The sequence below is a fragment of the Clostridium sartagoforme genome (genome assembly GCF_039521405.1).
In the GTDB taxonomy this organism is placed as follows: domain Bacteria; phylum Bacillota; class Clostridia; order Clostridiales; family Clostridiaceae; genus Clostridium; species Clostridium sartagoforme.
In genome coordinates this window covers 1-55,064 of sequence record NZ_BAAACH010000006.1, presented here as the reverse complement: position 1 = coordinate 55,064, position 55,064 = coordinate 1, and the positions used below count along the sequence as shown (strand labels likewise).

The following is a 55,064-nucleotide window of genomic DNA, read 5'->3' as shown; positions in this document are numbered from 1 at the left end:
TTTTTTTAGTTGTAATGTAACATTATCGTTTGCTACAATCCCTGGAAATTCTTTTCGAATGTTAAGCATCTCTACTACATACTCCATATAATTCACCGCTTTCCTCTTTAATACTTGGAGGGGAATTTAAAAGCTAAGCTTTTAAATTCCCTCTATAATTATTTAATTAAATCACCTTTTTCAGATGCAACTTTAACTTTACCTTCTTTTATTTGATTGAATATTTCATCAACCTTACTTACAGTTTCTTTACTTAAATTTGGATTTTCTTTTGGAAGACCTATACCATCATTCTTAGCATCGAATGTTAAAGTTTGTCCACCTGGGAACTTTCCATCTAATTCAGCTTTAACCATTTCAAATGAAGCTGAATCTACTTTCTTCATTGCAGAAGTTAAAATGATTGATTTATCATCTTTGTAAATACCATCTGCATATTGGTCAACGTCAACCCCTACAATCCAAGCTTCTTTTCCAGCTGTTGCTCTAGCTTTAGCTTCATTTATAGCTCCAACTCCAACTCCACCAGCTGCTGTAAATATAGCTTTAACTCCGTTATCAAACATAGTTGCTGCTAATTGTTGTCCAGCTGCTACGTTATCAAATGATCCTTGATAAACAACATTTTCTGCTTTTATTGACATCTTTGTTCCTAAATTATCATTAGCATATTTAACACCTTGTTGGAATCCCCAGTTAAACTTTTGAACTGCTGGTATTTCCATACCACCTATGAAACCTAATTCTCCTTCTTTTAATTGAAGAGAGGCTGCTACACCAGCTAAGAAACCTGCTTCATGTTCAGCAAAGAATATAGCAACTGCATTATCAGCTACTTTTTCAACTCTATCTGCTCCATTTTTTCCATTATTAGGAGATCCATCGATAATTACAAATTTTGCATCTGTATATTTATCTTGAGATTGGAATATAGCTGTTTCAAACTTAAATCCAGGAGTAACTATAAATTTATATCCTGTATCATAAAGATTTCCAATTTCCTTCATATAGTCAGCTTCTGTTGTTCCTGTTGGTTTTAAATAGTTAGTTTCAACTTTTAATTCTGTTTCTGCTTTCTTTATACCTTCCCAAGTACCTTGGTTAAATGATTTGTCATCAATAGTACCTGCATCAGTAACCATACCTACTTTTAAATCATTTTTCTTGTCTGTACCTGTTTCTCCACCCTTGTTACCACAGCTTACAAGTCCAGTGACCATAAGAGCTGAAAGTGTTAATGCTATTAGCTTTTTTTTCATAATAATCCCTCCATAAAATAATATATAGCAATCTTTGATATACAAAGAAGTGCGTCTTTTTAACAAAAATTTTACCCTTGATACCGCTTACAAATAAACTCAATATTTATTTATTAACTTTTTCTTCTGATCCATTTAAAATTAGTTTTGGTGGAATGTTTATGCGATTTATCTTCTTATTATCTTTATTCTTAAATATCTCTAAAAGTAACTTTATAGCTGATACTCCTAATTCCATAGGCGAATCTTCAATATAAGTTAAATTAATTCCCACTATATCTATTAAATCTATTTTATTAAAACCAACTAACGCCATATCCCTTGGTATATTCTTTTCTCTTTCAAATAAAGCTTTAATTGTTCCTAAGGTCATTCTATTACTGCATGAAATTATCGCAGTAGGTGGGTTTTCCATATCCAAGAATTCTTTAGTTATTTCATAAGCTCTATCTAAACTAAATTGTCCTTCTTTTATATAATCATCTATAATTGGTATATTACTTTGGATTAATGCCTCTTTATACCCATTTAATCTATTCATTGCTGAACTTGAACTAATTATTCCTGTTATTATACCTATTTTTTCGTGACCTTCATTTATTAATAACTTAGTAGCATCAAAACCACCTTTTACATCATCAACAAAAACTCCATTTAAATTTATATAATTTAAATCTGCAGAAACTAATACAATAGGTATATTTATACTATTTATTATATCTATAAATACATCTTCTAATTTCGTATCTCCAAACCCTGGAGTCATTATAACTCCTTTTAATCTATGCTTTTTAACTTCATCTAATGCTTTTAATTCACTTTTTACATCATTATTTGTATTAAATAATATTATATTTAAATTAACTTCTTCTGCAATTTTACTTATACCTTTTATTATCTCACCAAAGTATGAATTTGTTATATCCGGAACTATTATTCCTATAGTGTTTGTCTCTCTTTTAGAAAGACTTCTTGCTATTGCACTCGGAACATAATTCATTTCTTCTATAACCTTTAAAACTCTTTCTTTAGTTTCCTCTTTTACATATGAGGAATTATTTAAAACTCTAGAAATAGTTGCAGAAGATACACCAGCTTTTTTTGCTATGTCATCTATAGTTACTGCCATATTTTTTCTCCTTATGTATCTACGATAAAATTTAATAAATTTGTCTATATGCCTATTATATATCTATTATATTCATTAATACTAGTCCTAAATTCTATTAAATATAGATTTTGATAAATTTTTCTATAATCACATTTACTTAAGTTAATATTAATTTATTTTTATTCTTAAATAATTACTTTTCCTTTTTGTTTTATGTTAAACACAGGTTTTGTAATATTTATTAGGAATTAACTACTATTTTTATAAATATTCTAGATGTTAATATAATCCTTGTATATTTAAATTTATAATTTTATATTAAATACTTAATTGTCTTAATAATATGTAATAGCTATATTTCTGATATTATATGCTGAATATCTTATATTTTAAACAAGATATTCAGCTCATTCAACTATTATTTGTATAATTACTTAATGCAAGCTTATATTTTATAGGTTATATAATTTTATTTAGGAAACTCTCTCCTATGGCAAAATTAAACTTCTTATTATCCTTATTAAAATTATCTACTATGGATACTCCTATATCTGCCATACTCTTTAATACATCTATTTCTTTAGGTTCTGTTAACTTCTTACTATAAACTAGTACAGGAACATATTCCCTAGTATGATCTGTTCCTTCAAATGTTGGATCATTACCATGGTCTGCTGTTATTATTAATAAATCATCATCATTTAATTCATTTAAAAGAGTGCTTAATTGAACATCAAATTTTTCTAAAGCTTCTTTATATCCCTTTGGATCTCTTCTATGTCCATACATTGAATCAAAATCAACTAAATTTAAGAAAATTAACCCATTATACATATTTTCTTTAGCTATTTTTATTGTTTCTTCCATACCCATATCATTACTCTTAGATTTTATACTCTTTGTTATTCCTTGATTGCAATATATATCAGCAATTTTACCAATTCCAACTACATCTAAATTCATTAAATTTAATTCATCTAGCATAGTACTAGTTGGTGGCTTCAATGCATAATCTTTTCTATTTGATGTTCTTTTAAAATTTTCTTTATTATTCCCAATAAAAGGTCTTGCTATTACTCTTCCAACTTTATATTCTTCTTTTAAAGTTATTTCTCTTGCAATTTTACATACTCTATAAAGCTCTTCTAGTGGAATAATTTCTTCATTAGCAGCTATTTGTAAAACACTATCTGCTGAAGTATATAATATTAAGCTCTTTGTTTTTAAGTGTTCCTCACCTAAATCTTCAATAATTGCTGTTCCTGATGCTGCAATATTTCCAAAGAATTTATGCCCAGTTTTTTCTTCTAATTCATCTATCAATGATTGTGGAAATCCGTTATCTGTAAAAACTTGAAATGGCTTTTCTATATGGATACCAGCAATTTCCCAATGTCCTGTTATCGTATCTTTTCCTTTAGATAATTCTGTTGCTTTTGTATAATATGCAATTGAATTTTCTACTCTTTTAACACCTTTAATATCTGCAATATTCCCTAGTCCCATTTTTTCCATATTAGGAACATTTAATCCATTCATTGAGTTAGCTATATTTCCTAAAGTATTTGCACCCTTATCTCCGTAATCTTCAGCATCATGTGCTTCTCCTATTCCAACAGAATCAAGTACAACTAGGAATACCCTATTAAAATTCTTCATCTTAATACCCCCTAACTTCTTCATTATTCATTATCTTAATTATTGAACTAGTTCCAAGTCTTGAAGCTCCTTTTGATATAAACTCTTCTGCTTTTTCAATACTCTTTACTCCACCTGCTGCTTTAATTTTAACATCTTTTCCAACATATTTTTTAAACAACTCTATATCTTCAATAGTTGCTCCACCTGTACTGAATCCTGTAGATGTTTTTATAAAATCAGCTCCAGACTTTGTAACACAATCGCATAATTCTATTTTTTCTTCATCTGTTAAAAGACAAGTTTCTATTATAACTTTTAATATAGTATCTCCACACGCCTTTTTAATTTCTTTTATTTCTTCTATAATAAATTTGTAGTTCTTTTCTTTTACCATTCCTATATTTATTACCATATCAATTTCATCTGCACCTTTTGATATAGCATCCTTAGTTTCAAATACTTTAACTTCTGTTGTATTATATCCATTTGGAAATCCTATTACTGTACATACCTTTAAGTTCTCTCCAACATAATCCTTTGCTCTTTTCACAAAGGAAGGTGGTATGCATACTGATGCAACTTTATATTTCATACCATCATCACATATAGTTTTTATTTCATCCCATGTTGAAGTTTGTAAAAGTAATGTATGATCAACTGTTTTTAGTATATCTTTTATATCCATATTTCCTCCTCTTGTAATTACTCAATTATTTTATATATTATATCTGCCTTAGCTGGCTTTTCATTAGATATTGTATAAGCTGATAAAAGCATTTCTTCGGCTTTTTCAATTCTATTTATATCACTTGTATATATAGTAGCTAATAAATCACCTTTATTAACATAGCTTCCCATCTTTTTTGATAGTATTATTCCTGCTCCATAATCTATATCATCATCTTTAGTTTCTCTTCCTGCTCCAGCTAATAATGATGCTATTCCTACTTTTTCAGCATTTAATTCATATACATACCCTTCTTCTTTTGCTTTAACTTCATGAACTACTTCTGAAATAGTAAATAAATCCTTATTTTCAATTACACTTACATCTCCACCTTGATTAACTACAAGTTCTTTTAGCTTTTCAAGAGCCTTACCATTCTTAAGAACTTCTTCTAAAATTCCTCTAGCCTTATTAACATCACTTTCTATATTTGATAATTTAAGCATTTGTGCTCCAAGTCTTAGACATAATTCTCTTAAATCTTCAGGGCCCCTATCACTTAATACTTCTATTACTTCTTGTATTTCTAATGCATTACCTATTGCATATCCTAATGGTTCTCCATTTAATGTTATTGCTGCTGAAGTATTTCTATTTAACCCCTTACCTATTGATACCATAGCTTCTGCCAATTTTTCAGCATCTTCTTTAGTTTTCATAAATGCTCCATCACCATATTTTACATCTAGTAATATTGCATCTGAACCTGATGCAATTTTTTTACTCATTATGCTTGCTGCTATTAATGGAATACTGTCTATGGTAGCAGTTACATCTCTAAGTGCATATAACTTTTTATCTGCTGGTACTATGTTTTGCGTTTGACCTGCTATTACAAGTCCTGATTTATTAACAAAATCTATGAAGTTTTCCTTTGTAACATTTATATCAAAATTAGGTATTGCTTCAAGCTTATCAAGTGTTCCACCAGTATGTCCTAATCCTCTTCCTGATAATTTAGCAACTTTGCCTCCAGCTGCTGCAACCATAGGAACTAATATTAAAGAAGTTTTATCTCCAACACCACCTGTACTATGCTTGTCAACCTTTATTCCATTTATTTCGCTAAGATCAACAACATCCCCTGATTTTATCATAGCCATAGTAAGATTAACTGTTTCTTCTTCATTGAAACCATTTAGATATATTGCCATCAATAATGCTGATGCTTGGTAATCTGTCACCTCACCTTTTGTATATCCATCTATAAAAAATTCTATTTCTTCTTTACTTAATTCTTTACTATCTCTTTTTTTTGCAATAATATCAAAAGCTCTCATTTTAAAACCCTCCATTTAATTTTCATATTTATTTATTTTAACCCAATCTTCAAGTTCTTCCTTGTTCTTAGGTATTGTTAATTCGTCGTTTACTATCTTAGATTTTATTTTATTTACAGTTTTCATTATATTATCATCTAATTCTACTTCTGATCCTTCTCTTGTTATGTCTATAATTCCTTCTTTTAGTCCTGATAAATGAACTCCATCATTCCAACTATTATCATTCACATACTTTATTTCATTAAATATAATTTGATTCATATATCTTGTAGCAGTTGAAATTATAACACTAGGATCAAAATAATTTTGATTTTCATCTATTCCGAAGGCATATCCACCTACTTCTTTCGCTGCAGAAAATACTCCAAGCCCTGATGCACCTGCTAGATGCTGAATGTATTTTACACCTTTACTATACATCAATAATGCAGTTTCTCTTGCTTTTAAAGGATTCTTAAAATCGTTTACTACTGCGGATATAACTTCCCCATCTGGATTAACATATCTATATCCAGCTTCAAAACCAATTGCGCCTTCTCTTAAATGAGGTACTTCCATACCTAAAATTATTCCGGCCTTATTCATATAACCTATTTTCTCATATTCTTCTTTACTAAGTAATCCTGCAACGACTCCATTTAGAAACGCTTGTTCTTCCCACCTTGTATAAAGTGAACTTATATTTTTTGCTTCAAGCTTTGAATCTATTAAAGTAAATTTTTGATTAGGATATTTTTCTGAAACCGCTTTCACATCTGCTTCTTGTTCTGGCCCAATAGCAATAATCAATTGATACTCTTCAGTTTCTGCAAATTCCATTATACTCTTTTCATAGTCCTCTGCATGTATAGGTTCTGAATAATCAAACTCTATACCAAGTTCTTTTTGAGCTTTTAATAAACCATCATAAATTAAATCATTAAAAGATTTATCTCCAAGACCACTACCTGTAAAAATTACTGCTATTTTTAAGTTCTTTTCTTTTCCCTTTTCATTTGAATTATTGTTGAAGTTAAGAACTATTGCTGCTACAAAAAATATTGTTGAAATCAGTATTAACAATATAACTAATACCTTATCTATTCTTTTAACCATTTAATCTCCTTTGCAATAGATATTATCTATAACATCTTTTGTATAATATAATTATACATAAATAAACCTTTACTTTATATAGAGAATATTGATATTAAATATAATTATTTGGATATAATTTTATTTATCAAATATGTTTTTTTATATCTATTTATAAAATATTGATTTTTTATAATTTATTTGACATTTAGTTATAAACTTATCAATACCTATCTTCTTCTGGAGAAACTCCAGTGTATTTCTTATAATTCTTAGAAAAATACCCTGCATTAGAATATCCTACTTCAGATGCAATCTGTGATATTTTCATATCTGTATTTTTTATTAATTCTTTTGCTTTTTTAATTCTATATATTGTTAAATAAGTACTAAAATTTTCTCCTACCTCTTCTTTAAAAAGTCTTGAAAAATATTCATGAGATAGATATATATGTTTAGCTACATCCATTAAAGAAATATGATTCTTATAGTTATTATCTATATACTTCAACGCCTTATCAATTGATCTAGAATAAGATTTGTTTTTATTTATATCTTTTTTCTCTAATCTTTGCTCTTTAGTATTATCTCCTATAGCTTTTATTTTATTATTTATCTTAGTTAATATTTCGCTTAATTCCTTGGGTCTAATATCTGATTTTATTAAATACTCATAGACTCCGCAACTTATTGCTTCCTTTGCATATGAGAATTCAGCAAAATTAGTTAATATTATTATATAAATTTCCGGAAATAACTCTTTTATTTTTTTAGATAATTCTATTCCATCCATAACTGGCATTTTTATATCCGTTATTATTACATCAGGCTTAGAGTTTAAGGCTAATTCGTAAGCTTCCTTACCATTATTCACGCTACCTATAACATTAAATTCTTCTGATATATTTTTTATAGTATATCCTATCCATTCCCTTATTGGAGCTTCATCCTCTACAATTAATACATTTAGCATAAAAACCCTCCTTATTTAGGTAATTTAAATATAACTTTAGTTCCGATTCCCTCTTTGCTACTTACTTCTATTCCATATTCTTTACCATAGTTTAACTGTATTCTCTCGTGAACATTTATCAACCCTACTCTATTTATAGATTCTTTATTATTAAAAACCTTGTCTATTTGGCTACTGCTCATCCCCTTACCATTATCGCTTATTTCTATAAGTATATTTTGATTTTCTATATATCCCTTTATTTTTATTTCACCTTTTCTATTCTCACCTTCCATGCTATAAAAAATTGCATTTTCTACAATTGGTTGTAATATTAATGCTGGAACCATTGTATGTTTTATTTCATTATCTATATCTATATTTACAACAAAACTATCTGGATATCTTATTTTCTGAAGATCCGTATAAGTCTTGATCATTTCTATCTCATCTTCTAGAGAGATTAATTCACTAGCTTTTGGTAATATACTTCTTAAAAGCTTAGAAAACTTATATAACATCTCTTCTGCTTCTTCATTTTTATTCATTGATACAAGAAATCTAACGCCACTTAATGTATTATATAGAAAATGTGGATTAATTTGAGCCTGAAGAAAACTCAATTCTGCAATACGTTTTTGCTTTTCTTTTTCCTTTATCTCTTCTATAGAGTCATCTAGCCATTTAACCATATTATTAAAAGATTCCTCTAAATCACCTATTTCATCATTTCTATCAATTTCAACTTTAACTTTTAAGTTTCCTTTCATTACTTTTTCTATTGTATTTTTTATATTAATTACAGGTTTAGTAACCCAAACAGAAATCTTATATACTACTACTGATGAAACTATTATTACTAAAGCTAAAGTCAAAAGAAACTTTTGTGTTATTTGTTTTATAGGTTGTCTAACTATATGTAATGGTATTTCCTCTATTATAGACCATTCATATCTATCTAATGTATCTATTAACTTCATATAATCTGTATTATCTCTTTTAAATATAGAGTACCATTCTTCTGTTTTTAAATAATCTCCATAATCCAATTCTTTATAGTAATTTTTTCCTATAAGTCTTTTATCTCTTCCTGATATTATATTTCCTTCTTTGTCTATAATATAAATACTTCTTCCATCTTTGATAATTCTATTATATCTATCATATAACATTTTTTCACTTACATCCATTATAAGTACGCCTAAGGTTTCATCTGTAATCAAATCCTTAATTAATCTTCCCATTCTAAATATGCATTTGTACGGACCTATTCCATCTTCATCTTCAAATGTACTTATAAGCACGGTATTTCCATTAGCTTTTACTATTTCATTATACCAGACTTCATTTTTTATGGATTTCATTGTGTACTTATTTTTTGAATAAGTTCCAAAACTAAAACCGTTTTCAGAAATTACATATAGCTCAGGCTTCATATTATATTTTCCATATCTCCATACTTGCTCATTTAATAGACCTTCTACATATTTATCAGCATCTATTGCTTCTTGAGTATTGTTCAAAACATCTTCCTTTTTAATAGATAAAATACTTACTAACTTATTGTCTTCCACAATATTATTACCTATTTCTTCAATATTAGATAAAAGTATTGAAATATTATCTGCTACCTCTTCCAATATTTCATTATTCATTTTCCCTATTTCTATTTGAACTATATTATTAGTATCTTTTATAGACCAAGTTCCTATAATTATTGAAACTACAATTATAAATGTTACTAGTAGTAAACATAATTTTAAAGTTATACTTTTTATTTTCATTATTTAATACCTCAATACTTAAATGTTGATTTATTTAGTTCACAAGTGTTTTTATTATTTATGTAACCGGTAACAAGTAATAAGTCCAAAATATATAATAAACCCGCTACCTGTTACTTTATCTCAAAAACCATGAATTGTACACTATGAACTAAATAAAATTGCTTCGCAATTTATTATTAATTTTACTAAACTTCTATTATCTATGTCTATGATTATTGTAATAATATTTTAATTTTCTAAATTTTCAATTCTAAGAATTAAATAAATTAATTAATATATACTGAAAAATATAAGCTAAGAACATAAAATTCTTAGCTTATTTATATTACACTTTATTTTTTATTTAATGAAGCATTAATTAATCCTATGAATAATGGATGTGGTCTGTTTGGTCTTGATTTTAATTCGGGATGGAATTGTACTGAAACGTACCACGGATGATCCTTCACTTCCACAATCTCAACTAACCTTCCATCCGGGCTTGCTCCTGTAATACTCATGCCTGCATCTGTTATAACTTTTCTAAATTCATTATTAAATTCATATCTATGTCTATGTCTTTCATATATTAATAAATCATTATAAACATTATATGAATTGCTATTTTCATCCAATTTACATGGATATAATCCTAATCTCATAGTTCCCCCTAACTCTTCTATATCCTTTTGATCTGGCATCAAATCTATTACTGGATATTTAGTTTGAGGATCAATTTCAGCGCTATTAGCACCTTCATATCCTAGTACATTTCTTGCGAATTCAATTACCGAACATTGCATTCCTAAACATATTCCAAGGAATGGAACATTATTTTCTCTTGCAAACTTTATAGATTCTATTTTCCCTTCAATTCCTCTATCTCCAAATCCACCTGGGACTAATATTCCATCACAATCTCCTAAAACTTCTTTACTATTATCTCTACTTACATCTTCTGCATTAATCCATTTTATTTCAACTTTGCAGTTATTAGCTAATCCTCCATGATTTAGTGCTTCTACTATTGAAATATATGCATCATGTAATTCAACGTATTTTCCTACTAACGCTATCTTTACACTTTCTTTTAGATTTTTAACCTTATTGACCATTTCTATCCATTCAGTATTGTCTATATCTCTACATCCTAGTTCTAGTTTTTCACAAACTAATCTATCTAATCCCTCTTTATGTAACATTAGTGGTACTTCATATAAATGTTCTGCATCCAAGTTTTGTATAACACATTTAGCTTCTAGATTACAAAACAATCCTATCTTCGATTTTAAATCTTCTGACAATTCCTTTTCTGATCTACAAACAATTATGTCTGGCTGTATTCCTATACTTCTCAATTCTTTAACTGAATGTTGTGTTGGCTTAGTTTTTAATTCTCCTGCTTTACCTAAAAATGGAACCAATGTTACGTGAATAAAGCATACATTTTCTCTACCAACTTCATATTTAATTTGTCTTATCGCTTCAAGAAAGGGTTGTGATTCTATATCTCCAACAGTTCCACCTATTTCTGTAATTACCACATCTACTTCTTTTTCTTTAGACACTCTATAAACTCTTTCTTTTATTGCATTTGTAATATGTGGTATTACTTGAACCGTTCCACCCAAGTATTCCCCTCTTCTTTCTTTAGATATTACTGACCAATATATTCTACCTGTTGTTACGTTATTATTTTGGCTTAAATTTTCATCTATAAATCTCTCATAATGACCTAAATCTAAGTCTGTTTCTGCTCCATCATCAGTAACAAATACTTCTCCATGCTGATATGGACTCATTGTACCTGGATCAACATTTAAATATGGATCAAACTTTTGTATAGAAACCTTAAGTCCTCTATTTTTTAATAACCTTCCTAATGATGCTGCTGTTATTCCTTTTCCTAAAGAAGATACTACTCCTCCTGTTACAAATACATATTTAGTTTTCATAATTTTCCTCCAAAAAAATAAATTTTTTTATTTATTCTCTTGACACTAAGTTCCCTACTTGATATAATCATAATTACCTCACTATTTATGATGGGTTCATAATGTCTAAATTCAATAAGTAGTATAATAACATAAATAAATAAATAAATCTATATATTTTTTATTTATTTATATTATTTTATTTAACCCTTCTTCTATTTTAAAATACATTTCTCTAAATTCTTTATTCACCAATATCTTTTCTTGAGCCTTATTAATATTATAATTTATACTCTTATCACTAATAATTTCTAGCATTTCTTTTACTTTTTCCCTATCTAAGCATTTATAATTTTTCAATAATAATAAAAACATATATTTATTTTCTCTTTTTTTCAACTTTTTATTTATATCACTTGCATCAATTCCTAAATGTGTACATAAAACATTTATAACTATTGCCGTTTTATCTAAATTATTTGTACTACTCATTATATCACCTCTTATTCTTTATATTATTACCAATATTTATGACATATATTCAGACGGCAGTTTATATATAATATTAATTATTCTAATTCTCCTATTAGGATTAAAGTAATTTATATATAAACTTAAAATTAAATACAAAAAAATCCTAGTAAAAAGGAATTTGTTTACCCTTTACTAAGATTAAAATTTTAATTTATTTTTACATTCACCGCCAATTTAGTTGTTATAGGCGGTTGCCCTGCAAGTTCCATTGAATATTTAGCAACGATGTCTCCACCATTTTCATCAATATCCACTTCTAAATACTCAGTATGTATTTGTAAATCCAAAACACCATATGGGGTATTGTATAAAGATATAGATGTTTCTCCTTTTTTAAAGTCCATTTTTGCGCTTGTACTACCTTCCCGCTCAAGTAATAACGCATCATCTAGCATTGTTAATGTAGTTGTTGTACCGCTCATTCCTGATATCTCTGTTTCTTCGTAAATGGCTTTAAAACCATTTTCAGTTACAAGAAATTCTCCAGGTGTTACTACTTCAATTACATCTTGCTCATCTAAGTCATTAAAACTTTTTAATGATATAATTGCTTTTTTCTTCATATTCTGCCTCCATCTACTCTATAATAATTCTTTTAAATCCTCTTATATTTGCTACTACCAATATCTTTTATAATTTCTATATTTTTGAGTTTAGCTTGTCCGATTACATATTTTCAACTTATATATTTTTCTTTATATCATATAGTTTAAATTTATTAATAAAAATTATCAAGTTTTATATTTTTACTTTTATAGTTTATTTCTCCTTATTTCCAAATAATAATTCAATAAATTTAGATTTAAATTTAATATCACTTTTCGATTTTTTATTATCTTTTTCTCTTGTGATATTTTCTTTAATTTTGCCTGATTCTTCTGTAATCTTTTCTTTAATATTATCAGAATCAACAGCTTCTTTAGTTTCATCTACAAAACATAATGGAGGAAACATTACACACCACCAATTTTGTCCTTCTGCATTTCCTATAAGTATTCTATAGGCTTCATACTCTCCTTGCGGAAAAACTAAATCTCCATATACTTTATCTGGAAAATTCTCTTTTGAAAGCATACTTGTTACATTATATGAATATCCATTTTCCTTAATAACATCTTCGGCAATTTTTTCTACTGTAGATTTGTTTTCAATTATAAAATCTCTAGCTTCATTTAAATCCTTGCACTCTTCTAATTGATCTGATACATACTCTATAACTCTATCTCTTACTTTTAACTTTAAATTTTGATCCTCTTCACTATCACTGTTAGCTATTACATGGAATCTTATTATTTTATTTACTATATCCTCATAGACTAACTCGTCATTTTCTTGAAAGACTTGTCCTCCGTAATAACTTGAACAGCCTGTCATATTAATAAATAAAATAACTATAAAAAAACTAATAATAATTCTTTTCATACTATAAACCCCCTTATAGCTAAATTATTGCCAAATTTAGGAGGTTTATACTTATATTTTAAACTGTTCTTGTAATAAATACATCATTATATTTTTCTTTCATTTTTTCAAAACATCTTTGAGCCTTTAACATATCATCAAAAAATGCAAAAACAGTAGGTCCACTCCCACTCATCATAGTTCCTATAGAACCATAATACCTCATTTCTTCTTTTATATTTATGAGGATTTTATGTTTTCTTAATGTTACATTTTCTAATAAATTCTTCATATTACTACATACTAGCCTTAAGTCATCTTTTTCCATAGCTTCAATTATCAAATTTGTATCAGGATGATTTCTAGCTTTTTCAATATTAAATTCCTGATATACACTTCTGGTTGACACTCCAAAAGGAGGTTTAACTAGAACTATAATTTTATCTTTAAAATTCTTTAATTCCGTTACTTTCTCTCCAATCCCTTCACATAATGCAGTTCCCCCCTTAATACAGTAAGGAACATCAGCTCCTAATTTAAGGCCCAATTCCATTAATTCTTCATTTGAAGCATTTACATTAAATAATGAATTCATTATTTTTAAGACGGTTGCTCCATCCGTGCTCCCACCTGCCAAACCTGCACAAACAGGTATGTTTTTCTTTATATATATATATACTCCATCATTTATATTATATTTTTCCTTAAATAATTTAGCTGCTTTATAAGCTAGATTTTTTTCATCAGTGGGTACATATTGTTTGTTACACTTTATAGTAATATCTTCTTTTTGTTTTTCTATTGTAATCTCATCATATAAGTCTATTGATTGCATAATCATTTCTAACAAATGATATCCATCTGCTCTTTTACCTATTATATCTAATGATATATTAATCTTAGCATAAGCCTTACTTCTCATACTTTTATTTCCTTTCACTATAGTACAAATATTTCAAAATAAACTTCAGAGTCTAACTCTGAAGTTTATTTTATTATATATTTTTTTACTTATATAGTAAACTAGGAATATCGAAAGCTTAATTTGAAATACTTTTATCTATATAACTATTCTCATCTTTGTATATAGAAAATTCATTTATTATATTAACTAATGGGGCCATATCTTCAAAAAACATTACTATAGTATCTCCTTTTTGAGAAATATTGAGAGCTTTTATTAATGCTTCTTCTTCTCTTAATACAACTTCATATTTTTTCTTAGTATCTCTTTTTTTCACCCCATCAACTATTAATTGTGCGATTTCCCCTTGTTTTCTGCCTCTTAAATCTTTATCTTCTTTTACTATTATATAATCTAAATGATGTGATGATATTTTACCTATTTCTAATGCCATATCATCACTTCTATCTCCTGGTATTCCAACTATTCCATATAACTTACCTTTATTTATATATTTTACAGCTGAAAGAACAGCATTATATCCATCTATATTATGTCCATAATCTAAAATAACGTTCACTCCATTAACATTATAACAATTAAATCTTCCAGCATTCTTATCTGAGTTTAATAAATAGCTTGTTATTCCATTTTTTATCATGCAATAATCTATTTTCAGTCCCACTAAAGCTCCACATATTGCAAGTATATTCTCAACATTGAACATTAATTTTCCACCTAAGGTAATTGGAACCTCATCTATATTGCATATAGTATGTTTTTTCCCCTCATTAACCACTACTATATTCTTATTTTCTAAATAAACACATATATTACTTAGCTTATTTTGTTTTAGTAACGGATTATTGCTATCCTTACTAAAAAGTATTATATTAGCTTTTATTCTATTTAAAATAGACTTGCTCCAATAATCATCAGCATTTAATACTACATAACCATCTTCTTTAACTGCTTCTCCAACTAAAGATTTTACATAACATAATTCTTCCATAGTATTTATTCCATCAATACCTAGGTGATCTTGTGTTATATTAGTTATTACTGATACATCAGCTAAATCATATGCTAACCCTTTTTTTATCATTCCACCCCTTGCAGTCTCTAAAACTGCCACATCTACATCTTTATTTATTAGTATTGACTTAGCACTTTCAAAGCCTGTATCATCTCCTGAGTCAATACACTCATCGTTTATATATATTCCACTAGTGCTAGTCATCCCCACACAGTATCCCATTTTAGATAAAGTATGACTTATAACTCTTGTAACTGTAGTTTTTCCATTAGTTCCTGTTATTGATATAACCGGTATATTATATGGATTATTGTTGTATAGCATATTTACTATTTCTTTTCCTAAATCTCTCGCAGCTCCTTCACTTGGGGATAAATGCATTCTGAGTCCTGGTGCTGCATTTACCTCCATTACTATACCATTATTATGTATTATAGGCTTCGATATATCTTCTGTGCATATATCTATACCACAAATATCTAGTCCTAGCATCTTAGCTGCCCTTATACATAAATTTATATTTTCATTACATATTTTATCCGTATAATCTACCGCTTCCCCTCCAGTAGATAAATTAGCATTTTTCCTTAAATATAATTTTTCTTTTTCTTTTAAAATATCATTTATTTCTTTACCTTGCTCATTTATATACTTTATAACTTCAGTATCTATCTTAATCTTAGTTAAAGACCTTTCATGATCCTCTCCTCTCTCCGGACTTTCATTTAGCTTATTTATAAGTTCTAATATTGTATTAATTCCATTTCCTTCAATATGCGGAGGTCTTCTAAGCGATACTGCTACTACCTTATAATTAATTACACAAACTCTAAAGTCATTTCCAACATAATATTTTTCTATGATTAAATCCTTAAACTTATCTTTTACAGATTTATATGCAATTAGTAACTCTTTTTCATTTTTTATATTTAATATTACACCTTTTCCTTTATTACCGTATTGGGGTTTTAAAACAACTGGATATCCTATTTCCTCAGCACATTTTAATAAATCTATTATATTTCTAACCTTAAATCCTTGTGCAACAGGAATATTTTGTGTTTTTAAAAGTTCCTTTGTTAACATTTTATCACAAGAAATATCTACAGATACACAACTTGTATTAGTACCTATTGATGACTCTATTATTCTCCCCTGCTTCCCATATCCTATTTGATAAAAGTCTCCATTTCCAAATCTTATAATTGGTAAACCAACCTTTTTAGCATAATCACATATTGCCTTTGTACTTGGTCCAATCATTTCATCTTTTAAAATATTCTTTAAATACTCTATTCTTTCATCATAATTTATTGGAATTTTATCTATTAAAGCATTTATTATATCTATTGCAAGCTTTGCACTTTCAATAGCCACATTTTCGTATAAATATTGATAAATTATATAATAATGATTTCCTTTAACTTCTCTGGACTTTCCATAATGTACATCTATACCAAGTTTATTTTGTATTGCTATAGTTATATGCTCGCATATATGGGCTAAATAAGTTCCTTCAATTAATCTTTTTACAAATCCTCTTTCTTCATCAATTCCGCATCTATGAGTATTCAATTCAGGAATCATATTAATAAGATTATCATTAAAATCTTCTATATCTTTACTTGAAGTTTCACTATATCCTTCTAAATCTACATCCATCCTTATACACATTTTATGAGAATAGATATTTTTCCCTTTAAAGACTTTAGTCTCTATTATTTTCATTTCTACTGTTTTCCTCCTCAAAAGGTAACTTAGTAAGAAGATTAAATCTATCTCCTTCCTTCAATACATGTAAACTAACATTAAACATACTTAATACTTCATCATAATATTGCTCAGATGCATTACTATGAGTTATATTTCTGGCATCTAAAAAATAGACAGCTCCACTTCCTACAACTTGAGCTTCTCCACTGTCTTTAACTACTATAGCAGTATCTTCATCAATTCCAATTCCTAAAACTTCTGGGTTTTGAGCTATACCTGTAAGAAGCCTTCCAATTCTCCCTCTTTGAGCAAAATGTTGATCTATCATTATACCTTTTACTAAGCCTAATCCAGGCGCCATTTTTAAGGTGCATTTTCTTGGAGATTCATCATCTTCTCCTTTAACCACCATAGTATCACTCATAACTGAAGCTCCTGCTGATGTTCCAACTATTATACACCCATCTGAACTTGCTTCTTTAATAGCATCATAAATAGGTGTTCCTCCTATTAGGCTAGTTATTCTTAATTGGTCTCCTCCTGTAAAAAATATAAGTGATGCTTCTTCTACAAGTTTTATATTTTCTTTATTTAAAGAATCTGCTCTTTCTTTTATATTTAATCCTTTTATTTTATTAACTCCTAATTTATTGAATATCCTAGTATATTTTTCTAGTGCTTCCTTTGGATATTCTGTTGCTATTGTAGCTATTAAAATATTATCTTCTTCTTTATTTATTGAACTACAAACTTTTTTTAGAATTTCCTTATCTCCTTCTTTATCTTCTGCTCCTCCAATTATTATTAAGTCGCCTTTAATTTTTTCTGACATTTTCTCACCTCTTATCATGCATTTCTTATTTTATCCAACCTTCCTTAATATTATTCACAAAAGTCCAAATGAAACCTTCTATAATAAAGCATAAAAAAATATAGCGGCTATAGAATAAATTCAAAGAATCTATTCTATAGCCGCTAAAAAATTAGAATAATGCTCTACCTGGTATTATTAATTTATCTCCTGATTTTATGTTTTCATTTCCCTCTAATTCATTTAATCTATTCAATTCATCCATTGTAGTATTATATTTTTTAGCTAAATCCCATAATGTATCATCTTGTCCAACAACATATATAGTTACTGATGATTTCTTTTCTTTAACTTCTGAAGGTCCTTCTATTACATCTGTTACGCATTCTTTTTTCACTTTATAACAAACTTTTATAGTAAGACCAACATTAGCCTTCACTGATATGGAATTACCTTCTATACTTGCATCTATGCTTTCTAAGGAAACTTTAACTAGCGCGTTCATGCCCTTTTTAGCGCCCTTTACATCAGCTGCTGTAATAAATGGAATTTCACCTGTTATAATTCCATATCCTAATTCTTCTCCAGCAACCTTGTAAATTATAGCTGTTTTAACTATACCTTCAACTTTAACTTTATCATCATCAACCATTTTATCTGTTATTATAGGATTTCCCATTACTGATATTATTTGCTCTATTCTTTCATCTGAATTTTTTAATTCAACATTATCTTTTGCTGTAGCTTCTACATTGTTTACTGAATGTATAGCTCCAAATTCTTTCTCATCCTTTGAAATATCAATATTCATAGTAGGTGAATATGCATCTTTTAACATTTCTATCTTGTCTTTAGAATACACCTTAACGTTTCCTCTTATTACAAATTCTACATCTACTACTCTATTTTCCCCTAAATCATCTAAATTAATTGCATATTGTTGATCCTTAATATTAAGATTTAATGAGCTAATCATATCTCCTGAAATTCCTAGCATTTCTTCTTCTTTTGAAAGATAGACATCATCTTGCAATGTTATAAGCTCTTTATTTTCTTTGCCTTTATATAAAATTTCTATTTTACAATAGCAGCCTATATATACTTTATCTTCTACAAGTTTTATTTCCTTCTTATGAACATTCATAGAGCACTTCAATATTTCTTCTATTTCTGGTTTATCCATTGTTACCTTAAGCATAGATTTGCCCATTAAATCTATCTCTTTTTCTCCCTTTACACTATTCAACATTTCATCTTTCTTCTTGATTTGTATATCTTCCTTACCTTCAATATCTTTTACATATTCAAATTCGCCATTTTTATACATTTCCCATTTTAATGTAAGAACTCCATCAATGCCTACTTTTCTTTCATTCATCCAATTAGCTTCAATATGTTCTATCTCACACTCAACATCGCATATTATATTATGTTCATCACTATTAAGATCAAGATAGTTAGCGAATTTATCAGTAAAAATAACTGAATGTATTTTATTTGTTGGTGAATCTGTTATGACTTCATCTTTAGGTAAATAAAATACTATATAAACTAGCTGACCTTCTACCATAACCTTATCACCAAGTACTTCTTTATTTGTTATAGTAGCTTTAGAATCTACTCCTAATACCTCTTTCATATCAGGATATTGTGAATCTCTTATTAAGTATTCTCCCTTTAGTACATGATTAGTTGAATTTTCCCTAAGTAATTGTTCATACCGAACCACTTCTTTTATTACATCTATCTGTGACATATAACCCCTCCCATACAATACCTATTACTAAATATATTTCTAACTGTATATATTTATTCATATTACTTTGGAATGTTTCTAAAATAAAAAGTTTAAATTTCAACAAATTTATTACTCTTATTTACAATATAGGATTTAATATCTAAAAAAATGTCGAATTTTAATTATCATTTAAAGTTTTTTGTGTTTTTTTTAAATAATATGTTGACATACAATAAAATATGTCGTATTATAAAGAAGGTTATTGACCATATAACCTCTCATAAATTCTCAATACCCTTTTATACCATAGTTGAAAGATGGAAACCCACCATCTTTCTTTTTTTTATAAAACTACAAAAAAATATAGAGCCTCGTTTTTTCGAAGCCCTATTCTCTATAAAGCAAAATATAACTGTACTGTCTTTGTTAATACATCTGAATAGCTGTATGTTACCGTCCTTTGAATATCATTTTCTAGCCTTACTACAAAAATGCTTGGATGAGCACTTTCTATAACTCCGTTGTTTACTAGGATCTTTTTTCTTCCACCGTTTGCCTTTAGAGTTACTTTATCTCCTATATGATCTTCTATATCCCTCTTTATAGCGGCGATAGTCTTTACTTTTTCCACATAAACACCTTCTTTCTCCTTATATTATACTCTCAAACCCACTTTTTGTCAAGTAAAATTTATATTTTATCACCTTTAATATAAGATGTCAATGTAAACTTTTACCTTTTTAACGCTATAATATACATTTATTATTATACCTATATATTGTTTTTTTATACATTTTGTTTATATATTTAATAAATTAGTAACATTTGTAGAATTTTGCAAAGAAATTTATTCAGTTCACAGCGCACAATTGACGGTTCCCAGTTTATGATGAAACCACTTCGTAGTTTCTGAATTTTAAGTTATTTTAACTCCTTTATTTTTGATATAACAATTTCTTAATTCAGCAGAGCTGAATTATTTACATAACTATGAACCGTCCCTTATTAACTGTGAACTAAAAATCTTAATTACCAATTTATATATACGGTGATCTCGGATATCCTTCTCTATATTTTCCTCTTGTTTGTAAACCACCTATTCCCTTTGTCCCTGTTATTGTATTATCTATAACATCTGTTATAGATACCACCTTATCTATTCTAGTATAGGCTATTTTTTCACATACAAATACAGGATCTAAACAGTGAATTAATACCCTATTAGGTGAACTTGCAAAATTAGCACCTGCATCTAACATACATTCATAACAACTTTGGCAGGCACCTGCAAAGATAACTAACTCATCATAACTTGAGTTATAATTTCTTAAAGCTTTAACAGCATCTATATAATATCTTGAATTTCTATAATTGTCTAAGTTTAAAAAATCATCTGTTATTCTTAAAACACTATCGTGCCCAGTTAAAACTACTATATCTGGCTTTATTTCTTTAACTAAATCAACTATAACCTCTGGTTGATTTTTTTCTGGTACAGCCCTTCCTACTGCCTCTAAAGACAACTGTTTATAAACTTTAAGGCACATTTCTAAATATTCTTTATCACCATCTATATGCAATATTTTCCCTGGCCTTCCAAACATTAATTCTTTATTTTGTTGTGCTTTAGAGGACTTACTCCCCCTTGATAAACTACCTATTTTGCTAAGAGCTTCAGTATCCCCTCTCATAGATACAGCCTTCTTTATTGCCTCATCCACTCTTGTATTTAATATTTTTTCTTTTGTTCCTACATATTGCCCATCAACCTCTTCTAAATCCTCTTTTTGAGAATCTGCTATTATTCTAATACTAATTCCTTTTAGCACATAAATAGGATTTCCATTTTCGTCTTCCTTAATATCTATTATTCTAAAGGTAATATCTTTATCATAGGATTTCCTAACTACTAAATCACCTATTTCCATTTTTCCCTCTTAGTTAATTATTTTATATTATCTTATGTCGAATTTTAATCATTTGTACATAAAAAAAGGTCATATGTAATTTTTCTTATTCAGTCGTTCCACTCTAAGTCAACGTAAACTTATATATCACCTTTCGCAAGATAGAAGAATAAAAAAAGTGCTCATAGCACTTTTTTTATTCTAAATTATATACATTTTTAAATTCTTCTAAAAACTTTAACATAGATTCTTGCTCATTTATTATTGATTCAATTTTGTTTCCAAAAGTATTTTGTCCCCAGTTGACCTCATTATAATAATATCTATTAGCAAGCCTCCAATACCGTTGAGGAAATTGTAGGTATGCATATAGAACTTTATATTCACTATCTAAAAATGGTGAAACATCATTGTATGACTCTATTATTGCTTTAGCAAAATTTATATCCCAGTCTACTCTCTTTAAAACCTTTATCATAAAATTGGATATATCAAATGTTCTTACTTCTCTTTTGCAATAATCAAAATCAATTACATTGCAATCATTGTTTCCATCTAAAATTATATTGTGATAGGTAAAATCATGATGGCAAAAACTTTTTTCATTTTCTGCTATCTCACATAATTTCATATATTCTGATTCTTCTAAAGTTTTTAAAGCTTTTTTACCTATTTCTTTATAAAACTCCATTGATTTTAAATATAGTAAATCAAAATTATTTTTATTATTTTTCTTCCTTACCATATCCCTCATTTTATCAAAGGATTTTATCCTTTTATTCATAAGGTGAGTCCATCTACCTAAATCACTTTTTAGTTTAGAATTTTCTGGAGGGTCATATCCTTTTGATGCTTCATGCAGTCTAGCAAGAGTTCTTGCTGCTAATTTCACCTCTTCTATATTATGAAAATCACATTCTCTGCCATCTATCCATTCTGATAATGTATAAAGATCTTCATTAACTAGAGCGTATGGCTCTCCATCTATGTTTAAAAAATACTTATCTACCCCTTTAAACCCATTGTTTATCAGATGTTCCTTAGCTCCATAAACAAATAATAGCTTTTGAGGGCCATAATTTATCTTCTTTAAACATCTTTCTCCCTTATTAGTTTTTAAATAATATACTCCTTTATTTGCTTTTAAAACTTCAATTTTAACGTTAAATTGTCTTTCTATTTCAAATTCTCTCATCATAACTCTCACCCCCTTTATATTTATATGACTATATGTATTCTTTTATTAACATTTTATTCCTATCTTTAATATAATAAATTAAAAACAATATGAAAGGATTAAATCATGAAGATAGGCATAGATGGCAGAGCTGCAAAATGGTATAGAGGAACTGGAATTGGCACATATACTTATCAACTCATAAATAGTATAAACAAAGTTGATAAACTTAATGACTACTTAGTTTTTCTACCTGAAAACTCAGCTCTAGATTTAAGTGGCAATTTTAATGTTGAATCAGTTAAGGCCTCTTCGAATTCTAGTTTTTGGGATGAAGTTAGAATTCCTAATATTTTAGATGATACTAATATAGATATCTATCATGTCCCTCAGAATGGCGTTGGTCTTTCCACTAGTATAAATTGTCATAAAACCATTACTTTGCATGATATAATCCCATTGAGAATGCCAGAAACCGTTAGTGATCGTTATTTATATATATTTAACAACGAACTTCCTAAGATAATAAATAGTTGTGATGGTATTTTAACAGTTTCTGAATTTTCAAAGCAAGATATATCAAAAGAATTTAATTTTCCTAAGGATAAAATTTTTGTTACTCATCTTGCTGCTGAGGATATATATAGACCTTTGAATAAGCGTCAATGCAAAAAAATTATTGAAGACGAATATAGTATAGAAGATGATTTTATATTATATGTAGGTGGCTTTAGTCCTAGAAAAAATATAGTAGGTTTAATAGAATCATTTTCTCGTCTTCCTAAAAATGCAAAAAGAAATCTTAAGCTAGTTATAACAGGGAAAAAAGGTATTTCATATGATATTTATAAAAAACGTACTATAGATCTTAATATTGAAAATGATGTTATTTTTACAGATTTCATTCCTCTTGAGAAATTACCTATTTTTTATAATGCATGTGAATTATTAGCGTATCCATCATTTTACGAAGGATTTGGTTTACCTCCATTAGAGGCAATGGCTTGTGGTACTCCCGTAATAACTTCTAATGTGACATCACTTCCTGAGATCTGTTATGATTCCGCTTTATTAATTAATCCTTATAGTATAGATGAATTAACCTGTGCTATAGATAGAGTTTTAAATGACAATTCTCTTAGGTTAAATATGATTAGTCAAGGAATAATAAAAAGTTCTAATTACTCATGGAATATAACTGCTAAATCAACTCTAACAGCTTATGAAAAAATTATACAAAATTGATATAGGAAAAATAAAAGGACATCTATTTAATTAATAGTGATGTCCTTTTATTTATTTAGTAGAAATATTGATTCATTTCTACTATAAAATTTTCTATAAGGTCTTTTCTATAATTCTCGTTACTTATTTTATCATTCAGTCTATTTAGAAATACTTCATAATCCCATTTTTTTTGCTTATAATAGTAATCTCTGACTATTGTAACAAAATCTCTTGGAAAACTTATTATTGAATATATAAGTTTTATTTCTTGTTTGCTTAATTTTTCTATTGAATTATAAGAATCTAATACTAGTTTAAATTTACTAATATCATAATAACTATTTTTTATTACTCTTATAACATAATTAGCTACATCTACAGCTCTAGTATCTATTTTACAATAATCAAAATCTATTATCTTCACTCTATCCCCATCAATAATAAAATTATGGTGCGCTAAATCGTTATGACATAAAACTCTTTTATTAAAATCTTCAAGCATTGAATTATATTCACACATAGCTAAAAGTTCTATAGCCTTTTGTATTTGATATATATTATTATCAACGTTTTCTAAGAATATTTTATCGAATTCATCTTTATGTCTGAATCTTTTTACATATTCTTTAATATTATCCAAATCTTCTTTAGCTTTATTAAATTGATAGGGTAAGTATTCGCCTAAGTTTCCTTTTACTATATCTCCATTAAGCTTATTAAATATACCCTTTGATGCCTTATGCATATTTGCTATGCTTTTAGCACACATCTCAATTTCTATAGGATTAGTAAATGTAGCTTCTCTTCCTTCTATCATATCTAGCAATACATAAGTATTTTCCCTAAAATGATGAACTATTTTACCATCTTTATTTACATAATAACTAAGAACATCATTATATTCTTTATATATATAATTTAAAGCTTCATTTATAAATAATATTCTTTCTTCACTTGAATCTGTAAGCTTTAATATTTTCTTACCTTCATTTGTCAATAAAACAAAAACTTTTCTTAATGGTATTATATCTCCAATTTCTAGAGATAACTTTGCAAAAAATTCTTCACTTAAATCATACTTACATAATATATCTCTATCAATATATCTAAATTTATTCATCTTCAAACTCCCCCACTAAATTAATAAACATCTACTATCCATTTTTCTTGCCTTATATAGACTTTCTATAATTTCCTCTTCTTTTAAATTTAATTTTCCTAATATATATCTCTCCATAATCTTAAATTCTTCATTTGGATATGCACTTAATGACCTTAAATATTCCTTACTATCTTCTTCTAAATTTGATTTAGTAACATAAAAATTTATTATCTCTTCTATATCTATATTTGTGTCTTTCCTCTTTATTTTCTTTATATATGAATATATATCATGTTCCTTAATGTTATATGTTAAATATTTTATTGTTCCTATAAAAATTTTATTATCTCTAGATACAATTAAATTATTCTCATCAACTCTACCTAAACAAACTTCATAGTTTTTCATACTTCTCTCAATTAAACTTCTATAATTACTTGAGTATAAGTTGTTTAAAGCTTTTTTACCCTTATTTAATAGATATTCACCATTCTTTATTAAATAGAAATCAATTAAATTTAAGTGACTTTTATTTTCTATTTCTTTAAGATACCTCCCTAGTAAAATTATTTGAGAATTATAATTATTAATTTCTCTCCCAATAGATCCTCCGATTCTAGGTAATAAATTTTCTTTATAAGAATTAACTTTACTTTGAAATAGAACTATATTTTCAATTTGAGTAAATATACTTTCCCAATTCTTATCTATTGTTTTGCTTACTTTTTCATTTAATATATAAATCTCTCTTTCTTCTAAATATGATTTTAGTTCAAATTTTCCCATCTTATCACCTCTATCAAAAAAAGCTATCAACAAACTTTTCTCTATTATTCCTATCCCTTAGGTATTTATTAAGCTTATTAACTAAAAATTCTTCTCCCCAAGGCTGCTGTTCCCAATAGTATTGAAGTCCAATTTGCCAAAATCCTTGTGGGAATCTAATAAACCCTTTTATAAGTTCTAGTTCATCATCATATATTGAATGAGTTTTAGAGTAACTATCTAACACCAAGGTGGCTCTGGCATTACTCCAATTTCCATCTTTCATACTTCTAATTAGTAGTGATGATAAATCATGTATATGGGAATCTAATATGCAATAATCAAAATCTATTATATTTAAATTCCCACTTTTATCTATTAATACATTGTGATTAGCATAATCATGGTGACAAAATCCCCTTTTCATGACTTCTCTATCCATAACTTCTATATATTTATTTAATTTTAATTCCTCTATTGATTTCCTTCCCCTTTGTAATTCATCTTCTATAGCCTCTAGATATATTTCATCAAATATAGATCTATATGCTTTTTGATAAATCCTTTTTTTAAAATCTAATATTTCTTCACATCTTGTTTCAAAAACCTTTATCCATGAATACCAAGCTATTCTTGGCTTCATACTTCTACTAACTGTAAATCCCTCACTACATTTATGAAGCTCTCCTAATTTGGCTGCTGCCAACTCTAGTTCATGCAAGTTTTTATAATTACAATTTCTACAATCTATCCATTTATTTAAATATGCATAACAATTACCAAGCTTTATATATCCAGAATTATCTTTAGTTTCTATAATTGTGGGGATCTTATTAAATCCACGTTTTTGTAAATGATTAATAGCTGAAAATATAAAATAAAAATGAGAAAATTGATATTTAATAACTTTAATACCATAATCCTCATCCTCAGTTCTAATCTTATAGCTATTTTTGATCTTTTCTATACTTAATATATTTAAAGAATACTTAGATTCAATTTCTTTCTTTATATATGAAATATCCATAGAATTCTCCTTAAGACTTATTCTATGTCATTATATGAAAATATATATTTTATTGTGTTTATTATCACAGAATTAAATTATTAATAATATTTTGTTATATAAATAAAAAATCCTAATATTTATAATATATAGGATAATTTTAGGAGGATTAGTATGAAAATATCTATAGATGCAAGAGGTATAAACTTATATAATGGTACTGGTATTGGTACTTATACCGAAAACCTTGTTATTGAACTTCTTAATATAGATAAACAAAATGAATACTCATTATTTTGGACAGGAACTGATTATGAAAGATTTAAAAAAGACAATAGTAAAATAATTTTCACCTCTAAAAAGCATGGTGGATTTTACGAAAATTATTATTTTCCTAATTTTATAAATAATAATAATATTGATATCCATCATATTCCACAAAACGGAATTGGCCTTTGTGATAATTATAAAAATAATTGTATAGTAACTATACATGATCTAATTCCATATATTTTACCAGATACAACTGGCAGGAGATATCTTGAAAGATTTTTAAAAAATATGCCTTCTATAATAGATACCGCCAAAGGAATTCTTACTGTTTCTGAATATTCTAAGAAGGATATTTTAAAATTTTTTAATCATATACCTGAAGAAAAGGTTTTTGTTACGCCTTTAGCTGCTAATTCAAATTTTAAACCTTTAGATAAAAACTACTGCAAAAATTATATTAAGGAAAAGTTTAATTTAAATACTCCTTATATATTATACATAGGTGGATTTAGTGTACGTAAAAACGCTAAAGAACTTATCTTAGCTTTTGATAAAATTTTTAAAGACCTTAAAGAGCCACATACATTGCTTTTAGCTGGATCTCTTAAAGATGAAGGTATGAAACTTGCTCAAATGGTAGAAAATTTACCTAATAAAAATAATATAATTTTTACTGGATTTATTGAAGACTCTCTTCTTCCGGTTTTATATAACGGAGCTGAAGCTTTTGTATATCCTTCTTTCTACGAAGGTTTTGGGCTTCCACCTTTAGAAGCTATGAGCTGCATGACTCCAGTCATAACCTCAAATGTTACCTCTATTCCTGAAGTTGCTGGAGATGCTTGTATATTAATAGATCCTTCTAGAAGGCAAGATCTAGAAGAATCCTTAGTAAATTTATTGAATAATAACAGTTTAAAAGAAACCTTATCAAAAAAGGGGTATGAAAGAAGTCTTAAATTTTCTTGGAGGGAAACAGCAATTAAAACTCTGTCTGCCTATGAGAAAATATATCAACTCTAATTATATAAATCGTATATTATATAATTAAATTTATTATAATTCTTTATTTTAGGAGCCCTTTCAACTATATTACTTAATATTAAGAAGGGGCTACTTCCTTCCAAAATTTTATTACTTTTATCTTCATACTTTATTCTTAAAGAATATAATGAACTAGGTACAAAATTATAATTTAATAACTCTTTAGATAATAACTCCTTATGAGTTGCTGAATAAGCAATAAAACTTTTGATAACTTCTTTATTATCATCAACTTTTAAAGCCACTAAATTTTCTCCACCTAAATCATAAAACCTATTTTCACCAATATTAAAGCTTGGAGGATTCTTACACTCCCACTCTCCATTTATTTCATTTGTATTTATATCTTTATAAAAATCTATAGAAGCTATTCTACAAATATAATTATTGTCATTTATAAAGTTATTATTATATACCTCATTTATAGTATCTTTGATTTCTGCTTCAGAATACTCTTTACTTTCTAAATCAACTAATTGCGCAGTTATTAAAAGATTTATATTATCTTTATCCTTGCTTGAAAAGATATTTATTTCTCCATTGCTTTTATTATATATATCTTTTCCTATACTTATTAACTCACTCCATGTGTTTATATCTTCTACTTTATACCCATAAGTCTTTAAAATATCACTTCTTAAAAATAAGCCTATAGGATTAGATGTAAATGGAACTGCATTATAATTTTTATTTATTATAACTTCTTGAAGTCTACTTTCATTAAAATTTTTACTGTAGGTTTCAATTATTTCTTTATTTTCTTCTTTAAAATTCAACTTATCCTTAATTTTATTTAATTCTATAAAATCTAAATAAACTATATTGGGTAAATCTTTAGAATCTGTATTTGAAATCTTTTCTAAATAATTTCCATCATTTATTTTAACAACTTGCACTTTAACCTTTTTATTGTTTTCTTCAAACTCTTTTGCAATAGAAGTAAAATATGAATAGTACTTCTCTTCTGACCATATAACTATATTTCCCTTTAACATTCCATTACTTGGTTTGGCAAAAAACATATTAATGGTTATTATAATAAATATAGCTATTAATAAATATATTATTAATTTCTTTCTTATTTTCATATCAATCACATCCTCATATATATAATAAAATTATACACTATCAAATAGCTTTATTGCATAAATTGTAGTAAATATCCAAACTTAACTAAATTATTGTTAAGAATTATATTATTAAATATATATAATATCAAATAATTTTGATTTTTCTATATTATTATACTATAATATTTAAACATATAGATTATTAGATAGGAGACTATTATGCATATAGATAGTTTAAATTATTTTTTTAAGGTTGCTAAATCAAAAAGTATTTCAACAGTAGCTAAAAATACTCATATATCACAATCTGCACTAAGTCAACAAATACTTAAACTAGAAGATAAATTAAATGTAAAATTATTAAATAGAAGTAATAAAGGTGTTACTCTAACTCCAGAAGGAGAAATTTTATTTAAATATTGCGAATCTATTCTTAGTTCTTATAATAAAATGCAAGAAGAATTATCTAATTCGATTCATAAAAAGACATTTATATCAATTGAAGCTGTTGAATCTATAAGCTTAACTATTTTGCCAGCTTTAGTTTCTAAGCTAAAAAAGGTATATAATTCATATACTATAAATCTTAATACTATAGATTGTTGTTCTAATTTAAATTTATTAAATAATATTTGTGATGTTTATATATGCTATAGAAAACCAGAACGTAATGATAGTATTGTTACAAAACAACTAGGAAATGATGAAATAGTTTTAGTTGCAGATAAAAACTTTCAAATCAATAGTATAAAAAAAGAGCAACTTTTTGAATTGCCCTTAATTTTAGCTTCAGATAAAAACTGCTTAAAACGTTTTTTATGTTCAGAATTAAATTGTGATGAAAATGATTTAGATAACTCAAACATTCTCTATAGAACTAATTCTTATTTTTCTGCACTAAATGGAGTTTTATCAACTAAAGCTGTTACATTTATACCAATGAGTATGTATAACAACTATTGTTCTACTACTAATATAAAAAGGATTAAAATAGAAGACTTTTCTCTATCAATTCCAATTTATATAAATTATTCTGAAGCCTTTTATAAAACTAATTCTGATTTTATAAAATCATTAAAAAATATGTTAAAAGGATACTTAGTTTAAGTATCCTTTTAATATGTTCTTAACAACAACCATTCCGCTATATCTCTTAAAATATACTTATATTCATTTTCTGGAAGCCTATCTATTCCTTTAAAACATTTCTTCATATACTTTTCTGCTAATTCCTTAGCGTTTTCTATTCCATTATTTTTCTTAACTAACTCTATTATTTTACTTACTTCTTCTTCTGTATAAAAATCCTTAGCCAGAATATTATCGAAAGCATTTTTATCTTTTTTGTAAGCATAAATTAATGGAAGTGTGTATATACCTTGTTTTAAATCATTTGCTGCAGACTTTTTAATACTTTCATCATTTCCTTCGTAATCTAATATATCATCTATTATTTGAAAAGCCATACCTAAATTATGCCCTATATTTCTAAGCTCTCTACTAATCTTTGTGTTTGCATTACATTCTGCTGCTCCCAGGTATAATGAAATTGAGAATAATTCAGCTGTTTTACCTGATATTCTGCTTAAGTAATCTTTAACAGATAAATTCATTGAAAATCTAGAATTTAATTGATTTACTTCACCCATACATATTTTAGACATTGCTCTTGAATCAACTTTTATAGCTTGTAATGAAGCATTTGTTGCTAGGATTTTAAAGCATACGCAAAAAAGATAATCACCTATGTAAACGGCATAATCCTTTCCATATTTAGATTGAATAGTTTCTTGACCTCTTCTAAGTTTTGAATCATCTATTACATCATCATGTACTAATGTAGCCATATGTAACATTTCAATTACTGCAGCTGTTGGAATAGATTTTTCTCGATCATACTCTCCAAACTTTGATCCTATTAAAACAAAAGCTGGTCTCAATAACTTACCACCAGATTCTATTAGCTCTATTATTGAATTCTCAATTTTCTTGTCTTTGCATTTAACATTACTTTTCATAAGATTCAATACATCAACAAGTTCTTGCTTTATCTCAGGATACTTATTCCAAATTTTGTCCATTATAATCCACCTTCTTAGTGATAATCTAAATCATAAATTTAGTATTTTCACCTTGTTAATATATATGTTTCAATTAATAATTTAAATGATAAATATACTACAAGTATATTTATCTTTTTATATTATCTAAACATTGGTAACTTCCTTAAATGTGCTACTACATAGTTTGCAGTTATACCAATAAAAATCCCAGTAATAATTCCTACAGTTGATAATATAGGTAAATATAGCATAACTCCTATATTTTTAACTATTAAAGAAGCTATTAATAATTGCCCAACATTATGAAATATTGCTCCTGCCGAGCTTACACCTATGATACTAACCTTATCTTTAAATAAATCTTTTACAATAGTCATTGCACCAAAACTTAAAATTCCACCTGTTGCGCTATACATAAAAGATGATAAGTTACCACCGAACATTGTTGATAATGTAAGTCTTAAGAATAATACTAAAAAAGCATCTTTCTTGCTGTCTAACGTATATAAAGCAATAACAGTAATTAAATTCGCTAATCCTAATTTAGCACCTGGTGTTACAAATGGGACAGGAATCATTCGCTCAACAATATGTAAAACTAAGGCTTGAGCCACTAATAATCCTATATATACTATTTTATTAGTTTTTTTCATAGCTCCTCCTTAATAAGATAGTATAACATCATCTTCACTCGTTCCTTTTATTTGTATCATGACTTTATGAGGAAGACATACTAAACTTTGCCCAGGTTTCTCTATATAATCTGGATTCATGCATACCTTATCTGGGCAGTCTGCTTCTATTATACCTATTTTGTTATCCTTTATCTTTATAATATTTATTCCTTCTTTAGTTTTTATTTCTATAGTTTTTTCACCCTTATTTTCTGATAAAGGTATTGTTTTATACAATTTTCCCGAAACTGTTATTTCTGCATATGTATTGTTAAACCCTTTTCCTACTGATGCTCCTAAAATAATTTCTGGTAAAAAGGATAATAACATTAATACTGCTATTATAACAAAATCTAGTTTTTTAAACATAAAATTATCATCTCCATTATAAATAATTGGATGAATTCACAATTTATATATACATATATATATAAGGTAGAGCAAAAACCCTACCTTATATAATTATTATGCAATATGGAAATTATATCCTACCTTAATTTCTATACATTTTTATAAGTTGGTTGCTTCTTTCCGTGCCAGAAATTATCCGCAAGCCTAGTAATCCATGGCATTATATAATAATCTAATCCAAATACTCTACCTGCACCACCCATTAATGCAATTGAGCCAAAGAAATACCAAAGTATATCCCAACCAGCCATAGCACATAAAATAAAGTTTACTACCATACCTGCTGAAACAGCACTAAATATAAATGTAAATAATCCTGCTATTAAACATAATCCCATTCCTATTTCCATTAATACAACAATTCTTTGGAACCATACAGCTACTTCTGGATTTGGCATCATTATTTGCATTATTGATGCATACCAGCCTGGAATTTCCTTAATAATTGGAGTAGCCCATTCTGTTGCTGCTTCTGCATTTGAAGCTCCTGTTGCTGCTGATGCACCTGATGTTGCATCTTGTAACCAAGTAAATGGCATCTTAACGTTACCTGCTTTAGTCCAACTATCAGCACCAATAGTTATTGCCTTAAAGAAATCGCTTATGCTATCAGCTTTCCACATAGCATCCCATGTGCCTTCACCTAATAGCTTCTTTATTCCTTCTATTAACCATAAGCATCCGATATATAATCTTAAAGGTACTAACCATAATCTATTTGCTTTAGATGATACATGACCTCTCATTACAGATCTTCTATCTTCCATTGTAAAGAATTCATGTTGTAAATAATTATATACAGCGTTAATATTATTTACTCCCCATAGGTAATACATATTAACAAAATGTTTCATTATCATTGCAAAGAATCCTGATAATTTCATTCCCATTAAGTTAGCAACGCAATATCTTCCACCAATTGAAACCATAAATCCATGGTACTTACCTTGGAATTTTTCCATTTCTTTATTTTCTATTGAAGCAATTATATTTTTAACTGCTGTATTAGCTGTTTGTTCTGCTGCTTCAACTATTTGTGGAGTACCCTTACCAGCTTCTTCTTCAAAATAAGCCATATCTCCAACAACAAATACGTCTTTCTTCCCTACAGCTTGCATATATTCATTAGTTTGTAATCTTCCTGCTCTAGCTGTTTCTAGTCCATATTCCTTAGCATCTTGGTTTGCTTGTATTCCACAAGTCCATATTAATGTTTTTGTCTTTATTTCTTTTCCACTCTTAAGTACTATTTTATCAGCAGCTACTTCTGTAATAGGAGAATTCTTTAATATCTCCATTCCATGCTTAGCCATATATCTTTCTGCTTTATCAGCTTGCTTTCTATCTAACATATTTAAGATAGTTCCCATAGCTTCAACAACTTTTAAAGTAACTTCACTTTCATCAACATTATGTTCTTTTGATAATTTAGTTTTCCACTCTAAAAGTTCTCCTGCCATTTCTATGCCAGTAAAACCTGATCCAGCTACTATAAAAGTAAGCATTTCTTTTCTTTTAGCTGCATCTCTTTCTAAGCTTGCTTTAGCAAACATATCTTGTATATGCTTTCTTATTTTTAAAGCATCTTCAAATGACCATAAAGTAAATCCATTTTCTTTTACTCCTGGTACTCCAAAAAATGCTGGTTCACTACCAGTTCCAATTACTAAGTAGTCATATGAATATTCTCCACATTTAGTCTTTACTACCTTTTTATCTGTATCTACATTTTCTATAAGATCTGTAACTAAATTAACTTTTGATTTCCCAAAAATTTTAGATAGTTCAACTTGTACAGATTCAGGATGAACTCTCCCCCCAGCAACTTCATGTAATTCGGTCATTAAAGTATGGAATGGATTTTTATCTATTAATGTAATTTCCACATCGTTATTTTTCTTATATTTCTTTGCTAATTTCTTAGCAGCATGAACACCACCGTATCCAGCACCAAGAACAAGTATCTTATTTTTTGACATGTTACACCCTTCCCTTCATTATAAATAATTCTAAAATAGCATATTTAATTCTATACACTATTTTAATATATGTCTATATACATCGCATTATTTTTTTGTGGCTTTTTTAACAATTTTTTCTCTTTAAATAATCTGAAAATTCTTCTTCATCCCTTATAATATCATGTTTTTACTCTATTGTCTATTTTTTAACACGATAATTTTTACTTATACACCATAAGAAAATCGAATATCAAACTAAATTATTATTGTGTATAATAATTTAGTAGTTTAAAGTACTTATTTAATATTTAAATATGTTTAAGGGGGATTTTATTATGAAATCAAAAAGAATTTTAAGTTTAGTAGCTGTTGCTGCATTAGCTACTACAGTATTTGTTGGATGTGGAAGCAAAGATGCTGCTACTGATACAGCTAAGGAAACTGGATTAAAGGCTGGTACATACAAAGCTGAATCAGAAAAAGATGAAAGAGGTTATGTTGCATCTATAGAAATCGAAGTTAAAGATGGAAAAATAGCTACAGTTAAATATGATGAAAAAGGTGATAAAGGCAGTAAGTTAGACGATGCTGACTACAACACTAACATGAAAGCTAAGAGTGGTACTAATCCAATCGAAGTTTATCCTAAATTAGAAGCTGCTTTAGTTGAAAAGCAAGATGCTTCTAAAATTGATGTAATAACTGGTGCTACTCACTCAGTTGATTCATTCAAAGCTTTAGCTGAAAAAGCTTTAGAAGGTGCTAAATAACATCACCTATAAAAGGATTTTAGGTTTTTTAGCCTAAAGTCCTTTTTATTTATAACTTTTTTACCTATAATAGATATTGACATATTATTTAGGAGGATTATATTATATGAAAAAACATTTTAAGATTCTTACTTCTTCCCTTTTGTTAATTTTTTTTCTCAGTATTTTGACTGGTTGTTCAAAAGATAACAAAGTAACTGAACCTATTTCTAGGACTGAATTAATGATGGGAACAGTAGTAAGTGTCTCCCTTTATGATAGCAGTGATGAGAAAATATTAGATAAAGTATTTGATAAAGTAAAAGAATTAGAAAATAATTTAAGCATAAACGAAAATGGTACATTAGTAGATAAGATTAATGAATCTGCTGGAGTTCAACCAGTAAAAGTCGATGATGATACATATAAAGTTATAAAACAAGGAATAGAATATTCCAAGATATCTAATGGGTTCTTTGATATTACCATAGGGCCTTTAGTTAAGCTTTGGAGTATCGGACTACCAGAAGCTAAAGTTCCTACTCAAGATGAAATTAATTCAAAGTTACCTCTAATAGGATTTAATGATGTTGAGTTTAACGATGATGATAAGACAGTATTTTTAAAGAGAAATGGCATGATGCTAGATCTTGGAGGAGTTGCAAAAGGATTTACTGCTGATGTTATATCTGACATCCTTACAAATGAAGGAGTTAAAAGTGCTATAATTGATTTAGGTGGAAATATTTTTGCTCATGGTGAAAAAGTTAATGGTGGTAATTGGAATATAGGAATTCAAAATCCTTTCTCTGATCGTGGGGATATAGTTGGAACTATTACTGTAAAAAACAAATCCATAGTTACATCTGGAATATATGAAAGATATATTGAAAAGGACGGTATTAAATATCATCATATTCTAAATCCTAAAACAGGTTATCCTTATGATAATGAAGTTGCCGGATTAACTATAATAAGTGATACATCTACCGATGGTGACGGATTTTCTACATCAGTCTTCTCAATGGGTGTTGAAAAGGGCATCGAATTTGTTCATAATCTAGATGGTATAGATGCTATCTTTGTAACAAAAGATAATAAAGTTTATATAACCGATGGAATAAGAGATATTTTTAAATTAACAAATACAGATTTTACTTTAGCCAATTAATTTAAAAGGAGCTGTCGCACAATTATCAATTCCTAATTGGAATTCCTATGTGACAGCCCTTTATTATTTAGTTTAATAGCAATAATTACTCCTATGATTCCTGATATTAATTTTACTAATATATAAATTAGAATAACTTCTTTTGCTTCTATAGAAACATATCCTAGTTGTCCACCAAATACATATGCACCACCTACTGAAAAAGCTGAGCATATTAATTTCCCTCTATCATCTAGTTCATCAAAATTAGTAAATATTATTACTGCTGAAGCTAAACTCCCAATAAGAGATGTAACAGATATTGAATTAATATGTAATACATTTCCTAACATGCTTATTTCCTTTTTTAATACTCTTCCTATTACCTCTAACATAACATTAGCACCACCCAAGAAAATAGCTATCTTTCCAACTATGGTTAATATCTCTTCCAAAGGAAGTAGATTTTCTACTATTTCTATTCCTGTTATGGATGTAAAACCTTGCAATCCCAACCCTATAACCCCTATCATAACTATTATTTTAGCTATATATTTAAAAAATGATATCATAGCATTAGGTGCTTTATTCAGAACTATTGAAATAATTATAGATATTATTATAATTGGTAAAATACTAATTATAATATTGTATAAGTTAATTTGTAATAGTACTCCCCCAATAAACAATCCTATTGGTAATGCTATTATTCCACATAAAATTCCTTTGCAAAATATATCAATATTATTTCTATTAATTATACCCAGAGCTAGTGGTACTGTAAAACTCATAGTACATCCTAACATTGATGCTATTAGTATTCCAGAAAAGTACATCATATTATGATTTGTAGCTATAGTTTCAGTAATTTTATATCCTCCCATATCAACTGCAATAAAAGAAGAAATTATTACTGATGGGTTTATAAAACTATTTTTAAATATTGGTAAAATATATTTAATTATAATATCTGAAATAATTGGCGTTATTGAAAATATCCCTATCATCGATAAAGCAAGAGATCCCATACTTTTAATTCCATTCTCTATCCCTTTATATAAATTAAATCTTCCTCCAATAATATAATCTACTATTCCTAATAAAAAAAAACCACCTACTATATAAAGCATTATCTTTTCCATATCATATCTCCATTTATATTCGTATAAAGTTAAATTAATTCTATCAAACTTTATTCAATCAAAAAAGCCCCTTAATAGTTAATTAAGAAGCTTTTTTGATAATTAATCATTTAGTCAAATTAGCAATCGCATCCACATGATGGCTTATCTGGAAATGGTTTTGGAACTGGGTTGCCATTATTTTCAGGCTTTCCTATACATTTTCCATTATAAGATGAAGTTTCTAGTTCAGAGTATTTTATTACTATATTGTCTTTATAAATCTTTAGCATATACTTTGTATTTGGACATAAAGGTCCTAATAAGAATTGTCCGTGACAATCTGTAAAAGTATGAGTCAATGGATAAGGATATCTGCATCCATCTACTACTTGTAATAATTTTACTACTGCATCTACTACAGGCATTCTATTACAATCCAAAACTGTTCCAAATATAACTGATCTCTTTTCCTCTGGTAATCTAACGACTGCTTCAATTTGTTCGTTACATCCTGTCTTTAGTTCGCATGATGTTATTCTTCCGCTCATAACTTTGCCTCCTAAGTTTAAAATTAATTTCGTATAGTATAATGTATTCCGTTATTTATAAAATGTTCTTTGTGTTGAGTGGTTTTGACAAAAAAAGACTAGTTATATTAGAGTATATCTTGTTAAAATATACTTATATAACTAGCCTATAAAATTTCAATCTAAATATTTAGATCGAAATAGTATATATTATTCCTTTACTTCCAATTGAATATCAAAACTTTTAGTTTGACCATTTCTAATTGCTTCTACTTTAACTACATCACCTTCTTTTTTGGTATCCCTAATAGCTCTTAATTCATCAAATGTCTTAATTCTTTGTCCGTCAAACTTAACGATTAAATCTCCACTTTTCAGACCTGCTTTTTCTGCTGGGGAAAATTCTGTTACCTCAATTATATATAATCCTTCTTCCATATCATATTGTTTGGCAAGTTGCTCATTAATCTCTCTTATTGATACTCCTAAATTTAATATCGGCTTTGATAATGAATCTATCCTATCTTTTACTTCATTTATAGGAATTGAAAATCCAATTCCTTCTGCTTCACCTGACATTTTTAATGTATTTATTCCTACTACTTCGCCTTTTGTATTAATAAGTGGTCCTCCGCTATTTCCTGGATTAATTGCCGCATCTGTTTGTATTAAATTTAGTTTAACACCAGTACTTGTTTCTACCGTTCTATTAACTGCACTTACTAATCCACCTGTCACAGTTTGATTAAAATCCTTTGAAAGTGGTGTTCCTATTGCTAGAACTTCTTCACCTGGTTTTAAAGCGTCAGAGTTCCCTAATTCAACTATAGCCGGTACTTTAATACTATCGTCAGTTAATTTTAACATAGCTATATCTTGATTTTGATCATAATTTACAACTTTTGCTTTTACATCTCTACCATCCGATAAAGTAACAATAACTTCTTTTGCTCCTTCTATTACATGATAGTTTGTTAATATATATCCTTCTTCATTTATAATAAATCCCGAACCCATTCCATCTACTTGTTGTGGAATTATTCCGCTATAATCTGTTACCCCATTTGCTGATACTATTACAACAGCTGGAGCAACTTTTTCAAAAGCTTCGCTCTTTGTTAATGCTTCTCCTGTTGTATTGAAAGTTTGTGGATTTGGTGTAATATTATTCACCTTTTGGTTTGCATTAATATCCTTCATAGCATAATACACACTTCCTCCCCCTATAGCTCCTCCAAGAAGCCCAGTTATAAGTGCTATTACTATAAATTTAAATCCACCACTTTTTTTCTTCCTTATGACCTTGGTATCTTTATTAGGATTGAAATTATTATTTACTTCTATAAATCTATGTTCGTCCGTATAATCTTCTTTTGTATTTTCTTCAACTGAAGTTCTTAAAACTTCAGTTTCTTCATTGCTAACATCCTCATAATTTTCTACATCATATATATTATCATCACTCATCATAAAATCCTCCTAAGCATTTATAATTCCTTCTTACAGTTATTAATATACCCCTTTTATGTGACAATTATATGACATATAGACATTAATTCTTAGTTGCTTTTTTCTGTACTCTTTCAATCTCATTAGCCTGTTTTATAACTTGTCTTATACCGCTTATTACTGAATCAGGTTCATACATCGCAATTATTTTACTATCAGAATTTATAGTATGAACTTTTGTCAGTTCCTCATCTCCAAGTGATGCTAATTGTTCCTGTCCGTCCTTTGCTATTAAATAATATGGTTTTCCACTAAATATACCATCCTCTTGAGTATTACTTTCCCCACTTGTTATATTTTGTAACTCATTATATACAGCGCTTGTATAATTACTTTTTGTTCTATGTACATTAAATTCATTTAAACTAATATCATCTAACTTATTTTTAAAATCCTCTGTGTCACAAGCTAAATTTAATTTATCCATTAATGTAGTTATACCTATGCTTGATCCAATTTTTTCTATATTTCTTCTAACTTTTTCTATCATAAGACTATTTTTAAATTCTTTTGTATTAATATTATCTTCTACAAATGGATTTACTAAAACAACACCTGCTACTAAATCTGGATATTCTTTTGCAAATTCCGCAAGTACTAAACTTCCATATTCTTCTCCAACTAATATATATGGAGCTGACACCGCAGATTTTCTTAGCAATAACCTTAAGTCTTCTGCCTGCTCTTTAGGAGTTCTTAATGATCCACTATCGCTATACCCATACCCTCTTCTGTTATATACAAAAGTTGTTATATCATCATACTCTAAAGTTAACTTATCTGATATAATGTTCCATTGGCTTAAATTAGTTCCAATATTTCCGTCAAATATTATAGTATATTTACCTTCTCCATTTGTCTTATAATCTAATCTCTTATCATCTACTCTAACATAGTCTACTCTTTGTTTTAATGTTTCCTTTGCTATAAAATTGCTTATTCTTTGATATATAAAACCTATAGCTACTAATATTATTAACGATAAAAATATATTTCTAATAATATCCTTAGGTTTTAATTTATTTTTCATATTTACTTTATAAAATCCATTTGAATGTGGTAAAAGCTTCACTTTAAACCTTCCCCCTACTTGTTATAACTTTATTAATTTAAATTACTTATTATTTTATAGCTTTAGATTTGGTTTTGCATTTATATTTAATGGTGATTCTAGTCCTTTTATATAATTGAAATATGCTGCACTACCTATCATAGCTGCATTATCTGTACACAATATTGGTGAAGGGAATAATACATCTATACCTTTTTTTGCAGCAGCTTCAATAAGAGATTTCCTAAGTGCTGAGTTTGATGCTACTCCTCCAGCTATTGCAATTTTGTTAATATTCTTTTGCTTACAAGTCTTTAAAACATTTTGCTTTAATACATCAATAACAGCTTTTTGAAATGATGCTGCTACATCCGCTTTATTTATATCTATGTTTTGCATTTTACATTTATTTATATAATTTAATACGGCTGACTTCACTCCACTAAAAGAAAAGTCTAAAGTATCATCATGAAAATTAGCTTTTGGAAATTCTATTGCATTTTCATTTCCCTCTTTAGCTAATTTATCTATCTTAGGGCCTCCTGGATATCCTAGTCCTAAAGCCCTAGCAACTTTATCATAAGCTTCCCCCGCTGCATCATCCCTTGTCTGCCCTATAACTTCATACTCACCATAATCTTTAACATGAACTATAAAAGTATGCCCACCTGAAACTACTAAAGATACAAATGGTGGTTTTAAATCTTTATGTTCTATATAATTTGCACAAATATGCCCCTCTATATGATTTACTCCTACTAATGGTTTCTTTGATGAATAAGAAAGTCCTTTAGCATATTGTAATCCAACTAGTAATGCTCCTACTAAACCTGGGCCATATGTTACTCCAATTGCATCTATTTCTTCTAGCTTTACTCCTGCATCTTCGAGAGCTTCCATTACGACTCCATTTACTACTTCTATATGCATTCTTGAAGCAACCTCAGGAACTACCCCTCCATATTTTTTGTGTGTCTCTATTTGTGATGCTATTATGTTAGATAATACCTCTCTACCATCTTTAACTACAGCTGCAGATGTTTCATCACAACTTGATTCTATTGATAATATTAATTTACTTTCCATTACAACTACCTCTTAATCTAATTATATTTATAATAAACTGTTTTGAATTTATTTTCATTTTTTGTTTTCTTGTTAAAAGTATTTCATTGTTGTATATTAAAATAAGGTTTATATCTTATTCTTAACATTGTTTATTATATAATGAATAAAAAAATTATTCATTATTTTTTGCTAGAATTAATGGATTTTTAAGGATATATTAATATTATTTTAAAGGAGTTTTCATAATGAGTACTTATGCAAAGGTAATTGTTCCAGGATCACCCATTTCCAAATCTAATTTCAAACTACATAATAAAGATGGCCGAGCAATCCTTCCTTATAATACAGGAAAATCACATGATAGATATGCTCTTTATGAAGAAGAAATTGCATACTATGCTAGGTTGCAAAATCCGGATACTATATTAGATGAATCTCTCATAGCTATTCTTAAAGTTTATTATAAAAGTGAAAAAAGGCATCCTGATACAGCAAATATAACTAAAAGTATCTTTGATGGAATCGAGAAAAGCGGTCTTATTGTTAATGATGCTCAAATAACAAAAATAATAACAGAAGAGTTTTATGATAAAGAAAATCCTCGTTTTGAATTAGAATTTTTTGCTGAAAGTGAATATGAAGTTTCTTATTCAGTTTTACCCAAAAAAGAGCATGGTAGTAAAAAACTTTATTCACCTATAAGAAAATCTAATAAACAAAAAACTATTAAAGATAAAATAGTTAGCAATGAAAATATTAATTCTAGTAATATGCTAATATGTGAATTTTGTAATAAAAAAATTCAAGATTCTAATTTAATTAAAGCAAATGGTGGTAAAACATTTATATGCAGATCTTGTTTTAATAAGTTATTTTAAGAGAGGTGCTTTAAATTGAATAAAGATTACTTTGTTTTTATAGGAGATAGTTTAACTTACGGATATGGAGTTAATAAAACTGATAATTGGGTTGAAAATTTAAAATCATTACAATCATTAAATATAATAAATAAAGGAATTAATGGCGACACAACTACAAATATGTTAAATAGATTTACAGAAGATGTTATATCCTATTATCCAAAGAAAATTTTTATAATGGGAGGAACAAACGACTTTCTTTCAAATAGACCCTTGAATTCTGTTTTAGAAAATATAGAGTTAATGTTAAAAGAAGCTTTAACTATTACTAGGGATGTATTTATAGGCATCCCCCCAATAATATTAAAAGAAGATGCTAAAAGGCTTTTTATGCCATCTCCTACATACGATTATTGTGAGAATCAACTGCCTTTATTAAGAAAATCTTTAATTAATCTCTGCACTAGATATAATGTTAATTTTATAGATTTTTATAAAATTACTTTAGAAAACTACAAGTCAAACATTTTTATTGATGGTATTCACTTAAACCTTAAAGGCCAAACTTTTTTATTAAATGAATTTATGGTTATATTAGAGAAACTTTCTTATAATAATTAAAAGTGTAAAGTTTATAGTTAATTTATTTTCAGTGATTTTAAATAAATTATACCTATAATTTTACACTCTTAATTTTCAGATAGTAGTACTTGACTAATTTTTAGTACACATATTTTTTCAAGTAATTTGATACCAGTTCTCCAACTGTATATCCATTTTCTCCGCTATTAAATATATTCTTATCCCTTGTTAATAGAGTTCCACAAGCAAATATTCCCTTTGCTGAAGTTTCAAAATTTCTTACTAATGGAATTTCATATTCCCCTAGCTCTATATTTGTTTTTCTCATAAAAGAAATTTCAGGATAATATCCAACCGTTAATATTAAAGAATCACAATGTATAGTATCAATACTTCCACTATCTATATTTTGAATATCTATATTTTCTATTCTCTCATTACCATCTAGTTCAACTATACGATGATTCTTTATTATGTTTATATTAAAACCCTCTATAATCTCAAGTTCATCTTTTTCTAAAGGAATATCACTAGAAGATTCTATTATTGCATTTACTTTAGCCCCTTCTATTAATAATCTTCTTGCAAGAATCAGCGAACGAATATTTTTTCCTAATATTACAGCTTCTTTTCCTGGAAGAAATCCCTGTAAATTAATAAGTCTATGTGCAGAAACCACAGTAAATATTCCTGTATATTTATGAACAGGTATATTTATATTTCCTGTAAATCTTTCTCTGCAACCAGAAGCTAGTATTATAGCAGTTGCTTGTATTTCCTGTATTCCTTCTACCGGATTCACATATGAAACCATCTTGTTCTTAGTCACTTCTAATACTTCAGTATTAAGCTTATATAGTCCACCTAAATTTTTAAAGTCCTTAATAAGCCTGCTTCTAAGTTCTGGTCCTGTAACATCCTTTTCTAAATAATACTGACCAAATCCATTATGTATAAATAAATTTAAATTCCCACCTAATTCATCTTCTCTTTCTAAAATCAAAACTTTTTTAATTCCATTTTTCAAAGCAGAAACTCCGGCTGAAAGTCCAGCTGCTCCCCCTCCAATTATAATTAAATCATATTGAAGCATATATAACCTCCATTAATGTTAAATAAACCTATATAGATATTATATCATAATGTATTTTTCTTAACCTATTATTTGTTAAATTATCTCTGTTATTGAAATTTATTTTTACATTGGATTAAAAATTAGTCAAAACTAATTTGCTTTATAAAAAGACCTATACTATAATTTAATTATTGTAAAAAGGCCTATCACATTACTATATATATTTGAGGTGGTATATTGGATAAATTTTTAAGAAAATTTAAGAATAATAATAACTTTAGCTTTGATAACATTATGAGAATAATATTATTTTTAATTCCTCTTATAGGGATTACTTTTAAAAGCATTATATTTCAAGGTTTTGTCATTAACCAAGATCCTTATTCATTAGATATTCTTGCTGGATACAATTCGGCAAAACCATTTATAAATTATTATTATGCTTTTACATTGATCTTTATTAGTTTTTCTTTATTATTTAAAGGAAAGGGACGAGTATTATATCTATTTATAATAGATATAATAATAACTTTACTAATATTACTGGATTTAGGATACTTTAGAGGATTCCTAACAATGCCATCAGTATTATTATTGAGTCAAACAGCTAATTTAGATAATATGGGTGGTACTATATCTTCAATGTTTAGTAGTAAAGATTTTTTACTATTCATCGATTTTATAATATTAGGTATATTTGTATTCCTTACAAGAAAATCTTATACTAGGGTTAAAAAGAGAGCCCCTATTACTTTTATAGTTACATTACTATTAGGTATTTTATACATAGGATATGTTCCTTTTAATTTACATGTACTAAAAAATGAAGATGTTAAAAATGGATACATATTCTCAAATTATGATCCTACAAATACAGCTAGATATTTTTCTCCTGTAGGTTACCATTTATTTGATTTATACAATGTTTATAAAGATTCAATGCCTTATAATTTAACAGAAGAAGAAAAATCTCAAATTGAAGAATTTTTTAATAAAAAAGAAAATCTACCTGATAATGAATATGCTGGTATGTTTAAAGGTAAAAACTTATTAGTTATACAAGTTGAATCATTAGAAAGTTTTGTAATTAATAAAGAAATAAATAATCAAAAAATAACACCTGTTTTAAATGAATTAGTAAATTCAGGTTTGTACTTCCCAAATATCCATGAGCAAGTAAACGAAGGTACAAGCTCTGACTCGGATTTAATGATTAATACTTCAATGTTTCCATTAAGAAGGGGTAGTACTTTCTTTAGATATCCAAATGCTAAATATAATTCGCTACCACTTTTATTAGAAGAAAATAACTATGATACTATAGCGATACATTCCGATAAGGGTTCCTTCTGGAATTACGCTGCTGGGTTAAAGGGTATAGGTTTTGAAAAATTTGTTGATTATTATTCATTTGATATTGATGAAGAAATAGGACTTGGATTATCAGATGAAAGTTATTTTAGACAAGTTACTCCAATGTTAAAGGAATTAAGCAACCCATTTTATGCCTTCACAGTTACCCTAACAAGCCATGGACCTTTTGATTTGCCAAAAGAAAAAAGAGCATTAACTTTAGATAGTGCATTAGACAGTAATGAACTTGGAGGGTACTTCCAAAGTGTAAATTATACAGATGCCCAAATTGGAAAATTTATGGAAACATTAGATAAAGAAGGTTTGCTGGATAATACTGTTGTAATTATTGAAGGTGATCATACAGGTGTTCATAAATATTATAATAGTTCAATTGAAAAACTTTCCCAAAAAGAAGATTGGTATTTGGATAATGGAGATCATACTGTACCATTTATAATCTGGTCAAAAGACATTAAAGAAGCAAAGACATTTGATACTATAGGCGGACAAGTGGACATTATGCCAACACTTTTATATCTTATGGGAGTACCAAATGATAAATATATAAATACATCTTTAGGTAGGAATTTATTAAATACAAACAAATCTTTTGCTATTCTTACAAACTTAGATGTAGTTGGTAACTTAACACAAGAAGAAAAAGAAATGTATAAAAATATTGTTGATTTATCAGATAAAATGATTCGTAGTAATTACTTAGAAGATAATTAAAGATACTAATTTTGAATGTTTATTGTTATTAGTAAAATAGGCTAACTGATCAAATTCAGTTAGCCATTTATTTTAATAATTATTCTGCTTTTAATTCTTGTACTCCAGTTATACTTGTCTTTGTATCATCTTCTTTATCTGCTATTTTAAATGTATCTTTAGCTTCTTGATTTAAGAAGTAAATATTTCCTTCAATTACTTGGTTTACTAATTTAAAGTTTTTACCTGAAACATAAACATCACCTTTAAAAGTTCCATGTTCAAGACTTCCATTTATACTATTGAAAGTTATCTTTGGAGCTGTTAAGGTAAATCTATTTGTAACCTTTTTGTTTTCATCTTGAGTATATAAAGCTATTTTACGTTGATATGTTTCTTCTCCAGTAGTAGCATCTTTTTTACCATTCTTAAAATCTCCATCAACTACTAATTCCTTGTCAAAAGTCAAATCATTTAGTACTGCTACTATCCAAGTTCCTTCTTTGCTTATTCCTTTTTCAAAAGCTGAGTTGTCATTTACTATTGAAGCTGTTGTAACTACATCAGTTTTTTGCTCTTCTGTTGTTGATGGTTTTTCTTCTGTTGTTTTGTCTGTGTCCTTATTATTTCCACAAGCTACAAATGCTGTAGTAGCTACTGCTAGTGTTAATGCTATTAAAAGTGATTTAGTTTTCATATGTGCACCTCCATAATGCTTAAATCTTTTGTTTTAATTAACCAAATAAAGTATATCATATTGATAAAGTCTCAACAATAATATTTTTTGTTTTTATTTTTATATTATTCATTATTAATTAAATTCTATTTACTTTCCTGCTATAGATAATCCATCGACCTTAACTGATGGACTTCCTACACTACTCATTGGGAACTTTAAGTCATTACTTATTTCCTCTATATTCTTTAATAAATCAAAGAAGTTTCCCGCAACTGTTATTTGTTCAACTGGATATTCTTTTTTACCTTCTTTTATATAAAAGCCCTTTGCTGCTAATGAAAAGTCTCCTGTTATTGAATTTGCTCCTGAATGTAAACCAGCAAATTCTGTTATCAATAAGCCTTCTCCAATTTCTTTTAATAAATCATCAAAACTTTTTTCGCCCTTTTCAAGATATAAATTTGTTGGTGAAACTCCCACTGGTGATGCATAAGAATTTTTAAATCCATTTCCTGTTGATTTAGTATTTCCTTTATGCGCAGTTTTTAAATTATGCAATAACGTTATAAGCTTCCCTTCATGTATTATATCTTTTTTCTTCGTTGCAACTCCTTCATCATCAAAAGGAACTGACGCTAGGCCATTTTCTAAATGAGGATTATCTAATAATGTTACTTTTTTATTTGCTATTATCTCTCCTTCTTTTCCTTTCAATAAACTTAATCCTTTTTGAGCTGCATCCCCACTAAATACTCCAGCAAATGTTGATAATAACGACACCATGGCTTCATTATTTATTATTGTATTATATTTTCCTGATGGAATTGACTTTCCACCTATTCTAGATAAAGCTTCATTAACCCCATCTTGTGCTAAAAGTTTTGGATTTACCTCATCTAATGAAGTAGCTATAATATATCCCATACCATCATGCATATCTTCTTGATTTTTTATTATTGGAACTACATAAGCACTTAATAAGTTTGATTTGTTTTCCAAATTTAAGCCTTTAGAATTTATTATTCCATACTTAGCTTTATTATAGCCTATTCCACATCCTCCAAAACTAACTACTCTATTATCTAAAGTTTTTGCTTCTTTTTCCATGTTTAAAGCTAGGTCTATAAGTTTATCTGCTGGAATATTTTCTAGCGTATTATAATAAGTATTAACTGCTGAATATTCCTTATCTCCTTCATATATAAATTGAATATCTTCATTTTCTATAGTCAATGCACTTTCCTTTGCATTTTTTACAAGCATTTCTATTGCATATTCATCTAGTATTTCTGTATATGAATATCCTATTTTACCATTTATTTTCCCTCTAAATGATAATCCATAAGAAGTAGTTAAATTATATTTTTCAACTTCCTCATTATATACATTTATACTTAAGCTTTCTCTATCTACGTAATAAACTTCATACTCATCAAATTCGTTATTTTTAGCTTCTTGAAATAATTTATTTATAAATATATTTAATTCCACTTTTATATTCCCCCTTATCTTCCACCTACTGTTATTTCTTTAACTCTAATCATAGGTTGACCTACATTAGTTGGAATACTTCCTGAAACAGATCCACACATTCCTTGTCCTTGTGCTAAGTTCTTGCCGACCATATCTATATTCATTAACACTTCACTACCTTTACCAATAAGGCTAGCACCTCTAACCGGCTCTTGTATTTCTCCATTTCTTACTATATACCCTTCTGATACTGCAAAATTAAATTCTCCTGTTACTGGATTAACTGAGCCACCACCCATCTTCTTAGCATATAACCCATCTGATATTGATTTAATAATTTTATCTTCATCATCATTTCCTGCTGCAATATATGTGTTTGTCATTCTTGAGGTAGGTGAAAATTTATAATTTTGTCGTCTTGAGCTTCCAGTTGCCTCCATACCCATTCTTCTTCCATTTAATTTATCAATTAAGTAGCCCTTTAATATACCATTTTCTATTAGTATATTTTTCCTTGTTTTATTACCTTCATCATCTATATTTAGTGATCCCCATGCATTAGGTATAGTTCCATCATCAATTGCAGTAACTTTTGATGATGCTATTTGCTTTCCTAACATATTAGTAAATACTGAATTTCCTTTTGCCACGGCAGTTGCTTCTAATGAGTGCCCGCAAGCTTCATGAAATATAACTCCACCAAACCCATTATCTATTGCTACAGTCATCTTGCCAGCTGGACAATTTTTAGCATGCAACATAGTATGTGCAACTCTTGATGCCTCTCTTCCGTAATATTCTGGATCAATGTCATTAAATAATTCAAATCCCTTATGTGCTCCAGGACCTTCAAAACCTGTTTGATTTTCTCCATTTATAGATGCTACAGAACTTATTGATAATCTTGTTCTAACTCTTTTATCCTCTGTAAGTAATCCTTCCGTATTAGCTATTAATATATTTTGTTCCTTATCTAAATATCCAACAGATACTTGAGTTATTTCATCATTATATTCTTTTGCAGCTTTATACCCAGTTTTCATTACCTTTATCTTCTTTTCAATGCCAATTGAAGAAGGCATATATATTATTGGATTATTATTATATATAGATTTTTCGTTTAAAACTATGCTTATATCTTCTTTTAATTCCCCAAGAGCCAATGCTGCTTTTTGTGCTGTGTCTAATAAAGACTCTAGATTAGTATTATTTGTATAAGCATACACACTTTTTAATCCTTTAAAAATTCTTATACCTATTCCATGAGTCCTTCCAGATATAGAATTCTCTACTTTTCCATTTAAAATACTTATAGACGTATCTAAAGTATCTTCTTCAAAAATTTCTGCAAAATCCCCGCCTGTTATTAAACATCTAGCTAATACACTAGATAATATATTTTTTGATAACATATTATTCATCCTCCATACTTGTTTGTTTTCCATCTTTAAATGCCTTTGCCCATGAGTCTACATAACTTCCACTTGCCCATTCGGCCATTATTACCTCTTCCCCATCACTTAATTGTATATTCATGAGAGGACTACCCTTTATATTTCTATCTTCCATTTCATAAACTGATATTTTATCGCTAAATACTATAATAGCTATTCTACCTGTAGGCGCTGTATATATATCTTTTATGAAAGGAAAATCATCTATCAAATCTCTCCACGAAACTAATAAAGTATCATAATTTAATATTTTTTTACTTGGACTTATTGATATTCTATATTCTATTCCATCATTATTATTATCTATAGCCGGAATATTACCTACTAAACTCCATTTTCCTTCAATTCTCTTTATTGTAAAATTACTATAGTTTATATTTATATCTAATAAATCCTTTTTTTCATCTGGTAAAGTATCTATAGTTTGATTAAATTCTTTTTTATATTTTTCCTTAGAATCAATATTATATATTTCCTCGATATTAAGTCCATTTCTTGAATTTATATTATCTATAGGTACAGTTTGATATATAGGAAACTTATTTTTAAAATTATCTCCTTCATATTTCTCTATGGATATATAGTCATTTGAAACAAAATTAATGTTCTTATAGACATTTGTAGTTTCTCTCTCCAGTAATTGGTCTTCTTCTCTTCCATCTAATGGTTTAGCTGTAAGGTATTCAATATGATGATTAATGTCATTATTTATAATTTCACTACTAATACTCCATATTCCACTCATCCTTGGAAAAATTATATTATTTTTTTCTATTATAGGTTGTAATGTACCATTTTTAAATGATATCCATAATGTTTTATATTCCTCATTAGTATAATTTCCATCATCCATTAATCTTCTTGGTGTTTTCATTCCTAACATTACCCCTACTGCACTATTATAGTCCTCTAACACTTCATCTTCTTTAACTTCACTACTAATAATTTCAGTTTTTTTGGGGCTACTATCTTTTTTAATTAATTTTAATATTAATCCATCATAAAACAAATATCCATTTGACTCATCTATTAAAATGAATTCTCCTATTATTGTATTGGAGTCAATTATAGATATTACATCAAACTTAGATCCTTCATCTACCAAGTCCTCTAATTTTAAATTAAATTCATATGATAAAGTATATGTTTTATCAACAATCTTTAATTTATATTTAGGATTTATATATGTTTTATTTAATATAGTAATATCTTTATTGGATATATTAATTTGTGAATCTTCTAAATCTAGAACTTCATTCTTATTTTCAATCTCATTATCTATTATATTAATATAATCAATATTCCATATCCCCTCTATTTGAAGATCATTATTATAAGGTGCTTTTATTGCTTGTGTATCTTTTCCATTTACCTTACTACAACCAGTAATTATTGTAAATATAAATATAATCCCTAATAATAAAACTTTTTTAATTATATTCATATCATTCCTCCTCATTTATTGGAATAATAATTTCAACTTTAGTTCCTATTCCTATCTTACTATATATATTAAGTACTCCTTGATGTAATTTAATTATTTCATCACAAATAGATAATCCTATTCCATTTTGAGATTTAGAATTTTTCCCCTTGAAAAATTTTTCTTTTATTCTAGGTAAATCTTCTTCTGATATACCACATCCATCATCTTCAATTATAAATTTTACTTTATTATTAATTTTTATAGTAGTAAATTTTATATTTCCATCTTCTTCTGTAAATTTTAATGAATTATCTAATATATTTATGAATACTTGTTTTAATCTGTTACTATCAACATACATGTTCCCATTAGCTTCTGTTCTGAACTGCAAATTTATTCTCTCTTTTTTTGCTCTTGGACCCATGAAAGATTGTATGTGATTTATAAAATCAACTATGTTAATACTTTTTAAGTCTATAGTTACCTTTTCATTAATGAGTCTTGAAAAATCTAATAATTCTTCTACCATTAATGATAATCTATCTGTTTCTTTCTCTATTATTTCAAAACCAAGTTTCAATGTATCTTTATCTGTTTTATCATTGTTTAATGTTATAGTCCACCCCTTTATCGCTGTTAACGGAGTCCTTAATTCATGTGAAACCGACGATATAAATTCATTCTTTAGTTGCTCTCTTTTTGATATTTCATTTGCCATGAAATTTAAGGTGTTTGATAGTTGCCCGATTTCATCTTGACTACTAATGCTACTTCTTATATTTAAATTCCCGCTCCCCATCTTTTCTGCAATCTCTTTTAAATATTTTATAGGATTTATTATACTATTTGCAAGAAATACTCCTAAAATCATTCCTATTATCAAAACTGCTATTGATATACCTGAGAAAATAACCATAATGTTAGTTATTACTGCATCAATGGCTTCTAATGATGTTATAAATCTAATTAATCCTATTATATCTCCATCTATAATTAGTGGATATGATACTGCCATTACTTTATCATCATAATAATCTACTTTTCCAATCCACCTTGCAGCTTCGCCCTTTAAAGCCTTTGATATATCTGGAGTACTAATTAACTTGTCATCCTTAATTCCAATAGAATCCATTAAAAGATTTCCATTAGAATCAAAAATTTCAACTTGAACATTATTTTCATTCCAAAAAGTATCTATATTATCATAAATAGTTTCTGACAAGGATCTTGATGAAAAATACTTGTTATAAAAATTAATAGATACTTGAATTCGACTTTTCAATAAATCTTCTGTATTGTCATAATAATATTTTCTAACAAAAATAAGTAAAAGAATATTTAAAAACATTACTGTTGAAAAAATTATTACAAATATTCCTTGAAGCAATTTATTTCTTATACTTTTTACTCTTCGGATTTCCACCTATATCCTATCCCCCATATCGTTTCTATATACTTTGGCTCAGAAGCATTTTCTTCTATTTTAGATCTTAATCTTCTTATGTTTACATCTATTATCTTTGCATCACCAAAATAATTTTCTCCCCAAACCAAATCTAATAGTTCATCTCTTGTAAATGCCTTGTTAGGATTTTCTAAAAATATCTTCATAAGTAAATATTCTTTTGGAGTTACATCTATTTCTATACTGTTCTTTAATATTTTTTGTGAATATAAATCTATTATAAATTCTCCTAATTCTAGTTTTTCTTTATCCTCTTCTCCAAGTCTTCTAAGAAGCGCCTTTATTCTTAAAACCACTTCCAATGGATTAAATGGTTTTATTATATAATCATCCGCACCATACTCTAATCCCATAATCTTATCCATATCTTGACCCTTAGCTGTTAGCATTATTATTCCCATATTAGGAAATTCATCTCTTAATTTGCTGCAAACCTTGAACCCATCTATCCCCGGTAACATAACATCTAAAATTGCAATTTTAGGTTTTTCTATAGCTGCAAGTTTTAAACCTTCTTCTCCTGTTGCCGACTCTATTACTTGAAGATTATTTCGTTGTAAGTTTATTTTCAAAAATCCCCTTATACTGTCTTCATCTTCTACCAATAATATTTTATTCATTCTATCACCTCTAACTATAATAGTATTATTAACTATTTTAATTTCTTATAATCTTTAAAGACAAATAAGAGACGGATACCCGCCCCTTTATTATTTCAATGTTCTAAACTCAAATCCTTCTTTTTTTAAATGATCTATTGCACTTTGTAAATATTCAACAGTCCCTTTTTTAGAATCTGTATCATGCATTAATATAATTATAACATCTTTATCTCCAACGGTTTCTTTTAATTTATCTAATAGGTATTCCTTTGGGAAATCTTTTCCTTCTGCATCACCATTTAAAGAATTCCAATCCATTTGATATATCCCTTTACTCTCTAATACCTTGTCCAATTCAGCTGTTCCATTCCAACTAGCATGTCCGCCAGGCATTCTTATTAAACGTGTTTTAAAGTTTTTTCCAAGAATATCTTTTAATATCTTATTATTCTTCTCTATATCTTTCATAAATGCTTCAACATCTACTATTCTATTTGGATAAAGTATTGAATAATTATGTGAATATCCATGATTTCCTATAGAGTGTCCTTCTCTTGCCATCCTTTTCAATAAATCAGCTGCTTTATCATTATTCTCTATTGAAGTACCTAATGTAAAAAATGTAGCTTTAATAGAGTTGTCTTTTAGAATATCTAATATTCTCCTTGTTGAGTGCCTAGATGGCCCATCATCAAATGTTAAATATGCAACTTTTCTGTTATCATCTCTATAAAAATTCCACTTATACATTGTTTCTGGAAGAATAACTGAAGCATCATCTGCATTAGAATCATTTTCTAATGTAAGATATTCTCCATTCTCTATTTTATTAGAATCTTCATTAACTGATTTTTCTTCCTCTATTGTATTTCCTATATCCTCTTTATTCTCCTGATTTAAAGTTTCCCCATCAGCCACAAAACTTTCTTCTTGCCCTTGCTTCTCATAATTTTCCTGATTTTTTTCAATATCAGAGGTTTCTTCTTCTAAATGACTATTTTTATCATTAGAAGGCTGTGTACCGTCCTTATTTGTATTATTAAATACCTTATTAATTATTGTTTGAGCATTAGTATAAATCAAGTTTTCTCCAAAGTCGCTTATCCCTACTGATATTATAAATATAGATATTACTAACACAAATGTAAATAATATGAACCTCTTCTTATTTCTTATTCTAGTTTTCTTACTCATAAATTTTACTCTTCCTACTCATGTTTTATTGTTTGTCCTTATAATTCAATTATATAGGAGTTTTTTCTTCAAATCATTACAATTTGTTAAACAATAGTTACGAAAAAGTTACATTATTATACATCTTATTACATTCAGTATATAAAAATAAAAGAGTTTTATAACAATAGACTTAATCTACTCTTATAAAACTCTTATTTTTAATGGCTCCGTGGAGAGGATTCGAACCTCCAACCTATCGGTTAACAGCCGAGTGCTCCACCATTGAGCTACCACGGAATATTATAATATTTCAGATTGTTCTCTGAAAATTGCACATAAGTGAGAATAAAAATCTTTGATTTTGCTCTCTATTTTACAAACCTTCTTTGTTTTATTTATTGGTCAAGCCCTCGACCTATTAGTATCAGTCAGCTAAATATGTTACCACACTTACACCTCTGAC

The 55,064-nt window shown here is 27.8% G+C and carries 48 protein-coding genes and 1 tRNA gene; 8 read left to right on the top strand and 41 right to left on the bottom strand.

Annotated features, from left to right (window positions below):
* Positions 1-158 precede the first annotated feature (158 nt).
* From ABDZ60_RS02110 to ABDZ60_RS02020, 19 genes are all read right to left on the bottom strand, one after another.
* Positions 159-1,259, bottom strand: a complete 1,101-nt coding sequence (locus tag ABDZ60_RS02110) for a BMP family lipoprotein (RefSeq protein WP_016208769.1) — start codon at positions 1,257-1,259, stop codon at positions 159-161.
* Positions 1,260-1,365: 106 nt separating this feature from the next.
* Entirely contained in the window at positions 1,366-2,388 is a 1,023-nt protein-coding gene (locus ABDZ60_RS02105; RefSeq protein WP_047000216.1) for a LacI family DNA-binding transcriptional regulator, read from the bottom strand.
* 441 nt (positions 2,389-2,829) lie between these two features.
* Positions 2,830-4,029 (bottom strand): phosphopentomutase, encoded by a 1,200-nt coding sequence (locus ABDZ60_RS02100; RefSeq protein ID WP_343775478.1) that lies wholly within the window; start codon positions 4,027-4,029, stop codon positions 2,830-2,832.
* A 1-nt stretch (position 4,030) separates the two neighbouring features.
* Complete coding sequence (gene deoC, locus ABDZ60_RS02095) at positions 4,031-4,696, bottom strand: deoxyribose-phosphate aldolase (protein WP_343775475.1); 666 nt, start codon at positions 4,694-4,696, stop codon at positions 4,031-4,033.
* Positions 4,697-4,713: 17 nt separating this feature from the next.
* Positions 4,714-6,018, bottom strand: a complete 1,305-nt coding sequence (locus ABDZ60_RS02090; protein WP_016208773.1) for a pyrimidine-nucleoside phosphorylase — start codon at positions 6,016-6,018, stop codon at positions 4,714-4,716.
* Positions 6,019-6,033: 15 nt separating this feature from the next.
* Complete coding sequence (locus ABDZ60_RS02085) at positions 6,034-7,116, bottom strand: BMP family lipoprotein (protein ID WP_343775469.1); 1,083 nt, start codon at positions 7,114-7,116, stop codon at positions 6,034-6,036.
* Between the two features lie 202 nt (positions 7,117-7,318).
* The gene (locus ABDZ60_RS02080; RefSeq protein ID WP_016208776.1) at positions 7,319-8,068 is read right to left on the bottom strand and encodes a response regulator transcription factor; all 750 of its coding nucleotides are present in this window, start codon (positions 8,066-8,068) and stop codon (positions 7,319-7,321) included.
* Between the two features lie 11 nt (positions 8,069-8,079).
* Positions 8,080-9,831, bottom strand: a complete 1,752-nt coding sequence (locus ABDZ60_RS02075) for a cache domain-containing sensor histidine kinase (RefSeq protein WP_016208777.1) — start codon at positions 9,829-9,831, stop codon at positions 8,080-8,082.
* A gap of 335 nt (positions 9,832-10,166) precedes the next feature.
* Positions 10,167-11,768 carry a CTP synthase gene (pyrG, locus tag ABDZ60_RS02070; RefSeq protein WP_343775464.1) on the bottom strand — a complete coding sequence of 534 codons (1,602 nt, stop codon included), beginning with the start codon at positions 11,766-11,768 and terminating at the stop codon, positions 10,167-10,169.
* 168 nt (positions 11,769-11,936) lie between these two features.
* Positions 11,937-12,239, bottom strand: coding sequence for a hypothetical protein (locus ABDZ60_RS02065; protein ID WP_016208779.1), 303 nt, complete (start codon positions 12,237-12,239; stop codon positions 11,937-11,939).
* Positions 12,240-12,427: 188 nt separating this feature from the next.
* Positions 12,428-12,844, bottom strand: coding sequence for a YwiB family protein (locus ABDZ60_RS02060; protein WP_016208780.1), 417 nt, complete (start codon positions 12,842-12,844; stop codon positions 12,428-12,430).
* Positions 12,845-13,040: 196 nt separating this feature from the next.
* On the bottom strand, positions 13,041-13,703 hold the full coding sequence (spoIIR, locus tag ABDZ60_RS02055) for a stage II sporulation protein R (protein WP_343775459.1): 663 nt from the start codon (positions 13,701-13,703) through the stop codon (positions 13,041-13,043).
* Between the two features lie 58 nt (positions 13,704-13,761).
* Positions 13,762-14,604, bottom strand: a complete 843-nt coding sequence (ispE, locus tag ABDZ60_RS02050; protein WP_016208782.1) for a 4-(cytidine 5'-diphospho)-2-C-methyl-D-erythritol kinase — start codon at positions 14,602-14,604, stop codon at positions 13,762-13,764.
* 118 nt (positions 14,605-14,722) lie between these two features.
* Positions 14,723-17,350, bottom strand: a complete 2,628-nt coding sequence (cphA, locus tag ABDZ60_RS02045; RefSeq protein ID WP_343775455.1) for a cyanophycin synthetase — start codon at positions 17,348-17,350, stop codon at positions 14,723-14,725.
* The gene (locus ABDZ60_RS02040; RefSeq protein WP_343775452.1) at positions 17,331-18,167 is read right to left on the bottom strand and encodes a cyanophycinase; all 837 of its coding nucleotides are present in this window, start codon (positions 18,165-18,167) and stop codon (positions 17,331-17,333) included. The genes cphA and ABDZ60_RS02040 overlap by 20 nt, the downstream gene beginning before the upstream one ends.
* 151 nt (positions 18,168-18,318) lie before the next feature.
* On the bottom strand, positions 18,319-19,902 hold the full coding sequence (locus ABDZ60_RS02035; protein WP_343775449.1) for a DUF3794 and LysM peptidoglycan-binding domain-containing protein: 1,584 nt from the start codon (positions 19,900-19,902) through the stop codon (positions 18,319-18,321).
* 376 nt (positions 19,903-20,278) lie between these two features.
* Positions 20,279-20,515: a Veg family protein gene (locus tag ABDZ60_RS02030; RefSeq protein ID WP_008676552.1), complete on the bottom strand. Its 237-nt coding sequence runs from the start codon at positions 20,513-20,515 to the stop codon at positions 20,279-20,281.
* Between the two features lie 406 nt (positions 20,516-20,921).
* The gene (yabG, locus tag ABDZ60_RS02025) at positions 20,922-21,812 is read right to left on the bottom strand and encodes a sporulation peptidase YabG (protein WP_016208785.1); all 891 of its coding nucleotides are present in this window, start codon (positions 21,810-21,812) and stop codon (positions 20,922-20,924) included.
* A 175-nt stretch (positions 21,813-21,987) separates the two neighbouring features.
* Entirely contained in the window at positions 21,988-22,989 is a 1,002-nt protein-coding gene (locus ABDZ60_RS02020) for a CotS family spore coat protein (RefSeq protein ID WP_016208786.1), read from the bottom strand.
* 105 nt (positions 22,990-23,094) lie between these two features.
* Here ABDZ60_RS02020 and ABDZ60_RS02015 point away from each other — a divergent pair, with 105 nt between their 5' ends.
* Positions 23,095-24,213: a glycosyltransferase family 4 protein gene (locus ABDZ60_RS02015; protein WP_047000210.1), complete on the top strand. Its 1,119-nt coding sequence runs from the start codon at positions 23,095-23,097 to the stop codon at positions 24,211-24,213.
* Between the two features lie 55 nt (positions 24,214-24,268).
* On the opposite strand, the gene ABDZ60_RS02010 is transcribed toward ABDZ60_RS02015, so the two are convergent.
* From ABDZ60_RS02010 to ABDZ60_RS02000, 3 genes are read right to left on the bottom strand one after another with little or no spacing between them, the layout of a single operon-like run.
* Entirely contained in the window at positions 24,269-25,315 is a 1,047-nt protein-coding gene (locus ABDZ60_RS02010) for a CotS family spore coat protein (RefSeq protein ID WP_047000209.1), read from the bottom strand.
* A 15-nt stretch (positions 25,316-25,330) separates the two neighbouring features.
* Positions 25,331-26,083 carry a hypothetical protein gene (locus ABDZ60_RS02005; RefSeq protein WP_040437093.1) on the bottom strand — a complete coding sequence of 251 codons (753 nt, stop codon included), beginning with the start codon at positions 26,081-26,083 and terminating at the stop codon, positions 25,331-25,333.
* Between the two features lie 13 nt (positions 26,084-26,096).
* The gene (locus tag ABDZ60_RS02000) at positions 26,097-27,089 is read right to left on the bottom strand and encodes a CotS family spore coat protein (protein ID WP_016208790.1); all 993 of its coding nucleotides are present in this window, start codon (positions 27,087-27,089) and stop codon (positions 26,097-26,099) included.
* A gap of 153 nt (positions 27,090-27,242) precedes the next feature.
* On the opposite strand from ABDZ60_RS02000, the gene ABDZ60_RS01995 reads away from it, so the two are divergent.
* Complete coding sequence (locus ABDZ60_RS01995; protein ID WP_016208791.1) at positions 27,243-28,364, top strand: glycosyltransferase family 4 protein; 1,122 nt, start codon at positions 27,243-27,245, stop codon at positions 28,362-28,364.
* Here ABDZ60_RS01995 and ABDZ60_RS01990 read toward each other — a convergent pair.
* Positions 28,361-29,473 carry an ABC transporter substrate-binding protein gene (locus tag ABDZ60_RS01990; protein WP_047000207.1) on the bottom strand — a complete coding sequence of 371 codons (1,113 nt, stop codon included), beginning with the start codon at positions 29,471-29,473 and terminating at the stop codon, positions 28,361-28,363. The genes ABDZ60_RS01995 and ABDZ60_RS01990 overlap by 4 nt on opposite strands.
* Before the next feature lie 201 nt (positions 29,474-29,674).
* Between ABDZ60_RS01990 and ABDZ60_RS01985 the strand changes: the two genes are divergently transcribed.
* Positions 29,675-30,562 (top strand): LysR family transcriptional regulator, encoded by an 888-nt coding sequence (locus tag ABDZ60_RS01985; protein ID WP_016208793.1) that lies wholly within the window; start codon positions 29,675-29,677, stop codon positions 30,560-30,562.
* Between the two features lie 8 nt (positions 30,563-30,570).
* Here ABDZ60_RS01985 and ABDZ60_RS01980 read toward each other — a convergent pair whose 3' ends face one another.
* The 4 genes from ABDZ60_RS01980 to ABDZ60_RS01965 form a co-directional block, all read right to left on the bottom strand.
* On the bottom strand, positions 30,571-31,536 hold the full coding sequence (locus ABDZ60_RS01980; RefSeq protein WP_047000206.1) for a polyprenyl synthetase family protein: 966 nt from the start codon (positions 31,534-31,536) through the stop codon (positions 30,571-30,573).
* A gap of 122 nt (positions 31,537-31,658) precedes the next feature.
* Positions 31,659-32,171 (bottom strand): Gx transporter family protein, encoded by a 513-nt coding sequence (locus tag ABDZ60_RS01975; protein WP_016208795.1) that lies wholly within the window; start codon positions 32,169-32,171, stop codon positions 31,659-31,661.
* Between the two features lie 9 nt (positions 32,172-32,180).
* Complete coding sequence (locus tag ABDZ60_RS01970) at positions 32,181-32,561, bottom strand: NusG domain II-containing protein (protein WP_016208796.1); 381 nt, start codon at positions 32,559-32,561, stop codon at positions 32,181-32,183.
* A 131-nt stretch (positions 32,562-32,692) separates the two neighbouring features.
* A complete protein-coding gene (locus ABDZ60_RS01965) occupies positions 32,693-34,582 on the bottom strand; it encodes an FAD-dependent oxidoreductase (RefSeq protein ID WP_016208797.1) in 1,890 nt (629 codons plus the stop codon).
* 317 nt (positions 34,583-34,899) lie between these two features.
* On the opposite strand from ABDZ60_RS01965, the gene ABDZ60_RS01960 reads away from it, so the two are divergent.
* The gene (locus tag ABDZ60_RS01960; RefSeq protein WP_047000203.1) at positions 34,900-35,334 is read left to right on the top strand and encodes an FMN-binding protein; all 435 of its coding nucleotides are present in this window, start codon (positions 34,900-34,902) and stop codon (positions 35,332-35,334) included.
* 106 nt (positions 35,335-35,440) lie between these two features.
* Complete coding sequence (locus ABDZ60_RS01955) at positions 35,441-36,484, top strand: FAD:protein FMN transferase (RefSeq protein WP_016208799.1); 1,044 nt, start codon at positions 35,441-35,443, stop codon at positions 36,482-36,484.
* 32 nt (positions 36,485-36,516) lie between these two features.
* On the opposite strand, the gene eutH is transcribed toward ABDZ60_RS01955, so the two are convergent.
* The 5 genes from eutH to tsaD form a co-directional block, all read right to left on the bottom strand.
* Positions 36,517-37,605 carry an ethanolamine utilization protein EutH gene (eutH, locus tag ABDZ60_RS01950; protein WP_343775426.1) on the bottom strand — a complete coding sequence of 363 codons (1,089 nt, stop codon included), beginning with the start codon at positions 37,603-37,605 and terminating at the stop codon, positions 36,517-36,519.
* Positions 37,606-37,724: 119 nt separating this feature from the next.
* Positions 37,725-38,135 (bottom strand): hypothetical protein, encoded by a 411-nt coding sequence (locus ABDZ60_RS01945; RefSeq protein WP_016208801.1) that lies wholly within the window; start codon positions 38,133-38,135, stop codon positions 37,725-37,727.
* 189 nt (positions 38,136-38,324) lie between these two features.
* Positions 38,325-39,581, bottom strand: coding sequence for a S1C family serine protease (locus tag ABDZ60_RS01940; protein WP_016208802.1), 1,257 nt, complete (start codon positions 39,579-39,581; stop codon positions 38,325-38,327).
* A gap of 85 nt (positions 39,582-39,666) precedes the next feature.
* Positions 39,667-40,695 (bottom strand): alpha/beta fold hydrolase, encoded by a 1,029-nt coding sequence (locus ABDZ60_RS01935; RefSeq protein ID WP_343775423.1) that lies wholly within the window; start codon positions 40,693-40,695, stop codon positions 39,667-39,669.
* A gap of 54 nt (positions 40,696-40,749) precedes the next feature.
* Positions 40,750-41,760, bottom strand: a complete 1,011-nt coding sequence (tsaD, locus tag ABDZ60_RS01930; RefSeq protein ID WP_016208804.1) for a tRNA (adenosine(37)-N6)-threonylcarbamoyltransferase complex transferase subunit TsaD — start codon at positions 41,758-41,760, stop codon at positions 40,750-40,752.
* A gap of 227 nt (positions 41,761-41,987) precedes the next feature.
* Here tsaD and ABDZ60_RS01925 point away from each other — a divergent pair, with 227 nt between their 5' ends.
* The gene (locus ABDZ60_RS01925) at positions 41,988-42,620 is read left to right on the top strand and encodes a RusA family crossover junction endodeoxyribonuclease (RefSeq protein ID WP_343775420.1); all 633 of its coding nucleotides are present in this window, start codon (positions 41,988-41,990) and stop codon (positions 42,618-42,620) included.
* A gap of 15 nt (positions 42,621-42,635) precedes the next feature.
* A complete protein-coding gene (locus ABDZ60_RS01920) occupies positions 42,636-43,223 on the top strand; it encodes a GDSL-type esterase/lipase family protein (protein WP_016208806.1) in 588 nt (195 codons plus the stop codon).
* 100 nt (positions 43,224-43,323) lie between these two features.
* Here ABDZ60_RS01920 and ABDZ60_RS01915 read toward each other — a convergent pair whose 3' ends face one another.
* Entirely contained in the window at positions 43,324-44,277 is a 954-nt protein-coding gene (locus ABDZ60_RS01915; protein ID WP_047000199.1) for an NAD(P)/FAD-dependent oxidoreductase, read from the bottom strand.
* 276 nt (positions 44,278-44,553) lie between these two features.
* Between ABDZ60_RS01915 and ABDZ60_RS01910 the strand changes: the two genes are divergently transcribed.
* Complete coding sequence (locus tag ABDZ60_RS01910; RefSeq protein WP_343775486.1) at positions 44,554-46,347, top strand: LTA synthase family protein; 1,794 nt, start codon at positions 44,554-44,556, stop codon at positions 46,345-46,347.
* 79 nt (positions 46,348-46,426) lie between these two features.
* On the opposite strand, the gene ABDZ60_RS01905 is transcribed toward ABDZ60_RS01910, so the two are convergent.
* From ABDZ60_RS01905 to ABDZ60_RS01870, 8 genes are all read right to left on the bottom strand, one after another.
* Entirely contained in the window at positions 46,427-47,023 is a 597-nt protein-coding gene (locus tag ABDZ60_RS01905; protein WP_047000197.1) for a hypothetical protein, read from the bottom strand.
* A gap of 129 nt (positions 47,024-47,152) precedes the next feature.
* Positions 47,153-48,496, bottom strand: a complete 1,344-nt coding sequence (locus ABDZ60_RS01900; RefSeq protein ID WP_047000196.1) for a TldD/PmbA family protein — start codon at positions 48,494-48,496, stop codon at positions 47,153-47,155.
* A 14-nt stretch (positions 48,497-48,510) separates the two neighbouring features.
* Complete coding sequence (locus ABDZ60_RS01895) at positions 48,511-49,890, bottom strand: TldD/PmbA family protein (protein ID WP_016208811.1); 1,380 nt, start codon at positions 49,888-49,890, stop codon at positions 48,511-48,513.
* A 1-nt stretch (position 49,891) separates the two neighbouring features.
* Positions 49,892-51,376: a hypothetical protein gene (locus ABDZ60_RS01890; RefSeq protein WP_047000195.1), complete on the bottom strand. Its 1,485-nt coding sequence runs from the start codon at positions 51,374-51,376 to the stop codon at positions 49,892-49,894.
* A gap of 1 nt (position 51,377) precedes the next feature.
* Positions 51,378-52,706 (bottom strand): sensor histidine kinase, encoded by a 1,329-nt coding sequence (locus ABDZ60_RS01885; protein ID WP_047000218.1) that lies wholly within the window; start codon positions 52,704-52,706, stop codon positions 51,378-51,380.
* A 56-nt stretch (positions 52,707-52,762) separates the two neighbouring features.
* On the bottom strand, positions 52,763-53,443 hold the full coding sequence (locus ABDZ60_RS01880; RefSeq protein ID WP_016208813.1) for a response regulator transcription factor: 681 nt from the start codon (positions 53,441-53,443) through the stop codon (positions 52,763-52,765).
* A 90-nt stretch (positions 53,444-53,533) separates the two neighbouring features.
* Positions 53,534-54,619: a polysaccharide deacetylase family protein gene (locus tag ABDZ60_RS01875; RefSeq protein WP_343775407.1), complete on the bottom strand. Its 1,086-nt coding sequence runs from the start codon at positions 54,617-54,619 to the stop codon at positions 53,534-53,536.
* A 204-nt stretch (positions 54,620-54,823) separates the two neighbouring features.
* Positions 54,824-54,898, bottom strand: a tRNA-Asn gene (locus tag ABDZ60_RS01870).
* Positions 54,899-55,064 lie beyond the last annotated feature (166 nt).

What these genes read in the sequence shown, in the direction of transcription:
- ABDZ60_RS02105 (WP_047000216.1), bottom strand. Translation starts at nt 2,388, where the DNA reads ATGGCAGTAACTATAGATGACATAGCAAAAAAAGCTGGTGTATCTTCT.
- ABDZ60_RS01995 (WP_016208791.1), top strand. Translation starts at nt 27,243, where the DNA reads ATGAAAATATCTATAGATGCAAGAGGTATAAACTTATATAATGGTACT.
- ABDZ60_RS01985 (WP_016208793.1), top strand. Translation starts at nt 29,675, where the DNA reads ATGCATATAGATAGTTTAAATTATTTTTTTAAGGTTGCTAAATCAAAA.
- ABDZ60_RS02110 (WP_016208769.1), bottom strand. Translation starts at nt 1,259, where the DNA reads ATGAAAAAAAAGCTAATAGCATTAACACTTTCAGCTCTTATGGTCACT.
- ABDZ60_RS01965 (WP_016208797.1), bottom strand. Translation starts at nt 34,582, where the DNA reads ATGTCAAAAAATAAGATACTTGTTCTTGGTGCTGGATACGGTGGTGTT.
- ABDZ60_RS01940 (WP_016208802.1), bottom strand. Translation starts at nt 39,581, where the DNA reads ATGAGTGATGATAATATATATGATGTAGAAAATTATGAGGATGTTAGC.
- ABDZ60_RS01885 (WP_047000218.1), bottom strand. Translation starts at nt 52,706, where the DNA reads ATGTTTTTAAATATTCTTTTACTTATTTTTGTTAGAAAATATTATTAT.
- ABDZ60_RS01890 (WP_047000195.1), bottom strand. Translation starts at nt 51,376, where the DNA reads ATGAATATAATTAAAAAAGTTTTATTATTAGGGATTATATTTATATTT.
- ABDZ60_RS01955 (WP_016208799.1), top strand. Translation starts at nt 35,441, where the DNA reads ATGAAAAAACATTTTAAGATTCTTACTTCTTCCCTTTTGTTAATTTTT.
- ABDZ60_RS02035 (WP_343775449.1), bottom strand. Translation starts at nt 19,902, where the DNA reads ATGTCACAGATAGATGTAATAAAAGAAGTGGTTCGGTATGAACAATTA.
- eutH (WP_343775426.1), bottom strand. Translation starts at nt 37,605, where the DNA reads ATGGAAAAGATAATGCTTTATATAGTAGGTGGTTTTTTTTTATTAGGA.
- ABDZ60_RS01925 (WP_343775420.1), top strand. Translation starts at nt 41,988, where the DNA reads ATGAGTACTTATGCAAAGGTAATTGTTCCAGGATCACCCATTTCCAAA.
- ABDZ60_RS02010 (WP_047000209.1), bottom strand. Translation starts at nt 25,315, where the DNA reads ATGAATAAATTTAGATATATTGATAGAGATATATTATGTAAGTATGAT.
- ABDZ60_RS02040 (WP_343775452.1), bottom strand. Translation starts at nt 18,167, where the DNA reads ATGTCAGAAAAAATTAAAGGCGACTTAATAATAATTGGAGGAGCAGAA.
- ABDZ60_RS01980 (WP_047000206.1), bottom strand. Translation starts at nt 31,536, where the DNA reads ATGGACAAAATTTGGAATAAGTATCCTGAGATAAAGCAAGAACTTGTT.
- yabG (WP_016208785.1), bottom strand. Translation starts at nt 21,812, where the DNA reads ATGGAAATAGGTGATTTAGTAGTTAGGAAATCCTATGATAAAGATATT.
- ABDZ60_RS02075 (WP_016208777.1), bottom strand. Translation starts at nt 9,831, where the DNA reads ATGAAAATAAAAAGTATAACTTTAAAATTATGTTTACTACTAGTAACA.
- ABDZ60_RS01880 (WP_016208813.1), bottom strand. Translation starts at nt 53,443, where the DNA reads ATGAATAAAATATTATTGGTAGAAGATGAAGACAGTATAAGGGGATTT.
- ABDZ60_RS01945 (WP_016208801.1), bottom strand. Translation starts at nt 38,135, where the DNA reads ATGAGCGGAAGAATAACATCATGCGAACTAAAGACAGGATGTAACGAA.
- ABDZ60_RS01970 (WP_016208796.1), bottom strand. Translation starts at nt 32,561, where the DNA reads ATGTTTAAAAAACTAGATTTTGTTATAATAGCAGTATTAATGTTATTA.
- cphA (WP_343775455.1), bottom strand. Translation starts at nt 17,350, where the DNA reads ATGAAAATAATAGAGACTAAAGTCTTTAAAGGGAAAAATATCTATTCT.
- ABDZ60_RS01990 (WP_047000207.1), bottom strand. Translation starts at nt 29,473, where the DNA reads ATGAAAATAAGAAAGAAATTAATAATATATTTATTAATAGCTATATTT.
- pyrG (WP_343775464.1), bottom strand. Translation starts at nt 11,768, where the DNA reads ATGAAAACTAAATATGTATTTGTAACAGGAGGAGTAGTATCTTCTTTA.
- ABDZ60_RS02100 (WP_343775478.1), bottom strand. Translation starts at nt 4,029, where the DNA reads ATGAAGAATTTTAATAGGGTATTCCTAGTTGTACTTGATTCTGTTGGA.
- ABDZ60_RS01910 (WP_343775486.1), top strand. Translation starts at nt 44,554, where the DNA reads ATGAGAATAATATTATTTTTAATTCCTCTTATAGGGATTACTTTTAAA.
- ABDZ60_RS01905 (WP_047000197.1), bottom strand. Translation starts at nt 47,023, where the DNA reads ATGAAAACTAAATCACTTTTAATAGCATTAACACTAGCAGTAGCTACT.
- deoC (WP_343775475.1), bottom strand. Translation starts at nt 4,696, where the DNA reads ATGGATATAAAAGATATACTAAAAACAGTTGATCATACATTACTTTTA.
- ABDZ60_RS01875 (WP_343775407.1), bottom strand. Translation starts at nt 54,619, where the DNA reads ATGAGTAAGAAAACTAGAATAAGAAATAAGAAGAGGTTCATATTATTT.
- ABDZ60_RS02065 (WP_016208779.1), bottom strand. Translation starts at nt 12,239, where the DNA reads ATGAGTAGTACAAATAATTTAGATAAAACGGCAATAGTTATAAATGTT.
- spoIIR (WP_343775459.1), bottom strand. Translation starts at nt 13,703, where the DNA reads ATGAAAAGAATTATTATTAGTTTTTTTATAGTTATTTTATTTATTAAT.
- ABDZ60_RS02085 (WP_343775469.1), bottom strand. Translation starts at nt 7,116, where the DNA reads ATGGTTAAAAGAATAGATAAGGTATTAGTTATATTGTTAATACTGATT.
- tsaD (WP_016208804.1), bottom strand. Translation starts at nt 41,760, where the DNA reads ATGGAAAGTAAATTAATATTATCAATAGAATCAAGTTGTGATGAAACA.
- ABDZ60_RS01975 (WP_016208795.1), bottom strand. Translation starts at nt 32,171, where the DNA reads ATGAAAAAAACTAATAAAATAGTATATATAGGATTATTAGTGGCTCAA.
- ABDZ60_RS02090 (WP_016208773.1), bottom strand. Translation starts at nt 6,018, where the DNA reads ATGAGAGCTTTTGATATTATTGCAAAAAAAAGAGATAGTAAAGAATTA.
- ABDZ60_RS02080 (WP_016208776.1), bottom strand. Translation starts at nt 8,068, where the DNA reads ATGCTAAATGTATTAATTGTAGAGGATGAAGCTCCAATAAGGGAATGG.
- ABDZ60_RS01895 (WP_016208811.1), bottom strand. Translation starts at nt 49,890, where the DNA reads ATGTTATCAAAAAATATATTATCTAGTGTATTAGCTAGATGTTTAATA.
- ABDZ60_RS02020 (WP_016208786.1), bottom strand. Translation starts at nt 22,989, where the DNA reads ATGATGAGAGAATTTGAAATAGAAAGACAATTTAACGTTAAAATTGAA.
- ABDZ60_RS02015 (WP_047000210.1), top strand. Translation starts at nt 23,095, where the DNA reads ATGAAGATAGGCATAGATGGCAGAGCTGCAAAATGGTATAGAGGAACT.
- ispE (WP_016208782.1), bottom strand. Translation starts at nt 14,604, where the DNA reads ATGAGAAGTAAGGCTTATGCTAAGATTAATATATCATTAGATATAATA.
- ABDZ60_RS02060 (WP_016208780.1), bottom strand. Translation starts at nt 12,844, where the DNA reads ATGAAGAAAAAAGCAATTATATCATTAAAAAGTTTTAATGACTTAGAT.
- ABDZ60_RS01960 (WP_047000203.1), top strand. Translation starts at nt 34,900, where the DNA reads ATGAAATCAAAAAGAATTTTAAGTTTAGTAGCTGTTGCTGCATTAGCT.
- ABDZ60_RS01915 (WP_047000199.1), bottom strand. Translation starts at nt 44,277, where the DNA reads ATGCTTCAATATGATTTAATTATAATTGGAGGGGGAGCAGCTGGACTT.
- ABDZ60_RS02000 (WP_016208790.1), bottom strand. Translation starts at nt 27,089, where the DNA reads ATGGATATTTCATATATAAAGAAAGAAATTGAATCTAAGTATTCTTTA.
- ABDZ60_RS02005 (WP_040437093.1), bottom strand. Translation starts at nt 26,083, where the DNA reads ATGGGAAAATTTGAACTAAAATCATATTTAGAAGAAAGAGAGATTTAT.